Origin of the sequence: Gordonibacter sp. RACS_AR68, assembly GCF_030418485.1 — a bacterium.
GTDB classification, from domain to species: domain Bacteria; phylum Actinomycetota; class Coriobacteriia; order Coriobacteriales; family Eggerthellaceae; genus Gordonibacter; species Gordonibacter urolithinfaciens.
Window position 1 is genome coordinate 456790 of the sequence record NZ_JAIPUP010000002.1, and the last position, 57671, is coordinate 514460.

Genomic DNA, 57671 nt, shown 5'->3' on the forward strand with positions numbered 1-57671 from the left:
GGCCGCCTGGGCCATGTGGGCCTCGTTGTCGCGCTTGGCCAGCAGGCCGCCGTGCACGCGCGGGTGCAGCGTCTTCACGCGGCCGTCCATCATCTCGGGGAACTGCGTCACGTCGTCGATGGGCGTGACCGGCACGCCGGCGTCCTTGAGGGCGCGGGCCGTGCCGCCGGTGGAGATGATCTCCGCCCCGAACTCGTCCACGAGCGCGCGGGCGAAGTCCGCGACGCCCGTCTTGTCCGTCACGGACACGAGCACGCGCTTGATCTTAGGATCGCTCATATGGTCTTACATCCTTTCTGGTTGACTCCTGCTATGGTGAACCCGCCGATCCGCGACGGGAAACAGGCTGATCGGGGCCTGCTTAGCGGCCCAAACTCTTCTCGTGGCGCTCGCGCGCCTCATCACTGTAACGCTGCCGGTAGCGCACGTCCACCAGTTCGGCGACGATGGCGATGGCCAATTCGGCGGGCGTCTTCGCCCCGAACTTGAGGCCGATGGGGCGCTTGACGCGCGCCCAGTCCTCTTCGGTGGCACCGGCGGCCAGCACCAGCTCGTGCACGCGGTCGTTCTTGCCCGCGCAGCCCATCATGCCCACGTAATGCGCGTGATGCCCGGTGGCCCACACGCAGCCCTCGGGGTCGAACATATGGCCGCGCGTGAGCACGCACACGTAGTCCTCCGGCGCGCAGGCCAGCTCGGCCAGGCCGTCAAAGTTCCCGCCGTCGAGCACGATGCGCCGCGCCCGCGGAAAGCGCGCCTCGCTCACGTAGGCGGGATCGTAGTCCGCCACGCACACGGCGAAGCCCACGTGGTCGGCGAGCGCCGCCACCTCGCTCGCGGCATCCGACGCGCCCAGCAGCCACACGCGAACCTGTTCGAACAGCGGCACGGAGAGCCAGGTGAGGCCCTCGAACTGCTCGTTGTGCATCGAGGGGCCGCGCGTGGCGTCCTTCATCTGGAACGTGTCGCGCGGGCTGAACGGCCGCGATGCGACGATCTCCTTCGCATCGTTGCAGAAGAACACGAGCGGCTCGCCGTCGGCGGAGCCCGTCTCGCCGTACTTCTTCGTCACCTCGTTGTCGGTGTTGGCCTGCGCCTCGGCGGCATCGTAGACCACCTTGAAGCCGAGCCAGGCGAGGTCGCCCTCGTCCATCGCGCGCAGGGCGCGCTCGAAGGTGGGGACGTCGGCCGTGGTCAAGCTCGCGGCGACCACGCCAAGGTACGACGGGTCCACGTGTTGGTTGCCCTCGAGCGCCTCGGCCGAGAAGCATGGGAAGTCCTCGGGCGAGAGCCGGGGCGTACGCCCCGCCCGCAGGTCGTCGACGATGCTTTGCAGCGTTTCCTTGTTCATGGGCAGGGCTCCTTACGGTCGACAAGCACGGTTGCAAGCTGCGCGCGAGACGTGGTCGGATACGCACGCCCCTCCCGCGCGCCGGAAGAGGGGCCCTGCGCGCCGGACGCGCCTTTCGCGCGACCAGTCAGGGGCCCGAACGTCAGGCAGGGGCGATATGCACCTTGCGGTCCTCGCCCACGCTCACGCGGCCTTCGGCCACGAGGCGCAGCACCTCGGGGTACAGCACGTGCTCGACCTCGTGGATGCGCGCCTCGAGCGCCTCCAGCGTATCGTCCTCGCGCACCTCCACGGCGCGCTGCGCCACGATGGGGCCCTTGTCGTAGTCCTCGTTCGCGAAGTGGACGGTGATGCCCGTCACCTTCACGCCCGCGTCGTATGCGTCGGCGATGGCATGCGCGCCCTTGAAGGACGGCAGCAGGGCTGGATGCAGGTTGAGCACGCGGTCGGGGAACGCTTCGAGCATGACCGGCGTCACCTTGCGCATGTAGCCCGCCATGACCACGTATTCCGCCCCCGCCTCCCGCAGCTCGGCCACGATGCGCGCGTCTGCCGCCTCCGGGTCGGCGTACACGTCGCGGTTGAGCACGGTTGCGGGGATGCCCGCCGCGCGCGCCCGCTCGATACCGTACGCGTCCGGTCGCGACGACACCACCCGCACGATCTCCACCGGCAGCCCCTCGCCCGCCGCGTCGATGATGGCCTGCAGGTTCGTGCCGCTCCCGGAGAGCAGCACCCCGATTTTAAGCGGTTCGGCCATGACCCTACGCCTCCGCGCCGGCGTCGTACCCGTAGAGCTCGCCGTCGTTCGCGTAGCGGACCTCGCCTTCGCCGGCCACGATGCGGCCCACGCGGTACGTGGCCTCGCCAGCCTCGGCCAGGGCGGCCTCCACCTCGCCGGCGCGCTCGGGATCGACGATCAAGACCATGCCCAGGCCCATGTTGAACGTCTTCAGCGCCTCCGCCTCGTCGAGGTGCGCGGCGCCGCATACGAACCTCGCGATGGGCGGCACGGGCCAGGTACCCAGGTCCACCTCGGCGTCCACGCTCTTCGACAGCGCGCGGTCCAGGTTCTCGGAGATGCCGCCGCCCGTGATGTGCGCGAGCGCACGCACGGCGCCGGGGCATGCGTCCAACACGGCACGCACGGGCTTCACGTAGATGCGCGTGGGCGTGAGCAGGGCATCCTGCAGGCTCGCGCCGTCCAGCTCCTCGCGCTCGATGCGCAGCTCGTAGTGGGTCTTGCCCTCTACGCATACCTTGCGGGCCAGCGAGTAGCCGTTGGAGTGCAGGCCGCTCGACGCGAGGCCTATCAGCACGTCGCCCTCGCGAACAGCCGCCGGATCGAGCATCTTCGCGCGGTCGACCACGCCCACGCAGAAACCGGACAGGTCGTAGTCGTCCGGATCCATGACGCCGGGGTGCTCGGCCATCTCGCCGCCGATGAGCGCGCAGCCGGCCTGCTTGCAGCCCTCGCCGATGCCCGCCACGATCTCGGCCACATTCTCGGCCTTGAGCTTGCCGATGGCCACATAATCGAGGAAGAACAGCGGCTCGGCGCCCGTGGCCAGTATGTCGTTCGCGCACATGGCCACGAGGTCGATGCCCACCGTGTCATGCTTGCCGGCCAGCTGGGCCACCTTGAGCTTCGTGCCCACGCCGTCGGTTCCGCTCACCAGCAGCGGGTCGTCCATGTCCTTGGCCGCCGCGATGGAGAACAGCCCGCCGAAACCGCCGATGTCGCCCACCACCTCGGGCCGGTACGTGTCGTGCACAACGCCCTTGATGGCGTCCACGGCACGCGCGCCCTCGGCCGTGTCCACGCCCGCCTGCGCGTAGGTCGTGGCCTCCTCGTCCATCCAGCTGGGCATCGCGGGGGCGTCGTCGGATCCGGCGGCGCTCACGGTTATTCTCTCGGTCATGGTAACGCTCCTTGCTTGATCGTGGTCCCCTACTGGTCGCCTTCGGCGTAAATGTCCTCGAAATCCTTCTTCGTCATGAAGCTCTTCTTCGCCACGGAGGAGGGAATCTCCACCGGGTAATCGCCCGTGAAGCAGGCATCGCAGAAGCCCTGGCACCGCGCATCGGGCACGGCGGCGCGCAGGCCCGCGAGCGAGATGAACGCCAGCGAGTCCGAGCCGATCCACGCGTTCATCTCGTCAAGCGTCATGTTCGCCGCGATAAGCTGGTCGCGCGTGTCGGTGTCGATGCCGTAGAAGCACGGCCACCTGACCTCCGGGCTCACGATGCGCAGGTGCACCTCAGCCGCGCCCGCGTCGCGCAGCATCTGCACGAGCTTCTTGGAAGTGTTGCCGCGCACGATGCTGTCGTCGATGACCACGAGGCGCTGCCCCTCGATCACCGAGCGCAGCGGGTTCAGCTTCAGGCGAATGCCCAGCTGCCGCATGGCCTGGGTGGGCTCGATGAACGTGCGGCCCACGTAGCGGTTCTTCACGATGCCGTCGGCATACGGGATGCCGCTCTCGGCCGCGAACCCGAGCGCCGGCGGCACGCCCGAGTCGGGCACGCCCAGCACGAGGTCGGCCTCCACGGGCGCCTCCTGCGCCAGGATGCGCCCCATGCTGCGGCGGGCCTGGTACACGCTCTGCCCGTCGATCACGCTGTCGGGGCGGGCGAAGTACACGTACTCGAAGATGCACGCGGCCTGCCTGCCTGCGGGAACGCCCTGCTCGGCGTGCATGCCGTCATCGTTGAAACGCACGATCTCGCCCGGGGCGACGTCGCGCACGTAGCGCGCGCCCACGATGTCCAGCCCGCACGTCTCGCTGGACACCACCCAGCCGCGTCCGCCCGGCAGCTCGCCGATGCACAGCGGGCGGATGCCGTTCGGGTCGCGGAACGCGTAGAGCGAGTCGGGGCTGGCCAGCACCATGGCGTAGGCGCCCGACAGGTCCTCCATGGCGCGGCGGATGCCGCTGCGAAGATGGTGCGTGGCCTGCGTCACCTGGCCGATGGCCTTCGCGGCCACCTCGCTGTCGGTGTTCGAGCGGAACTGCACGCCCTCGTCCACGAGGCGGGCGCGCAGGCGGCTCGTGTTCACGAGCGTGCCGTTGTGCGCCAGCGCGATGAGCACGTCGTCGATGGCCGAGATGTGCGGCTGGGCAGCCTCCCACGACGCGGCACCGCCGCTCGTGGAGTAACGGGCATGCCCCACGGCCACGAAGCCCTCGAGCGCCGCGAGGGTAGCCTCGTCGAACACCTGCGTCACCAGGCCCAGATCCTTCGCCGCCACCACGGTCTCGCCGTCGCCCACGGCAATGCCGGCGCTCTCCTGGCCGCGGTGCTGCAACGCCTGCAGCCCGAAGCAGACCATGCGGGCCACATCCTCGCCGGGGGCGAACACGCCGAACACGGCGCACTCCTCCTCCAGACGGTCAGGACGTTCCCCGGGAAGCACGGACGTGCTCACGCGGCGACCTCCTTCGACGCGCCGCCCACGGCGGCAGCGGCCTCCGGGTCGACGGCGGCATCGGCGCCGCCTACGGCCGCGACGTTTGCCACCGTGCTCTCCTCGAGGTACGAGAACAGCACGTAGCGCCCGTCGCTCGGGAGATTATCGCAGGTGGCGAACGCGAACAGGTGCGCGATGTCCGCCGCTGCCGGCGCGTCGGAAACCGCCACGACCGAGCGGTCGACCTTGTCCTGGATGTAGGAGGCCAGCTCCTCGCCGGTCGCGAACGCCGTCTGGGCCAGCGGATCGTCGGCCGCCACATGGACGAGCGAGAGCGACCGCAGTTTGAAGTTGCCCTGCGGGGTGAGGATATAGGCCGTGCGGTGGGCGTTGAACTGGTCCGGATTCTCGAAATCCGCGATGGCGGCGAACATGGAGCCGTTGTTCAGATGGTGCCCGTACACGATGTTGTTCGCGTCGGAGAAGTCGGCCGCGTTCGCCGCCGACAGGAAGATGGAGCCGTACGTGGCGCCCCATGTTTGCTGGCCGTTGAAGTCGGTGGCGAGGTACTTCTCGTCGTCGGTCGTGTGAACGATGGGGTAGTTCACCGCGGTGCCGGGGATGTAGACCCATCCCACGGTATCGGGGTTGATGGCCAGGAGACGGTCCCAGTCCACCGTGAGGTCGGAAAGCGCCGTGCCCTCGATGTCCTCCGGCGCCATGAACACTTCTTCCGCCACGGAGTCGTAGGCGTTCTGCCCCTGCCAGTAGCTGTAACCGATGGCGCCGAGAGCCGCAAGCGCGACCACGAACACCACGAGCGCGACCCAGAACACGATGCGCCAGGGGCCGCCCTTCCTCGCGCCGCCGCGGCCCTTGCCCTTGCCGCCACGACCGCCGTCGGCGGCATCCGCGCAGTACGCGGCCGGAGCCGCATGCCCCGCCTGGACAGGACGGAAGCCCTGCGAGCGGGTTCCCTGCTGGGGCGGGTTATGGCCCTGCCGACCTTGCTGTTGCAGGCGTCCTTGGGGGGCCGCCTGCCGTTGCTGCGCGGCGTGCTGCCGCGCCGCCGGACGCTGGGCCGCCTGCAGGCGAGTTGCCTGCGGGGAGCCCGCCTGGCGCTGCTGGGGAACGCGTTGCTGCGCCTGCCCCGCCTGGCGTGCTTCGGTCCGGGCCTGGCGCCGCGGCTGCTGCAGTTGCGGTTGAGGTTGCGAAGGCTGCTGCGGTTGCTGCTGGCGGGCGGCGTGCCGGGGGGCCCGCTCATCAGGCTGCGCGGAGCCGCGCTGCGCGTGGCGACCGCGCGGCGTCGGGTCGGGGTATTGTCGATACTCGGCCATAGCTCCCTTTCGGATGGACGAATGCCGGGCTACGCGCGGATCCTCACCCGCCGTTTCCAGACCGTTACCATAATAAGCAAACGCCCCCGGAATGGGGGCGCGATGCCTCGAAAACGCTCATATTTCACGAAGCGGCAGTTCCAGCAGATCTACTTCTTCTTCATCTCGTCGATGAAGCCCTTGGCGATGAAGACGACGATGATAAGAACGATGATGGCCACGATTACCCAAATCGCCCACATGGGAATCTGCATTCCGAAAAGTTCCACCATGGTGGCTACCCCTTTGTCCAAGCGCGCCGAAGCACGCGGTTCGATTCCGATTATCTGCTCATGGTAGCGCTATCTCACTTTTCGCGCAAGCGCGCTTCGAGCGCATCGTTGATTATTTTGAGGGCCTTGACGCGAGCATGGCGCTTGTCGTCGCTCTCCAGCACCATCCAGGGCGCGAAAGGCGTGGACGTCAGGCGGAACATGTCCTCGATAGCCGCTTTGTACTGGGGGTACTTGTCGCGGTTGCGCCAGTCCTCGTCGGTGATCTTCCACTGCTTCGCCGGATCCTGCTCGCGGTCGCGGAAGCGGCGCAGCTGCTCCTCCGGGCTCACATCGACCCAGAACTTCAGCAGGATGGCGCCCCAGCGCACCAGCTCGCGCTCGAACTCGTTGATCTCGTCGTAGGCACGGCCCCACTCGGAAGGCGTGGCGAACCCCTCGACGCGCTCCACGAGCACGCGGCCGTACCAGCTGCGGTCGTAGATGCCCACGTGGCCGGCCTTGGGCAGGCGCGTCCAGTAGCGCCACAGGTGCGGATGCAAAAGCTCCGGCTTCGTGGGTGCCGGGCTCGGGAACACGGTGTAGGCGCGGGCGTCGAGCGCCTGGGCCACGCGCTTGATGTTGCCGCCCTTGCCCGCCGCGTCCCAGCCCTCGTACATGACCATGAGGGGGATGCGCTTCTGGTACATCTCCATCTCCAGCTTGTTCAAACGCTCCTGCTCGGTTTTGATCTGGCGTTTGTAGTCGTCGGGCGCCAGCACCAGTGAGTGGTCCACCGCATCGAGGGCGGGATAGTCGTCCACGATGACGAAGCGCGAGACGCGGGGGGCGCGTGCCGAGGCCTCGGCAGCCTCCTGCTCGGCGGCGGCGCGCACGGCCTGCTCCTGCTCTAACGTGCGCTCGCCAGCCGGCGCCTCGCCCAAAAGGCCGGCCGAGTTCGCCTGCGCCTTCGCGGCCGCCTCGGCCACGGCAGGATCGGGCTGGGCGGCGAGCGCGCCCTTCACGGCCTCCACGAGCGTCTCGGCTATGGCGAGGTTCGCCGCGCGCTTGTCCTCGCCGTTCACCAGGTGCCACGGCGCGTACGAGAAGTTGCTCCCCTCCAGCAGATGGTCGTAGAGTCGATACGCCTGCGCGTAGTTGCGCACGCTGGCCAGCTTCTCCTTGCTCACGCGCCAGCGCGTGGCCGGGTCGTCGTGCAGGCGCTCGAGACGCTTCTTCTGCGCGTCCTGGCCCACGTGCACGAAGAACTTCACCACCACGTAGCCGTCGTCCACGAGCTGCTGCTCGAAGTCGGCAGCGGAGGTGAGGTAGCGGTGCAAGAGGTCGATGTGCCGCTCGTCGCGCGCCCGCTCCACGGCGGCGACAGCCTTCTTGCCGGCCTTCTTCCCGTCCTTGCCGGCGCCGCCGTCCGACCCGCCCAGCGAGAGCGCGCCGAACTCCGTGTACAGCAGGTGCTGCGTGGCGGCCGTGTACCAGCCGCGGTCGTAGAACGTCATGGCGCCGCGCGGGCCGAGCGCGCGCCAGAACTCCTGCATGACCGGGAAGAAGCCCGTCACCCCCTGGTCGGCCCCCGCGAAGGCGCGGGCGGCCTCCACGTCCAGGTCCTCGGTGACGTAGACGCTCGTGGCGCGCGCGTCCAGGTTGTACATGAGGTCGGAGATGCGGCTGCCCTTGCCGGCGCCGTTCCAGCCCTCGAACAGCACCACCAGCCCCACGCCCTTCTTCACCGCTTCCTGCTGCAGCACCACGAGCTCCTCCATGAGCGCGTCGCGACGCGGCTTGTACTCCTCTTTGGGCAGCGGGGGACGTGAGAGGTCGACTGACTCGAGCATAGGGCATCCTTTCCCGAAACGGTGCGCCCATCATAGCACAGGCCGCGGACGGGTCCGGCAGCTTGAACAGGAAGGGGAAACGGGGTTCCGGGCGCCCGAGGCGCGCGAGCCTGCGCATGGGCGGTCGGGCACCGCGGGAGGACGGTCAGGCAGCCTCGACGACCCGCGCAGCGGCGCCCTCGCCGCGGCGCTCCAGGCGGCGGTTTCGTGCGAACAGGGCGATGTCCGTCGACACGAGCACCAGGTCGAACACGTAGAGGTACACCACGCCGTCGAAGTTGTACACGAGCTTGTTGGCGATGCCCGCCACGTAGCCGGTGGCAACCACCAGCATGAACAGCAGGCTCTTGCCTTTCGTAGAGCGCGCCTTCGCCGACCGGTAGATGGAAAAGGGCCAGGCGGCCCCGAAGCAGATAAGCATGATGATCTCGAAAATGCTCACGTGAGGTAACTCCTTCGCTCGTTTTATCGACGAAGAGCATCGTACGGCGCAACAACGGCACCGTATGTGTCAAATGCAACGATCGAGAGAACCACCGCGAGTTTTCGAAGGCAAGCTGCCTGACGGGACCTTTACGGCCTCAGCAGACGGAACGTCGAGCGGTCGAAGTCGATCACGCCCTCGTCGCGCATGCGCGCGAGCACCTTCGACAGCGCCGCGCGGTCGACCTCCAGGTAGTCGGCCAGCTGCTGGCGGTTGAACGGGATGGCGAAGAGGTCGCTTCCGGCGAGGGCGGCCTGCTCGGAAAGGTACGACAGCACCTTGCCGCGCGTCGTGCGCTTCGCCGTGTGCGTGATCTTGCGGTTGAGCACGGCGTACTTGCCGGCGAGCATGCGCGCGAAGTTGGCGAGCGCGCGCACGTGGCAGGCGGGCGCACCGGGCGGCGGGTTCAGTATCCGGCCCGTATCCAGGTACAGCGCGCGCGTGGGAACCAGCGCCAGGCCGTGCGTGTCGAGCGTGGGCACCGGATCGCAGGCGCTCGACGCACCGAACAGGTCGCCCTCCCCCACCTCGGACACGATGCTGGCGTTGCCCCAGAAATCGTCCTGCATCACATGGAGCGCGCCCGACAGCACGAGCCCCACCTCGTGTGGCACGTCGCCCTCGCGGAACAGCAGCTCCCCCTTCTCGAACGATTCCTCGTGCGCATCGAAACGCGCGAGGAGCCTTGGCACCTCGCCGGGTTCCACACCCGCGAACAAGGAGAACTCCGCCGGTTCCATCACGCTGCCGCCCCCTCCTTTCTTGCCACCTTCGATCCCATCTTAGCATGGGCCGCGAGGCAGCGCGGCAAGGTGCTCGGGTTCGCACAGGGGCAAGTGACGCCGAAAACGCCCTCAACTGTCAAAAACGAGCCGGTTTGGCAACCGGCAAGGCGCCGCAAAGGCGAACATGCCAGCAGCGAGCCAAGTCGAAAGAATGTTTTACCAGGTCACTTGCATTCCTCATAACCATATAGACACAGTAGGAATTGCCAAACCGGCTCTTTTTTGTCATAGGGAGCCGGTTTTCGCGTCAAGCCCCCATAACGAAGGAAGCGCGCACGGTTTGGAGAGAGCGCCAGGGGAAGGAAGGGTCCCCCTTATCAGTCGGCCGGGAACGCGCGAGTCAAGAGTGTCGATCCGGCGCGCAAAGCCTCCGAGGCCGACCGCGTGCGTTGGCGACCCCCCCCCCGGTGCGCGCTCGGCCGGCCGATAAAAAAGGAGTCCTTACCCTCATCGGCAAAAGCCCGCCTCCCCGCCCACATCAACGGCACGTAAAACTTTGGCCCCGGTTCGCGCCGCGCGCTTGCGGAGGCGCGCCGATTCCCTAGAATGGATTCGTTGACCGGAGAGCGCGGCGCATCCCGGCGTGGATAGGCGCCGCCCGACAGACAAGAGAACCCGCCATGCCCAACTATGCCGTAATCGACCTGGGGTCGAACACCATCCGCCTCGTGGTGTACGAGGTGAAGGACGACCGCCGGAAAACCTATTCCAGCAAGGACTTCAAGAGCCTCATCAACGACAAGGTCATGGCAGGGCTGTCCGCCTTCGTAGCCGACGACGGCACGTTCACGGATGATGGGGTGCGCCGCGCGGCAAGCGTCCTCAAGGGGCATGCGAAGCGCGCGCGGTACTTCGACTGCAAGCGCATCGACGTGTTCGCCACCGCCGTGCTGCGCAATGCCGCGAACAGCGCCGAGGCCGTGGCCGCCATCGAGCGCGAGGGCGGGCTGGCCATCGACCTGCTGTCGGCGGCCGACGAGGCGCACCTTGGCTTCGTAGGCGCTACCTGCGACCGCACGATCGAGCGCGGCACGCTGGTGGACATCGGCGGCGGCTCCACGGAGCTCACCCGCATAGAGGACGGGCGCGACTTCGACAACGTGAGCCTGGGCCAGGGCTCGCTCTCCTCCTATGCCGCGTTCGTGCGCGCCATCCTGCCCACGCCCGAGGAGATGGACGCCGTGGCGGGCGCCCTCTTCGAGCGGTTGGCCGCGCTGCCCGACCGCGACGCGTACCGCACGGACGTCGTGTACGGCATCGGCGGCAGCGTGCGCGCGGCGGCGAAGATGAGCGCGCAGATGTCGCGCGAAATCGTCCGCCCCAAAACGATGACGGCCGCCCAGATTCGTGCGATACTGAACCTGTGCCGCACCGACCCCGACGCGTTCGCGCACCTGGCGCTCAAAGCGTCGGCGGAGCGCATCCACACGCTCGTGCCGGGATGCCTGATCCTGGACACCCTCATGAGCGCCTTTTGCGCGAGGCGGCTTGATATCTGCAAGTACGGCGTGCGCGAGGGTTATCTCGTGGAACGCGTGCTGGGATAGCGGGTTCAAGACGAAGGGAGCTTGCATGGACACCCCGAAGGATATGCCGAACCCCGAGGAAACCGCGGACCCGGCGGCCGCCGCAACGCAAGCCGCCCCCGCCGCCCAGGTCGAGGCCGAAGCGAAGCAGGCTGCCGCCTCATCGCGGGACGAAATCGCAGCGCAGGCCGACGATGCCGCCCTGGCCGATGCCACCGCAACGCAGGTCTCCGCCCCGGTGCGGGGCGAGGAAGCAGCGCAGGCCGCCGACCCCGGGGCGGGCGCGGCCCCTTATATGCAGAACCGCGAGCTGTCGTGGCTCACGTTCAACGAGCGCGTGCTGGACCAGGGCGCCGACGAGACGGTGCCGCTGCTCGAACGCCTGAACTTCGTCTCCATCTTCTGGAGCAACCTGCAGGAGTTCTTCATGGTGCGCGTGGGCAGCCTGACCGACCTGTCGCTCGTGAAGAAGCACATCGTGGACTCGAAGTCGGGCATGACGCCCGCCGAGCAGCTCGATGCCATCTACGCGCGCTGCCACGAGCTGTACCCCATCCAGGAGCGCACGTTCGAGGAGGTGCGTCGCCTGCTGGGCGAACACGGCGTGCAGCACCTGCGCCCCGACGAGCTGGACGACGGGCAGCGCGCATGGCTTTCCGCCTACGTGCACGACAACGTCATGCCGTTCCTGTCGCCGCAGATCATCAACGCGCGCCACCCCTTCCCCCACCTGGAGAACGGCGCCCTGTACGTGGTGGTGCGCCTGAACGACGAGGCGGAGCGGCAGCGCAAGAAGGAGGCCGCTAAGGCAAAGGCCGACAAGGACGGGAAGACGGACAAGGCCGCCGTCAAGGAGGCCAAGAAGGCGAAGAACCTGGGCGCCGAGGGCGTGACGCTGGGCCTCGTGCCGATGCCGCGCCAGTGCGAGCGCGTCATCGCGCTGCCGGGCAAGGGCAAGGAGCTGGCCTTCGTCCTGCTGGAGCACGCCATAGAGATGGTGGCGGCCGAGATATTCTCCATGTACACCGTGAAGCACACGAACGTCATCTGCGTCACCCGCAACGCCGACCTCGACGCCACCGAGGGCTCCGACGAGGCCGACGAGGACTACCGCGAGCACATGAAGCGCATCCTGAAGAAGCGCTCCCGCCTGGCCCCCGTGCGGCTGGAAAGCGAGCGCCCGCTGTCGGCCACGCTGGAGAAGCTGCTGCTGGCGCGCCTTAACCTGAAGCCCCACCAGGTGTTCTCCACCTCGGTGCCGCTCGATTTGGGCTACACGTTCGGGCTGGCGTCGCGGCTGCCGGCGAAGGAGCGCGCGGCGCTCACGAACCCGCCGTTCTCGCCGCAGTGGCCGGCGAGCCTCGACCGCAACCGCTCCCTCATCGAGCAGGTGACGGAACGCGAGACGCTGCTCTCCTACCCCTACGAGAGCATGGACCCGTTCGTGCAGCTTCTGCGCGAGGCGGCGAACGACCCGGCGGTCATCTCCATCAAGATCACGCTGTACCGCCTGGCCAGCCAGTCGCACCTCGCCGAAGCGCTCATCGCCGCCGCCGAGATGGGCAAGGAGGTCACCGCGCTGTTCGAATTGCGCGCCCGCTTCGACGAGAGCAACAACATCGAGTGGTCGCAGCGCTTCGAGCAGGCGGGCTGCAAGGTGATCTACGGTTTCCGCGACTTCAAGGTGCACTCGAAGATCTGCTGCATCACGCGCCAGACCGAGCACGGCCTGCAGCACATCACGCAGCTGGGCACCGGCAACTACAACGAGAAGACCGCCAAGCTCTACACCGACCTGTCGTTCATCACCTGCGATGCCACGTTCGGGCGCGACGCCGTGGAGTTCTTCCGCAACATGGGACTGGAGAACACCTCGGACAACTACGACATCATGTGGGTGGCGCCGCTGCAGATCAAACCCATGATCCTCGCGGGCATCGACACGCAGATCGCGCACGCTCAGGCCGGGGAGCCGAGCGGGCTGTTCTTCAAGACGAACTCCATCACCGACAAGGACGTGATCGAGAAGCTGGTGGAGGCGTCGCAGGCGGGCGTGCCCGTGACGCTGTTCGTGCGCGGGATCTCCTGCATCGTGCCGGGGCTCGAGGGGCTCACCGAGAACGTGCGCGTGGTGTCCATCGTGGGCCGGCTTTTGGAGCACAGCCGCATCTACGGGTTCGGGCCGCGCGAGACGATGAAGCTGTACCTGTCGAGCGCCGACCTCATGACGCGCAACATGGACAAGCGCATCGAGATAGCCTGGCCCGTGCTGAACGACGAGCTGCGCGAGCAGATACTGGGCTACCTTGACGTGAGCCTGGAAGACACGGCGAAGCTGCGCGAGCTGCTGCCCGACAAGAGCTATACGCCGCTCGGCGCGTTCGCGCGCAAGGACGGCGAGGGCGGCACCGTGCTGTTCGACTCGCAGGAGTTCTTCATCAAGCAGGCGCAGGAGCACCGCCTGTCGGCGGCCGAGGAGGCGGCCGCGCGCACGGCCAACCGCGGGCGAGGGGAGAACGGGGCGCAGGAGGCCGTGCTGGCCGCTGCCCAGGCCGCCGTGGAAGCCGCGGTCGGGCGCGTGGCCGAGGAGCGCGCGGCGCAGGGCGAAGCCGACGGCGCCGCCGCGACCGCCCAGTCGGTGGCGCGCGCCCTGGCCGCGGCCGAGGCGGCGGCAGAGAGCGCTGCGGAGGAGGTGCTCGCCGAGGAAACGGCCGTCCCGGAGGCTCTGCCGAAGTCGCAGCCGACCCGGGCGCCGAAGGCGGCTCCGGCAGCCCCCACGTCCAAGGCCATGGCGCGTCCGGCACGCCCGGCGCGCCCGCACAAGCCCAGCCTGCTCGTGCGCATCCTGAGCAAGTTCGTGCGATAGGGGCGAGAACGGGGGCCGGTCCTGCGGATCGGCCCCCGTTCTTTTGCAGGCGCGCCGCCCGCTCAGTCGAAGCGGCGCAGGGCGCGGCCGAGGCCGGCCAGGCCCGCCCGCAGCACCGGCTCGGGGGCGCAGTAGCCGAGGCGCGCGTGGCCCGGCAGGTCGAAGCGACTCCCCGGCACGAGCAGCACGCCCTCGTCCTTGAGCAGCTGCAGGCAGAACGTCTCATCGTCCTCGGGGATGTCCAGCTTGATGCACGACGTGGACACGCCTTGCGGCGCCACCCATGACACGCGCGGCTCGTCGTCGATCCAGGCCTGCGCGATGGCCAGGTTGCCCATCACCAGGGGGCGGTTGCGGGCCAGCACGGCATCGCGGTTCTCCAGCACGTGCACGGCAAGCGCGTCGTTCACCACACCGCAGCAGATCATGGTGTAGTCGCGGTACGGCCGCAGCATCTCGGCGATCTCCGGGCTCGACGCCGTCCAGCCGATGCGGGCACCGGGCACCGAGTACGTCTTCGACAGGCTGTTCGTGGCCACGCCGCGCTCGTAGATATCCGCGATGGAGGCGAAGTCCTCCGTGCCCACGAGGGGCAGGTACACCTCGTCCACGAGCACGTAGGCGCCCACGCTGCGCGCGATGTCGGCCACCTGCTCCATGAACGCGCGGTCGAGGAACGTGCCCGTGGGGTTGTTCGCGTTGTTCAGGCAGATGAGTTTCGTGTCGGGGCGCACGAGGCGCTCGAGCTCGTCCAGGTCGGGGTACCAGCCGCGGTCCTCGTGGATGCGCCATAGGTCAACCTCGGCGCCGAGCGCCCGCGGTATGTCGTAGAGCTGCTGATAGCTGGGGTACTCGGCGACCACGTGGTCGCCGCGCGAAACGAGCGCGAGCGCGGCCAGCAGGTTCGCGCCCGTCGCGCCGTTCGTCTGCAGCACGGCCTCGGGCTCCACGCGCTCGTAGAGCGCGGCCGCCGCCCGCTTGAACGCGGGCGAGCCCTCGATCCAGCCGTAGTTCATCTTCTCGGCGCCCAGGCGTGCGAAGAAGTCCATCTGGGCGGCGCCCTCCCGGGCGTCCTGCGGGAAGGCCGCCTCGGCCCCGTCGGCTACGATGCCGGGCGCCGCTCCCAGCGCCACGAGCTCGTCGAGCGTCATCGACGCGATGGTCGATTGCGCGATGTCGTGCGTCGCGCTCTTCTCGTGCACGTTGAGCCAGTCCTCCACCCCGAACGGTGCGATGTCCATGTCCTCTGTCCTTTCGCTCACAGGTTGGCGTAGCAAGTCAGCGAGAGGCTGCCTCGTACCCGAGATTCGGGGAATCGCGGAGGCGAAGCGTACAACGGGTACGCGAGTCTCCGGGATCGCGCGAAGATCGGGGCGAGGCAGCGTCGCAGAATCGAGCAGTTCCGGCGGCAGGCAGGTCGCTGGAACCTAGAAGCTGATGACGCCCATTGCCAACAGCACAAGCGACAGCACGCCGAGCGCGGAGATGGCGCCCATGCCAACCTTCTCGCCCATGGTGAGGGCCTTCGCGCCGGCCTCCTTGCGCGCCCGCCAGTAGAAGAAGAAGCCAGGGATGTAGCCCACGCACGTGAGCAGCAGGAACGACCAGCCGTTGAACAGCACGCCCACCACCTGGAACGCAACGGCCACGATACCGATGGCGCACTGGCCCCACTCATGGTGCTGCGCCGAGAACTTCACCTGGTAGGCCGCCGCGAACGCCCACGTGATGACGATGGCCACCGTGCACATGGAGAACGCGAAGTTGTACGCGTCCTCGGTGAACAGGAGCGTGATCATGAACGCCTGCGTGCACGCGCCCACCACGATGAGCGAGATCTGCGGCGAGCCCTTCTTGTTCAGCCGGTTGAACACGGGCGGCAGCAGCTCGTGCTTAGCCATGAGCGACGTGGTCTCGGACGGCAGGATGGTGAACGACAGCCACGACCCCAGCACGGCGATGATGAGCGCCACGCTGATGAACGCTCCGCCCCAGCCCGGCGCCATGCTCTCGAACACATACAGCATGGCCGGCTTGTCCAGCGCCCCGATCTCGGCGTAGGGCATATACCCGAACGGCAGCACCGACGCGCCCACGTACACCAAAAGCAGCACCACCAAGCCGATGACCGTGGCCTTGCCGGCCTCGCTCTTCTTGCGCGCACGGGCCGACACCACCATGGCGCCCTCGATGCCGATGAACGACCACATCATGATGATCAGGCAGTTCACTATCTGGTCGCCCACGCCGCCCAGGTCCACGCCCTCGCCCGCCATGGCGGCGGCGTTGCCGGCCATCTGCCCCCAGAAGTCGGCCGTGAACACGCCGGCGTTGAACAGCACGATGCTGAACAGGATGAACACCACGATGGGCACGACCTTCGCGATCATGACGATGGCGTTGAGGAACGCCGCGCTCTCAACACCGCGGATGACGAGGAACGTGATGCCCCACATGATGACGCTGGCCACCACGATGCTGCCGATGTTGTTGCCCGGAAGGAAGTACGGCAGGAAGAACCCGAGCGTGGACATGAGGATGGTGGCGAACGCCACGTTGCCGAGCCACGCCGACAGCCAGTAACCCCAGCCGCTGATGAAGCCCGAGAACTTGCCGAAACCCTCCTCGGCATACGAGAAGATGCCGTGCAGGTCAGCCCGCTTCGCGCCCAGGTTCGCGAACGAGAGCGCCAGCGCGAGGAAGCCCACGCCCACGACGCCCCACGCCACGAGAGCGCTGCCCGGGGCGGCCACCTGGCCGATCTGCCCGGTGAGGGCGAACACGCCCGAGCCGATGCAGGAGCTGACCACGAGGCCGATGAGGCCGAACAGCCCGATGCCCTTCTTTTCCTCTTCCATAGGGGGATGCCTTTCCGCTCAGATGAGTTCCTGATGCGGCAGGAACGCGGTCCGACCGCGCCGCGGTCGACCGGCGCACGCGTCGCGGCCGCGTCCCGTGCCGCGCCGAGAACGATCCCACGACTCCCTGACGCGCGCAATCAAGACAGCCGATCCGTTGACGGTCCTCCGCCGGTTGGTTACGTTCGCACCGGTTCGGGCAATTCCGATGCTTCGAAAGGGTATAATGGACGTAATCTATCATTGGCGGCCAACAAGGCAACCCGGCGCTGTGCCGGGCCGGCGTGGCGCCGTTACGGACGCAAGGGGGAAGCACTTCCATGGACACCGAGATCATCCGCATCATCAACAAGGCGCTCGATGGCGGCCTGCTCGGCAAGAAGGAGATCATGGCCCTGCTGTCGGTGGAGAACCTCTCGCCCGAGGCGTTCGCCATCCAGCAGGCGGGCCGTGCGTTCACCTCGCAGCTGTGCGGGGGCGAGGCGGAGATCCACGCGCACATCGGCCTTGACGCGGCGCCGTGCCCGAACGACTGCAAGTTCTGCTCGTTCGCGGCATCGAACAAGATCTTCCGCACGCACGAGATCATCCCGCTCGAGCAGGTGATCGCCGAGGCGCAGGCCATGGAGGCCGCCGGGGCGAACGCGCTCTACCTCGTGACCACGGTGCACTACGGCGAGGAGAAGTTCCTGGAGACGGCGCAGGCGGTCCGCGCCGGGCTCTCCACCGACGTCCCGCTCATCGCGAACGTGCCCGACTTCGACGAGGACTATGCGCGCGAGCTCGTGCGCATCGGCATAGCCGGCGTATACCACGTGGTGCGCCTGGGCGAGGGCGTGTTCACGCGCTGCAAGGTGGAGACGCGCCTGAAGACCATGGAGGCCGCGAAGAGCGCCGGGCTCGTGCTGGGCAACTGCATCGACCCCATCGGCCCCGAGCACACGCCCGAGGAGATTGCCGACCTCATCCTGCTCGCACGCGACTTCGAGGTGGGCTTCAGCGGCGCCATGCGGCGCAACACCGTGCCCGGAACCGAGTTCGAGCGCTATGGCAACATCAGCTACGGCCGCCTGGCCACCTACGCCGGCGCCACCGCGCTGGCCACCGGCCCGGGCATCCGCGGCAACTGCACGCACGAGCCCAGCCAGCTCTGCGGCCAGGCCGGCGCCAACATCATGTGGGCCGAGCGCGGCACGTCGCCCCGCGACACCGCCACCGAGACGACGCGCGGCCTGTCCGTCGACCAGGTGCGCGAGATCTACTTCGACACCGACTGGCCCGTCCACGAGGGCCCGTCGCAGTTCTACCCGCCCTACTCCGGCTAGACCCGGCTCCGGGGGCTGCAACAAGGCGGCCCCCGATCGGCCGAGTGGGCTCAGCCCTGCGCAACCTGCAGGACGCTCTCAACGGGCGGCACGCGCAGGGCCCTTGTCCTACGCTCAACTAAGAAGATGCCGCAGGCAGGGCCCGCCACGGCCCGCTGCCTATCGCCAGGTGGTGAACCGGCGCTGCACCCAGGCCGTCGCGAAGCTCAGCACCGTCACCACCACGCCGCACACGATGATGCCCGCCACGACGTTGGTGTAGTTGGCGTAGTTGTTCGCATTGCTGATGAAGTAGCCGATGCCCGACGACGCGCCCAGCATCTCGGCGAACGTGAGCATGAGGAACGCGGTGGTCAGCGACACGCGCAGGCCCTTGAGCACCTCGGGGAGCACGTAGGGCAGGATAATGCGCGTGATCATGGTGAAAGTGCGCACCCCCAGCGTGCGCGCGTTGTCCAGCAGCTGGGCATCGAGCGAGGACGTGCGCACCACCATGTTGAGGAACTGCGGCCAGAACACGCCCAGCAGGATGATGAAGCACGACGCCGTGCGGAACGTGGGCAGCAGCACGATGAGGTACGGCGCGAACACTGTGGGCGGGATGGGCGCCAACACGTTCGCTATCGGGAAGAACATGGCCCGCAACCGCGGTATCCACCCGCAGACGATGCCCAGCACCACGCCGAGCGCGAGACCTCCCACATACCCCATGACCAGCAACGTGACCGACGAGACGATGTCGGCGCCGATGACGTCGGCCTGGGCGAAGAACACGTTGAACACGGCCTCGGGCGCGGGCACGATCACGGTGGGCGCGATGTCGAGCTTCGTGGCGCACACGTCCCACGCGATGAACAGCGCCCATACGAGCACCACGATGTCGGTGGGACCCGTGGAGAACGCGCCGCGACGGCGCAGCGCGGCCAGGCGCAGCAGGTAGAGCACCTCGATGACGGCGAGGCCGGCGAGCAGCGGGTAGTACGACACCGTGACCATGCGCTGGTTCGGCATGCACGTCACCACGAGCACGAGGGACGCCAGCAGCACATGGGCGAACGCGAACTCCTTCCCGAACAGGCGCCTCATGGCAGCACCGCCTTTCCCGGCAGCGCGCCGGGCACGCCGGCGCCCGCCTCCCCGAACGCGCCGCCTTCCTCGTCCTCCTCGCCGTCCAGGTAGAACAGGTCGGTCAGCTCGTCCTTGAGGGCCCGGGCGCAGGCGTCGTGCGCGAAGATGGCCGACGAGCGCGGCCGCGGCACGTCCACGGCGCGGTCCGCGACGATCTCGCCCCGTCGCATGAACACCACGCGGTCGGCCAGCAGGATGGCCTCGTTGATGTCGTGCGTCACGAACACGACGGTCTTGCGCCGCTCGCCCGAGCGCCACAGGGCGTCGACGAGCTTCTGCAGCGAGCAGCGCGTCTTGACGTCGAGCGCACCGAACGGCTCGTCGAACAGCAGGATATCGGCATCCATGGCCAGCGCCCGCGCGATGGCAACGCGCTGGCGCATGCCGCCGGAGAGCTGGTAGGGGTACTTGCCGGCCGCCGCGCCCATGCCCACGCGGTCCAGGTAGTCGCGCGCCACGGCGGATACCTGGGCTTTCGTCAGCCCGCGGTGCAGCTCCTTGTTGGCCTGTTCCACGCCGAACTCCACGTTGCGCAGGGCGCTCATCCAGGGGAACAGCGCGTAGTTCTGGAACACGACGGCGCGGTCGAGGCCCGGCCCCTCCACCGGCGCGCCGTCGATGCGGACGGTTCCCGCGCTCGGGCGGCTAAGGCCGGCGACAAGCCGCAGGAGCGTGGTCTTGCCGCTGCCCGAGTGGCCGATGACGCAGAGGAACTGCCCGTCGGGCACCTCGAGCGCCACGTCGCGCAGCGCGCGGTCGTCCGCGGCGGCGGCCGTCGGCCTGCCGCCTGCCGCCACGTCCTCGTAGGCGAACGAGACATCCTCGATGTCGATCTTCCCCACGCGCCCTCCCCTTCTCCGTTTCCGAACGCCGGATGCGGGCGCCGGAGCGCCCGCATCCATGGTACCCGATAGCCCGCAGGCCCGCTATTCGTTGTTCTTCGCGTACGCCTGGTCGAGGTTCTTCCACAGCTGCTCGTCGGGCTCCCGCTCGAGCAGCGTATCGAGCGCCGTGCGGCAGATCGACGTCACCACGTAGTCGTCCATGGAGTACGCCGTGGCCTTGTCGATCTCGCCGATGTTCTTCAGCGTGTCGTAGAACTTGAGGACGGCGTTCCTGTTGGGATCGGGCGACGGGTCCATGACGTTGTCGTAGTCGTCCGTGCCGTACATGGCGGCGCGCACGTAGGCCTCCTCCTGGCCGGAGTAGTCCACGAGCAGCGGGATGACCGTGTCGGGCTCCTGCTTGTAGGTCTTGTAGCCGCGCAGCAGGGCCGTCTCGAAGTCCACGAGCGACAGGTACTTCTCGTGAAGCGCCTGCTCGGAGCAGTTCTGGCGGCAGCACGGGTAATCGCCCGCGTACTGCTTGACGGTGGCGACCACCTTTATGCCGTTGCCGCGCTGCACGAAGCCCTGGGCGTTGTTCGTGATGTACAGGTCGAACTCGCCCTTCTTCACCGCCTCGAAGCCGCCTTGGTCGTTGTCGAAGTACGTGAACGTCACGTCGCCGCCGTTGATATCCAGGCCCTCGTCCTGCAGCCACTCCTTGAACACCATCTGGCCGGTCTCGGGGCGGTTCACGCCGATGCGCAGCCCCTTGTAGTCCGCGGCCGTCTTGAGCTCGCGGTCGAACGAGTCGAGCGCGCAGATCTCCGAGCCGTTGAGGATGGTGCCGCCGAAGATGTAGGCCTTCGCGCCCTGCGACACATAGGTGCAGGCGGGCACGACGCCGAACAGGTCCATGTCAAGCTGGTTGCTCGTGAGCGCGGTCATGGCGTCGTTGAGCGCGATCTGCTGGAACTCCACGTCGCAGCCCTCTTCTTCGAAGTAGCCCAGCTTGTCGGCCACGATGGCGGGGGCGATCTTGATGAGCTTGCCCGTAACGCCGCACACGAGGTGCTCGCCCTTGCCCTGGGTCAGGTAGTCCTGGGACGCCTCGTCGGCCGGCCCCTCGGCCTTCGTCTCGGCCTGGGGTGCCTGGCCGCCGCAGCCGGCGAGGCCGAGACCCAGCACAGAAGCCGCCGCCACGCCCGAGAGCGCGCAGAAACTACGTCGCGTAAAGTTCATAGTGCATCCTCCTCATCGATTGGCACCGTGGAGGCGACCGCGCCTCGCAAGTTGCACCCTGCATCCCTCATAGGATACCGTATACTACTAGACCTAATCCTATAATAGCTTATCACAAGTATCTGGGGAAGGGAACGACGTTTGGCGAGCGTTCCGAACCGGGGTTCCCGCAAAGAAGGACCCGCTCCAAAGCCCCCTCCATTTTTTGCAGCGAGGGCCCCGTTTCCGGGGCCCTCGGGCAGTGCGATGACAGCGAGGCTCGTCGTGCGTCCAGCGCTACACCTCGCGCTCCACCACGGCGGCGATGGCGTGGGCGTGACGGTCGGCTTCCTCGGCGCTGGCAGCCTCCACCATGACGCGGACGACGGGCTCGGTACCGCTCGGGCGCAGCAGCACGCGGCCGGAATCGCCCAGCTCGGCCTCGGCGGCCTGCACGGCGGCGGCCACGGCGGCGTTGTTGTCCACGGCGTGCTTGTCGTTCACGTGCACGTTCACGAGCGTTTGCGGGAAGCGCGTCATCACGGCGGCTGCGTCGGCGATGGATTTGCCGGCGCGTTTGCAGGCCGCGAGGAACTGCAGCGCCGTGACCAGGCCGTCGCCCGTGGAATTGTGCTCGAGAAAGATCATATGGCCGCTCTGCTCGCCGCCCAGGACGAAGCCGCCCTCGCGCATGGCCTCCAGCACGTAGCGGTCGCCCACCTTCGTCTGGACGAGCTCGATGCCCGCGTCGCGCATCGCATGCGCGAGGCCCAGGTTGCACATGACGGTGGACACGGCGGTGTTGCCGGCCAGGAGCCCGCGCTCCTTGAGGTCGATGGCGCACACGGCCTCAACCACGTCGCCGTCTATCTCGTTGCCGTTGGCGTCCACCAGCATGACGCGGTCCGCGTCGCCGTCGTGGGCGATACCCACGTCCGCGCCGATCTCGGCCACGAGGTCGCGCACGGGGCCCAGATGGGTGGAGCCGCACTGCACGTTGATGTCGGTGCCGTCGAAGTCCTCGTTAACGACCGTGACGTGCGCGCCCAGGCGGCGCAGCGCCTCGGCGCTCGTCATGCACGAGGCGCCGTGGCCCACGTCGAGCACCACCTTGAGGCCCGCAAGGTCGATGCCCTCGTCGGCCACGGTCGCCACGGCGTGCGCGATGTAGAGCTCGCAGGCGTCGTCCACCGGCAGGGCCACGCCCACGGCGTCGCCGGCCGGCAGCTCCTCGGCCGCGGCACCGCCCTTCGCCACGAACGACTCGATCTCGTCCTCCACCGCATCCGGCAGCTTGAAGCCCTGGGCGTCGAACAGCTTGATGCCGTTGTACTCGGGCGGGTTGTGCGAGGCCGAGATGACGATGCCGCCGTCGCAGTGCAGCTCGCGCACGAGCAGCGCGATGGCGGGCGTCGGGATGATGCCGGCCAGCAGCGCCGTGCCGCCCATCGACATGATGCCGGCCGCCACGGCCGATTCCAGCATGTCGCCCGAAAGGCGCGTGTCCTTGCCGATGAGGATGGTCTTGCCCTGGAACGCCACGGCCGCCTGGCCGAGCTTGAAGGCGAGGTCGCACGTGAGCTGCGTGTTCGCCACCCCGCGAACCCCGTCGGTCCCGAAAAGTCGTGCCATGTTACTTCCCCCTTTTCACGTGTTCTTCGTGGAGGCAGACGGCGCCTTGCGGGCGCTCCGCGTCGGTCATGCGGGTGTTGAGCTCGGCGGCGAACTCGTCGAGGCCGATGCCGTAGCGCTCCAGCGCCACCAGCAGGTGGTACACCACGTCGGCCGCCTCGTAGCGCAGATGGTCCACCGCCGCATCGTACTCGGGCGGCAGCTCCACGGAAAGCGCGTCGTCCGCGTCCGCGCCGGCGACCGCCAGCGTGGCGGCGAGCGACGAGCAGGCCCAGGACTCCACGTCCTTGGCGGCGAGCGCCGTCTCTCCCGCCTCCTCCATGACCTTCTTCAGCACCTCGTCGGCCGGACCGGAGAGCAGGCGGTGCGTGTAGCTCTCCTCCCCCGCTTCGCGTCGCGCTGCGATGGTGGCCGCGAGCGCCTCGAGCGTGGCCCCGATCTGCGAGGCGGGCGGCACCTCGCCGGCCGGAAGGTAGGTTTTATCGGACATGTCGTGCCTTTCGATCTCTTGAACCTGACAGGGCGCCGCATGAAGAGGGGGCGCGCCTTGGCGCGCCCCCGATTGCTACTCTTCGATGTCGTCGTCCTCGGCATCCTCGGAGGAGGATTCCTCGTCCTCCTTGGTGGCCAGGCCGAAGCCGAGCGACCCCACGGAGCCCAGCAGGGCGTCCAGCTCCTCCAGGTTGCGCTGGTAGGAGCGGGGCGGCAGGGCCTCGCCCAGCATGTCCTCGCCCTCGGTGTTGAAGGTCGGGGGCTCGTCGCCGCCGATGAGGATGGTGTCGTCAGGCGAGAACACCATATCCAAGAGCTGCGACATGTCGTCGCTCGTGGCGGCGAGGTCGTCCTCGATCACGTGCGAGAGGCCACGTTCCGCCAACCCCTCCTTCAGCTCCTCGATGGCCTTCACGCCGATGCCCTCGATACGCAGCAGGTCCTCCTCGGTGTGGCCCACGAGGTCGGCCACCGTCTCGATGCCCGCCTCGCTGAACTTGTTGGCCCAGCGCTGCGATACGCCCAGGTCGTCGTAGATGTACAGGCGCGCGTCCTCGTCGGACAGCTGAGGGCCACGGTGCCCGAGAGACAGGCCGCTGTAGTAGCTGCCGTAGTTCGTGCCCATGTTGAGGTAGCCGTCGCCGTCGAGCGACCAGTCCTGCGGCTGGGGCAGCAGCTCCTCGATCTCGCGGAGCGCCTCGGGGGCGAAGTCGGGCAGGTTCTCGCCCTGCACGCCGGAAACCGGGCGGCCCTTGTAGGTGAGCCCCACCTCGCGGTAGCGCGGAAGGCCCGTGCCCGCCGGGATAGGCTTGCCGATGATGACGTTCTCCTTGAGGCCGGCCAGGTGGTCGGTCTTGCCCTCGATGGCGGCGTCGGTGAGCACCTTGGTGGTCTCCTGGAAGGAGGCCGCCGACAGGAACGAGTCCGTGGCGAGCGACGCCTTGGTGATGCCCAGCAAGAGCGGCTGGCCCACGGGCGGCTCCTTGCCCTCGGCGATGAGGCGGTTGGCCTCGTCCTCGAACTCGAAGCGGTTGACCTGGCGGCCCGGCAGGTAGTCGGAGTCGCCGGCGTCCGTCACGGCCACCTTGCGCAGCATCTGGCGCGAGATGACCTCGATGTGCTTGTCGTTGATGTCCACGCCCTGGCTCACGTACACGCCCTGGACCTGGCTCACGATGTAGCGCAGCGTGGTGTTCGGGTCGGTGAGGCGCAGCAGGTCGTGCGGGTTCACCGAGCCCTTGGTGAGCTGCTGGCCCACGCGTACCTCGCACCCGTCCGTCACGCCCGGCAGCATCTGGGCGCGGGCGCTCACCACGTACTCGCGGAAGTTGCCCTGCTGGTCGTGGATCGTGAGGGTCTTGGACTGCTTGTCGCCCGCGATCTGCAGCGTGCCGGAGATCTCCGCGAGCACCGCAAGGCCCTTGGGCTTGCGCGCCTCGAACAGCTCCTGGACACGGGGCAGGCCGTGCGTGATATCCTCGCCGGCCACGCCGCCGGTGTGGAACGTGCGCATGGTGAGCTGGGTGCCCGGCTCGCCGATGGACTGGGCGGCGATGATGCCCACCGCCGTGCCGATGTTCACCGGGCGGCTCGTGGCGAGGTCCCAGCCATAGCACTTCTGGCACACGCCGTGCTCGGCATGGCAGGTCATGACCGTGCGGATGACCACCGTGTCGATGCCGGCCTCGTCCATGGCGCGCAGCTGGTCCATACGCTCCACGTACTCGCCCGCGGCCAGCACTACCGTGCCGTCGGCGCCCTTGGCGTCCTCCAGCAGGCAGCGGCCGATGAGGTTGTCGTCCACCTCGCCCTTGTCGTTGTGCAGCGGGTAGGGCACGCCGTCGGTCGTCCCGCAGTCGATCTCGCGGATGATGACGTCCTGGGCCACGTCCACCAGGCGGCGGGTCAGGTAGCCCGAGTCGGCGGTACGCAGCGCCGTGTCGGCGAGGCCCTTGCGGGCGCCGTGCGTGGAGATGAAGTACTCCAGAACCGACAGGCCCTCGCGGAAGTTCGCCTTGATGGGTCGGTCGATGATCTCGCCCTTCGGGTCGGACATCAGGCCGCGCATGCCGGCCAGCTGGCGGATCTGCTTGATGTTGCCTCGGGCGCCGGAGAACGCCATCATGTAGATGGGGTTGAACTTGTCGAAGTTCTCGGCCATGGCCTCGCCGACCTCTTCGTTGGCGGCGTTCCAGATGTCCACGACCTGCTTGTGGCGCTCCTCCTGGCTCATGAGGCCCATCTCGTAGTCCTCGTCGATGGCCGCGACCTTCTCGTCGGCGGCCGCCAGGATCTCTCCCTTGTTCGGCGGCACCGTGGCGTCGTACACCGACACGGTGACGCCGGCGCGCGTGGCGTAGTGGAAGCCCGCGTCCTTTAGGCCGTCCAGGATAGGCGGCACGCTGGACAGCTCGTAGCGGTTGCACACGTCCTCCACGAGACGACTGATCTCCTTCTTGTTCATCTCGTAGTTGAGGTACGGGTAGTCCTCGGGCAGCACGTTGTTGAACGTGATGCGGCCGATGGTGGTCTCGATGCGCTCGCCGGCCTCGTGGTCCTCGAACGTGTTGTACGCCGTGGCCACCTGCGTGTCCTTGGAAAGGCGCACCCAGATCTTGGCCTGCAGGTCCAGCTCGGCTCGCGCGTCGTAGGCGTTCATGGCGTCGTCGAAGTCGATGAACGCGCGGCCCTCGCCCTCGAAGCCGTCGCGGGCGGCCGTGAGGTAGTACAGGCCGATGATCATGTCCTGCGTGGGCACGGTCAGCGGACGGCCGTGGGCCGGCGACTTGATGTTGTTGGCGGAGAGCATAAGCACGCGGGCCTCGGCCTGCGCCTCAGCGCCCAACGGCACGTGCACGGCCATCTGGTCGCCGTCGAAGTCGGCGTTGAAGGCGGTGCAGACCAGCGGGTGCAGCTTGATGGCCTTGCCCTCGACCAGCACCGGCTCGAAGGCCTGGATGCCCAGGCGGTGCAGCGTGGGGGCGCGGTTCAGCAGCACGGGGTGTTCCGTGATGACCTCTTCGAGCACATCCCACACGTAGCTGGCGCCGCGGTCCACGGAGCGCTTGGCCGCCTTGATGTTGGCGGCGTACTCAAGCTCCACCAGGCGCTTCATGACGAAGGGCTTGAACAGCTCCAACGCCATCTGGCTCGGCAGGCCGCACTGGTGCAGCTTCAGCTGCGGGCCCACGACGATGACCGAACGGCCGGAGTAGTCCACGCGCTTGCCCAGCAGGTTCTGGCGGAAGCGGCCCTGCTTGCCCTTGAGCATGTCGGAGAGCGACTTCAACGGGCGGTTGCCCGGGCCCGTGACGGGGCGGCCGCGGCGGCCGTTGTCGAACAGGCTGTCGACGGCCTCCTGCAGCATGCGCTTCTCGTTGTTGACGATGATCTCGGGAGCGCCCAGGTCCAGCAGGCGCTTCAGGCGGTTGTTGCGGTTGATGACGCGGCGGTACAGGTCGTTGAGGTCGCTCGTGGCGAAGCGGCCGCCGTCCAGCTGCACCATGGGGCGCAGGTCGGGCGGGATGACCGGGATGACGTCCAGGATCATGTCCGTGGGCTTGTTCGTGGACTTCAGGAACGCGTCGACCACCTTGAGGCGCTTGATGGCCTTGGCGCGCTTCTGTCCCTTGCCGTTGGCGATGGTCTCGCGCAACTCCTCGGCCACGGCGGCCAGGTCCATGGCGTCCAGCAGATCGCGCACGGACTCGGCGCCCATGCCGCCCGTGAAGTAGTCGCGGTAGTTCAGGCGCATCTCGCGGTACAGGGCCTCGTCGGGCACGAGCTGCTTCGGCTCGATCTTCATGAAGGCGTCGAACGCGTCCTGGCGCAGGGCCTTGCGCTCGTTGAACTCCTCGTAGATGTCGGCGATCTCCTCGTCGACCTCCTCGGGCGTCAGGCGCTCGTCCTCGTCGACCTCGTCCACGAAGTCGTCGTCCTCGGGCACGTAGCTCGTGGACAGCTTGCGCGTGGCCTCGATGAGGCGGTCGCGCTCGGCGTCCAGCTCCTCGAGGTCGGCGGCCAGCTCGTCGCGCAGCTCGTCGGCGTCCTCCTCGCGGGCCTCCTTGTCAACCGAGGTCACGATGGAGGAGGCGAAGTACAGCACCTTCTCCAGCTCTTTCGGCGGGATGTCCAGCAGGTAGCCCAGGCGCGAGGGCGAGCCCTTGAAGTACCAGATATGGCTCACCGGCGCGGCCAGCTCGATGTGGCCCATGCGCTCGCGGCGCACCTTGCTGCGCGTGACCTCCACGCCGCAGCGCTCGCACACGATGCCCTTGAAGCGCACGCGCTTGTACTTGCCGCAGGCGCACTCCCAGTCCTTCGTGGGGCCGAAGATCTTCTCGCAGAACAGGCCGTCCTTCTCGGGCTTGAGCGTGCGGTAGTTGATGGTCTCGGGCTTCTTCACCTCGCCGCGCGACCAGCCGCGCACGTCCTCGGCGTTGGCAAGCGAAATACGCAGGGCGTCGAAATTGGTAACGTCGAATTCCGTCGTCATCTATCGCTCCTCCCCATCCCCGATGAGGTCGTTCGTTCCATTATCGTCAGAGATGTCTCCCATGAGCTCTCCCAGTTCGGCGGCGATGTCGTCGAGAGCGTTCGCCGCATCTTCCTCGGTCTTGCGCGCGTCGGCCGCGATGGCCTCGAACAGCGCGCGGTCTCCGTCTTCCTGCCCCTCGGACTCCACCGTCACGTCGATGGTCTGGTGGTCGTGGCCCTCGAGCTCCACGTTCAGGCACAGGGACTTCATTTCCTTCACCAGCACCTTGAAGGACTCGGGCACCTCGGCGGCCGGGATGTTCTCGCCCTTGACGATGGACTCGTAGGACTTGACGCGGCCGGCGGTGTCGTCGGACTTCACGGTGAGAATCTCCTGCAGCACGTTGGACGCGCCGTAGGCGTAGAGCGCCCACACTTCCATCTCGCCGAAGCGCTGGCCGCCGAACTGCGCCTTGCCGCCCAGCGGCTGCTGGGTGATCAGGCTGTAGGGGCCGGTGGAGCGGGCGTGGATCTTGTCGTCGACCATGTGGCCGAGCTTCAGGATGTAGCTCTGGCCGACCGTGATGGGCTCGCGGAACTTCTCGCCCGTGCGGCCGTCGTAGAGCCACGTCTTGCCGGTGCGGGACAGCTGCGGCACGAACTCGTCGCGCGCCTTGTCGCCGTACTTGGCGTGGTTGATGTTGATGAGGTTGCGGTTCGCCTTCTCGATGGCATCGGAGATCTCGCGCTCCGTGGCGCCGTCGAACACGGGCGTGGCCACGTGCATGGGGCCCTCGACCACGGCGTCCGTCTCCTCCGCGTCGTCCCAGCCCCACTTCGCGGCCCAGCCCAGGTGGTTCTCCAGCAGCTGGCCCACGTTCATACGGGAGGGAACGCCGAGCGGGTTCAGGATGACGTCGATGGGGGTGCCGTCGGCGAGGTAGGGCATGTCCTCCAGCGGCAGCACGCGCGAGATGACGCCCTTGTTGCCGTGACGGCCGGACAGCTTGTCGCCCTGCTGCACCTTGCGCTTCTGCGCCACGTAGATGCGCACGAGCTCGTTCACGCCGGGGGCCAGCTCGTCGCCGGCCGCGCGGCTGAAGCGCGCCATGCCGATGACGCGGCCGCCGGAGCCGTGGGGCACCTTGAGGGACGTGTCGCGCACCTCGCGGGCCTTCTCGCCGAAGATGGCGCGCAGCAGGCGCTCCTCGGCCGTGAGCTCCGTCTCGCCCTTCGGCGTGACCTTGCCCACCAGCACGTCGCCCGGGAACACCTCGGCGCCCACGCGGATGATGCCGTCGGCGTCCAGGTCGGAGATCATGTCGTCGGAGATGTTCGGGATCTCGCGGGTGATCTCCTCGGGGCCGAGCTTCGTGTCGCGCGCGTCGATCTCGTACTCTGAGATGTGGATGGACGTGAGCAGGTCCTCGGACACCACGCGCTCGGACACGATGATGGCGTCCTCGTAGTTGTAGCCTTCCCACGGCATGTAGGCCACCATGAGGTTCTGGCCGAGCGCGAGCTCGCCGCCGTCGCAGCTGGGGCCGTCGGCCAGCACGTCGCCCTTCTGCACCTCGTCGCCCTTGCGCACGATCGGGCGGTGGTTGATGCAGCCCGACTGGTTGGAGCGCTGGAACTTCGGCACGAGGTACTCGTCGTACTCGCCGTCGTCGTTCAGGATGATGATGGTCTGGCCGTCCACGTAGTCCACGACGCCCGGGTTCTGGGCGACGAGGATCTCGCCGGAGTCCACCGCGATGCGGTGCTCGATGCCGGTGCCCACGAGCGGCGCGTTCGGGCGCAGCAGCGGCACGGCCTGGCGCTGCATGTTCGAGCCCATGAGGGCGCGGTTCGCGTCGTCGTGCTCGAGGAACGGGATGAGCGAGGTAGCCACCGACACCATCTGGCGCGGGGACACGTCCATGTAGTTCACCTGGCTGGGCGGCAGCTCGTCGGGCTCGCCGAACACGCCGTTGGCGTCCTTCGTGCGGCAGAGCACGCGGGCAGCCACATGGAACTCGCCGTTCTCGTCGAACGTGCCGAACTGGCGCGTCTCGGGGTCGAACAGGTCGTTCGCCTGGGCGATGACGTAGTTCTCCTCCTCGTCGGCCGTGAGGTAGTCCACGTCGTCGGTGACCTTGCCGTCCACGACGCGGCGGTACGGCGTCTCGATGAAGCCGTAGGGGTTGATGCGGGCGTAGGTTGCCAGCGAGCCGATGAGGCCGATGTTCGGGCCTTCAGGCGTCTCGATGGGGCACATGCGGCCGTAGTGGGACGTGTGGACGTCGCGCACCTCGAAGCCGGCGCGCTCGCGGGACAGGCCGCCCGGTCCGAGGGCCGACAGGCGGCGCTTGTGCGTGATGCCGGCGGCGGGGTTCGTCTGGTCCATGAACTGGGACAGCTGCGAGGAGCCGAAGAACTCCTTGATGGCCGCCACGATGGGGCGGATGTTCACGAGGCTCTGCGGCGTGATCTCGTCGGGCTCCTGCATGCTCATGCGCTCGCGCACGACGCGCTCCATGCGGGACAGGCCGATGCGGAACTGGTTCTGGATGAGCTCGCCCACCGTGCGGATGCGGCGGTTGCCGAAGTGGTCGATGTCGTCGGTCTGGAAGTCCTCGGCGCCGGCGTGCAGGCCCACGATGTACTGCATCGTGCGCACGATGTCGTCGTCGGTGAGCGTGGAGGCCTCGTAGTCCGGGTCGAAGCCCAGCTTCTTGTTGATCTTGTAGCGGCCGACCTTCGCCAGGTCGTAGCGCTGCGGGTTGAAGAACAGGCCCTCGAGGAGTGTGCGGGCGGAGTCGATGGTGGGCGGCTCGCCGGGACGGAAGCGCTTGTACAGCTCGATGAGCGACTCCTCCTTCGTGGTGGCCGGGTCGCGGTCGAGCGTGCGCAGCACCATCTCGTCGGAGCCGAGGAGCTCGATGATCTCCTCGCGCGTCTCGGCCAGGCCGAGGGCGCGCACGAGCAGCGTGGCCGGCTGCTTGCGCTTGCGGTCGATGCGCACGGACAGGATGTCGCGCTTGTCGGTCTCGAACTCGAGCCACGCACCGCGGCTCGGGATGACCTTCGCGTTGTAGATGGTCTTGTCGGACGTCTTGTCGCGCTCGGCGGCGAAGTAGACGCCCGGGGAGCGCACGAGCTGGGACACCACGACGCGCTCGGTGCCGTTGATGATGAAGGTGCCGCGCGGCGTCATGAGCGGGAAGTCGCCCATGAACACGTCCTGCTCCTTGATCTCGCCCGTCTCGCGATTGATGAAGCGGATCTCCACGAACAGCGGCGCCTGGTAGGAGACGTCCTTCTCCTTGCACTCGTCCACCGTGTACTTAGGCTCGCCGAACTCGTGCTTGCCGAACTCGACGCACATGTCCTTCGTCGAGTTCTCGATGGGGCTGATGTCGTGGAAGGCCTGCGCGAGGCCCTCGCCCTTGAAAAACTCGAAGCTGTCGGTCTGGATGGCTATGAGGTTGGGGACGTCCATGACGTCCGGAATCTTGGCGAAGCTGCGGCGGTTCCTGTAAAGGCTGGTGGGAGCGCTGTTTTTTGCTTGGGCCACGAGGCTTTTCCTCCTTCAAGAAAATCCGTGAAACTGCGAAAAGTCGCAATTTCTAAAAATACTTCGGTTGTCAAGAGGTGTCAAGGAAAATTTTTACGAACTGTGGTGATTTGCTGTAGTTTCACGGGTTTAGCTGGGGAAATGGCGAGGAAACTTTTTGGTGGCGCGAAGGGTTTCGGCACACTGCGAACGCCCGCCGAGCGGAAGGTCGAGAGCTCGGGTGCATGCGGGGAGGGGCGAGCGGCGCATCGGGAGGACTCGGGGGGGGGGGTGACCGCATGCGTCGGGGCGGTCCCCCTGCACGTGAGCAATCGGCCGGCGATTCAATGATGAGGGTCTCTGCGCGTATGTGGCCGGCCGGCAAGGCGTCTCTGCCGTTGTGCGGGGCTTCTGCACGAGGTGTCTGTGCACATGCGGCCGGCTGACGGGGGGCGTTTCCGCTCGCATGCAGCCGGCCGGCGGGGGTGTCTCCGCGCTGTGCGGGAGCTTCTGCACGAGGTGTCCTCTTTTTCGGCGGGTTCTGTCAAAATATGGACGGTTTGGCAATCTCGACCCTGTCATTTCGCTTGCAAGCCGCAGACGTTTTTCAAACCTTTTGCAGTTTCACCAGTTCAGGTAGCAGACGCGCGCTGCAAGCCAGAGGAGCACGCTGCGGTCGATTGCCAAACCGGTCCGTTTTTGACGCTTGACGGCCTCTGGGCCGACATGCGCTCGCGACTGCACGTTCCGCCTTTTCCGATGGGCGCCCCGTGCGATGGCGAGATCAAGCAGGATGCGGCTTGAAGCGGAATACGACCCGCGCGGCGCACCGCGAAATCGGCAGGACGCAGCCTACCCGGAGCACTGCGCCGCCTCGCCCGCCAGAGTTGCCTGGTAGCGCTCCAGCAATTCGCAGGGCTGGTAGCTCAGCTTGTTCTCGCGCAGGCCGGGAAGGCCCAGGTCCTCCTCAAGGTTGAGGTACTCGGCGCGGGGGGCCACGGTGCGGGCCAGTTCGCGCAGGAGGGCGCGCCAGATATAGCGGAAGTCCAGGTTGCCCTTGAGCACCATGACGTCGAAGGCGCCGCCAGGCAGGAGGGACCCGTAGGCGTAGCCCTGCACGTCGCCGGCGATGCGCAGCAGGATGCCCTCCAGGCCCAAGGCCTCGAAATGGTCCAGGTCGAGCGCGATCTTGCGGTGTTCCAACTCCAGGGGGTGCTCCTCGGTGCCGCGGCGGCGGCTCCCGTCGTGCCAGGCCTGCTGGAACGCGCGCAGCTCATCGAGGCAGGCGGGGACAATGGGCTCGAAGGACACCTCATCGCCGTAGAGCTGGAAGAACTTGTTCGTCTCGCGGCGCTTCTTCGCGAGCGCCGGACCCGCGTAGGCGGCGATGTCCCGAGTGCGGTAGAGGTAGTCGGCGAAGGCGCGGTCGGTGGAAAATGCGAACATGCCGGGCAGAGCCTTTTCGAGGCGCTGGCGCTGCGAGGGGGTCACGCCCACGAGCACGGGCCGCTCCCCCGTCCGGGCCGCCTCCTCCAGCAGGCGGCCGGCATCGGCGACGACGTCCTTCCCGCCGAGCGGCGGGTAGTATGCCACGGCCCCCGGAAGCCGGCGGGTCTGGCGCACGTGCAGCGCGCGCCCCTCGAGGCGAACCTCCGTGCCGTACTTCTCCGTAAGCGAGTACAGGTTGGCGAACCCGAGCGCGGAGTCGTTGCGCCCGAGCGGGGCAAGCACCTGATCGACGGCGTCTTTGTCGGCAAGCTGCAGCGTTCTGTATTCCATGGATCACTTTCCTCGGGGTTTCTCCTCAACGGTGCCGGCGGGCACCGGCACCCTAGTGTAGACGAATGCACCCCGGGGGAACAGCCTCAAGTTCGCAACGGCCACCGGCACCCTTCCCGCCCCCACGAGGCGGCGAAAGGGGGTACACTGTCAACCAACCGTAGAAAGGTCCTGCCATGTACCGCAAGACGCTGCGCATCAACCTGTTCGGCATCGAGCCGCCCGTGGAGGAGGCCCTGCGCCGCGCGGCGCCCCTCGATCGGTTCGAGCATGCAGTCGAGGCCTTCCCCACTGTGGACGGCGAGGCATTCTGCAGCTGCGACATCGCGGTCGTCGACCTGCGGCTCTTCGCCGGCTCGCCGGGCGGGGCCCGGCCGTCGCGCTGCCTTGCGGACCTCGCGGCGAGACGGCGCGAGCGGCTCGACACGTTCTACAGCGCCGTGGCGGTCGTAGCCGACGCCGCCGAGGCGGCGCGCTGGACGCCGGAGGACTACCGGGTGATCGACGCGCTGTGGACGGGCCCGCTCGACGGGACGCGGGCCGCATTCGAGCTCGCCCGGCTGCAACGGTCGGCGAAGCGCGACGCCGACCTGGCCCTCGCGCAGCAGTACCTCGACACCGCCATCGACTCCATCCCCGAGCTCGTGTGGTTCAAGGACGCGCACGGCGCCCACCTCAAGGTGAACGACGCGTTCTGCGAGACGGTGGGCAAGACGAAGGACCAGGTGGAAGGCCGAGGACACTACTATATATGGGACATCACGCCCGACGAGTACGCGCAGGGCGAGTTCGTGTGCCTGGAATCCGAGGAGGAGACCATGCGCTCGAACACGACGCTCCTGTTCGACGAGCAGGTGAAGACGAGAGGCGGCATGCGCCAGTTCAAGACGTACAAGACGCCGCTCATAGACTACGACGGCTCCGTCATGGGCACCGTCGGCGTGGCCCACGATGTGACGGACCTGGGAAACATCAGGACCGAGCTGGAGATATTCATCGACTCGATGCCCTACGCCGTCGTGGTGCTCGACAACGAGGGCGCCATCGTCAACATCAACGAGCGCGCCGAGGACTATTTCGACGTAAGACGCGAGCGCGTGGTAGGCGGCAACTTCGACCGCTGGCGGCGCATCGTGCTGGGCGATGCCGTGGTGGACGCGAACGATTTCGAGGATTCGTCCTTCTTCACGGCATCCATCCGCGGGGAGTCGAAGACGTTCGAGGTCAACGAGCGCGCCATCCTCGACGTGTTCGGCAACGCGACAGGGGTGCTGCGCATCTACCGCGACGTGACGAACGAGCGGAAACTCGAGCAGCGCGTGATAGCCGCCGCACGCACCGACTACCTGACCGGGCTGTACAACCGGCGCTACTTCTACGAGCACGTGGAGGAGCATCGCGGCAACCAGCCGGTCACGCTCATCACGTTCGACCTGGACGATTTCAAGAACATCAACGACCGCTACGGCCATGCGGCCGGCGACGCGGCACTCGGCATGACGGCGAAGATGCTGCGGGAGGCGTTTCCCGACGGGTTCGTGGTGCGCTGGGGCGGCGACGAGTTCGTGGTAGCGCTCATGGGAGAGCGGTCGACCGAGCGGACGGAGGCGACCGTGCGCGCGCTGCTCGCGGAGCTCGCGCACGAGTCCGCGGCAGACGGGAACGCCTGGGCGGTCACGGCGAGCGCCGGCATAGCCGCCACCGACGACCCAGCGCTGCCCATCGACGCCCTCATCAGGAAGAGCGACGAGGCGCTCTACCGCGCCAAGCGCGAGGGCGCCTCGCCGTGCGTGGCCGGCCCAGACCCGGCCTGAGGGACGGGCTGGTGGGATGCCAGCCGCAGCGCAAGGCCCCGGAGGGCCAGGCGATGCGTCCGGCACCCGCCTTGCTATGCCTTCTCCACCTTGAAGTCGCCGCTGGCCAGATGCACCTTTATGGCGGTGGAGCCGTCGCCGTGCACGTACGAGCCGCCTTGCTGCATGGTCTCGAAGGCGCTGGAGAAGCTGCCCGACGCCTTGCTGACCTTGGCCGTGAAGCCCGTGTCGGCAGGCAGGGCCACGCTCACCTGACCGCTGGCCAGATCCGAGTCCACCTGCCTCGGGGCCACGCCCTGGCAGACGACGTCCAGCTGGCCCGACGCCGTCTTCGTGCTCACGCGTTCGGAGAACGAGCCCTCGGCGCGCACCTGGCCGCTGGCCACGTCCACGTCGAGCGAGGCGGCGGCGAGGCCGTCTGCGTCGATCTCGCCCGACGCCAGCTTGAACCGGAGCGTGTCGCAGCCGATGCCGGCCACTCGGTAGTAGCCCGACGCGCCGTCGACGGTCACGGTGCCGAGGCTTTTCGCGTAACGCTCGGGGATGCGCACCTCGAGGCGCTTCTGCCCCAGCGCGAAACACGACCACCAGCTGCCGTAATCCACCTTGAGCGTGCCGCCGGACACGCTCCAGCGCATCTGCTGCGCCTTCGTAAGACCGGTGGGGGCCGTTTCCACGAGCTCGATAACGTCGCCTGCCCCGTCGTCGACCACCGAGATGTCCACCGAGCCGGCCGCCCAGCTGACGGACAGGTTCTTCACGCCGTTCGCGTCCACGCTTGCATTGCCCATTTCCGTACCCCCTCCGAAGTAGATTCCCTGCGAGCATCCGCGCATCGCCCCCACGCCCGCCACGGCAAACAGCAGCAGGGCCAACAAGACGATGAGCGCTATCTTGACATACGACGACCGGGTGAGCCTTGTCATGTTCACCACCCGCCCTTACCGGCGCCCGGCCCGATAGTTCGGGTCGTTCTCGATGATGCGGGCTATCCAGTAGTACAGAGGGATGGTGAGGAAGATCACCCAGGCAGGATGCCAGGCCCCGAAGAGGAACCCGACGAGCAGGAACAGGATGACGCACAGCACGGGATAAGGGAACGTCATCCACGGGCTGTGGCGACGGCGTCCGTCCGGCGCGTCGTAGGAGCCCGCCGGCTGCTGCGGCGGGACGGAGGCGCCGTAGCCGGGTTGCTGCACCGGCGCGTAGCCGTGCGGCGGAGGCGGCACGGGCGCGCCGGTGCAGGGATGCGGGGCGGGGCCGGTCGACCCCGCTGCCGCCGACGCGGCGTCCGGCTGGGATGGGGCTGCCGGGCGGGCACCCGCCTCGTGGAAGGGAGAGCCGGGCTGGCAGGCCGCCGTCGATGCCGCCGACTGCCGCGGAGCAGATGCAGGAGCCGGCTGCTGGGCCGGCGCGGACGCCGTTTGCGACGTGGCCGGTTGCGTCGATTGCCGGGTTTCCGGACGGGCTGCCGCCTGGGCCGCAGCAGCCGCGGCGGCGGCAGTCGCGGCGGCTGCTGCGGCAGCCGTGGCAGCCTCGCGCGCCTCGACCTCGGCGGAGGCGGCACGGTCGGACGACTCGAACGTCACGTCGTCGGCGATGTCCGCCTCCACGCGCACGAGCTCGTCGAGCGTGACGCCGTACAGGTCGGCGAGCGCGATGAGGTTGCCCGTGTCGGGCGACGACTCGGCGCGCTCCCACTTCGACACGGCCTGGCGCGACAACCCCAGCCGCGCAGCCAGCTCTTCCTGGCTGAAGCCCTTCTCGCGCCTCATCTCGGCTAGGCGTTGGGCGATTTCGACGTTCATGAACGATCCCTTTCTCGGCGTTGGCGTCATGCGAACCTCTTTCTCGCCCTCCAGTGTGCGGTAGCGTGGCTGGTTGCACCAGCATCTCTGGTAACCATTTTACGCAACCGCCGGTTGCCTCCCTGTGTGAAAGGGGATTTTGTGACAAAGCGCGCCGAAACCCATGACATTTGTCATGGGGCGCTCATGCGGGAGAGGCAGGACGCCTCAGCGGGTGCTGTCGCGCAGGGCCTTGAGCTTCGCCAGGGTGGACGGGTCGATGCGGGAGGCCACGGTGTTCTTCTCGGCCACCTTCGGGGTCTCGTCGAGGCGGGCGTCGTCGTAGTAGCGGTCGACCTCCAGGCTGAAGCCGTTCGCGCTCATGCGGTCCACGCCGAAGCCGAACACGGTGTCCTGGATGGTGGCGTCGCTCGTGACCACGAGCGTCTCCACCTGGCGCTCGCGCGCGTCGTGCGCGAGCTTCTCGATGACCTTGTCGGCCGACTGGCCGGACGGGCTGAACATGATGCGCACGCCGCCCACGCTCTCGGCCTCGCCCGTGGAGAACTCGTTGCGGCCGCCGTCGAACACGATGATGGCGCGCCAGTCGCGGCCGGCGTAGTTCACCACGTCGTTGATGAGGCGCTCGCGCGCCGTGTTGAACGCGTCATCGGTGTAGTCGGGCCCCGTGATCTCGCGGTAGCGGCTCCCCGACCGCAGCACGTTGTATCCGTCCACGATCAGCAGTTTTTTGCGTTGCTTGGGCAATGCTCTCGACTCCCGTTAGCTTCCATCCGATTCGCGCGGAGCGCGAACTTTACCGCGCTGGTCCTGTTGCCGAACCGCCCAGGTTGGCGCAGTAAGTCAGCGAGGGCGGCCGTGGTGCCCGGAATTCGCGGGATCGCGGGGGCGAAGCGTACTTCGGTACGCGAGCCCCCCGGGATCGTGCGAAGGCCGGGTGCCACGGCCGGCCGCCCCCTTCGGGGACTTGCTTCGCGGCGCAGCATGTCGGCTGCGTTCCGGCGGCCGGCAGGCCGCCGGAACTCTAGTAGTTCTGCCTGAGCCACTCGTACATGCAGGCGGTGGAGGCCTGCGCCACGTTCAGGGAGGCCACCTCGCCCATCTGGGGCAGCTTCACCAGGAAGTCGCAGCTCTCCTTCACCACGCGGGACAGGCCCTCGGATTCGTTCCCCATGACGAGGGCGATCTTGCCTTTCAGGTTCGAGCACCAGATCACGTCGTCTGCCTGCTCGCTGGCTCCCGCCACCCAGAAGCCGCGCTCTTTGAGGCGCGCCATGACCTGCACGAGGTTCGGCACCTGTGCCACGGGCATGTGCGCGATGGCGCCCGCCGAGCTCTTGTAGGTGGAGGCATCCACCTTCGCGCTGCGCTTGTTGGGAATGACCAGGCCGCACGCGCCCACGGCCTCGGCGCTGCGGGCGATGGCGCCCAGGTTGCCGGCGTCGGTGAGGTGGTCGAGGATGACCACGAGCGCGCGGCCCCCGTTCTCCTCGGCATAAACCTCGGCAGCCCGCTCGATCTCGGTGATGTCCACGTAGGCGTGCGGCTTGGTCTCCGCCATGACGCCCTGGTGGCTGCCGCGCTCGGACTTGTCGTCCAGCGTCTTACGCGGCACCGTGGTCACGGTCACGTCGAAATGCTTCGCCTTGCGCAGGATGTCCTCCACCAGGCCGTCGCGCTTCGCATTGTCGGCCAGCAGGATGCGCTTGATGGGCACCTGCGTGCGCAGCGCCTCGATGATGGGGCGTTTGCCCTCGATGTAATCTGCCATGGGAATCGCTTTCCGCAGGCGGCACGGGGCCGGCGCTGCGCGTTTCGGGTTCGATGTCAAGCGGAAAGTGTACCACGCGGCACGCAGCACGCGCGGGGCTTCGATAAAAACTGCGTCAATCGCCCGGCGAGGGCATCGGGGGGTTCGGAGGCACCGGCTTCGCCAAGGTCCCGCCCTCCGGATACGCCATGCCCTCCAGGTAGGAAACGGTGCGGTTCTTCCCCTCGGCCTTCGCCCGGTAGAGCGCGATGTCGGCCCGGCGGTACAGCTCGGAGAACGGATGCGGATCCCGCTCCACCACCACGCCCACGCTGAGGCTGACGTCATGCGGGAAACCGCGGTCGGCCGCCATGGCGCGGAACGCGCCGATGAGGGCCTCCGAGCGCTCCATGGCAACGCGCGGGTCGTACACGTCGCGCATGAGCACCATGAACTCGTCGCCCCCCAGGCGCGCCACGATGTCGCTCGATCGGAAAAGCGTGCGGGCGGTGTCGACGAACGCCGTGAGCAGGTTGTCGCCCACCAGGTGGCCGAACTGGTCGTTGACCGACTTGAAGTAGTCCACGTCGGCCAGAAGGCACGCGTAGGACACGTCGGGCTGCTTGGAGGAGCAGTACTCGCGCAGACGGCCCTGCAGGTAAGAACGGTTGTATGCCTTGGTAAGCGCGTCGATTGAGGATTGCTCCAGCAGCTCGTACTCCTCGGACACGTCCACGATCTTGCCCACGTACCTCACGAGCCGCCCCTCGGCGTCGTAGATGCGGCGGCCCATAACGCGCTGGTGCACGTACCCCTCCCGCTCGCCCTTGTAGCCGCCGAAGAAGAACACGGGGCGAAGGCGGTACACGTAGGCGTAGGCGTCGTGCTCCGTGCCGGGCTCGGGCTGGGCCTGCGACAGCATATGCGCGTCGGCGGCATAGCGCTCCCGGTCGTCGGGATGCACGAAGCCCTCGGGGTTGAGCGTGTCCAGGCAGTGCTCCACCACGATCTTGTTGCGCCTGATGTCCGGGGTCGCCCCGAAGCGGGTCGAGAACAGGTACAGCGTGTCGAGCGCCACATCGTATTCGTAGATGACGTCGTCCGACAGCTCGGAGACGATCTCGTAGCGCTCCCGCTCGACCTTGGCCTGCGACAGCACGGCATCGAGGTCGAGCGCGCCCACGTCGCGCGCGGTCATCCTGCGCGAAGCAAGCGGGTTGTGCGGTGCATCGGGAGCCGAGCTGTGCATGTGGACGATGCGCCAGTCGTCACCGTCGGGGGCATACACGAACGTCAGGCGGCGCACATACTCGTCGCGGGAAGGCCCGTCGCCCGCGTCGCCCTTCGTCGCCCGCGTACGCAGGTTCGACAGCACGATGGCGCATGACTCGTTGCGATAGGAGAGGTGGCATTCATGGGATACGATGCGCGACCCGATACGGCGCGCGAACGCGCAAGAGGCATCAAGGAGCCGAGCGACGGCATCGGTGTCGAAGGCATGGAGCTCGCTGGCGTAACCGTAGCAGGTCGTACGGACAGGGTCGAGGCAAGCCAGCGCCGCGTCGAGGTCTCCTCGCTCGTAGCAGGCCTCCACGAACTCTCGAGTCTTGTCAACTAGCAAGAACGCCAGGTTCCCCATATCGCCAGCTTTCGCCTCCATCGCAACCTGCGGCGTACCGCCGCCTTAATTGAGAGCACCATACTAGCATAGTGTCAAGGCAAAAAATGCCCCCCCCCCCCGAATTTTTCATCAGTAACCCATAGGGTGATGTTTTCGACATCGTTTCTGCACATTCAGCGCGACGCGGAACCGCCTAACGCTTCGCGACAGCCTGCTTGGCCGCACCTCTCGCCCTCACGTCCACCTTCCCGGCGTCCGGCACATCAGCTCGCGCCGTCTCCCCCATCCGCATCCTTGCGCGCGCCGCTGCGGCGATCCGCATCCTCGGGACCTTCGTCCTCGCAAGTCGCCTCCCTAGCCGCGCCCTGGCCATCCCCCTTCCGCACGCGCGAGCGCCTGCGCTGCCGCCGCACCGAGATGCGGTCGCCGCCCTGCAGGAACACGCCCGACACCACGCGCTTCGCCTTGCCCACGCCGCGCGCCACATGCGGGGTGAGGTCGGCCTCGTTGCGGGTCTTCCAGTCGAAGTACACGCTCCAATAGCGCAGGAAGCCCACCGTGAACACGCAGGCGATGCCGGCCACCACGAGCGGCACGCCCGCATAGGCCAGCACGGTGAACAGCAGCGCGCCTCCCAGGCCCGCCACCGCATAGAAGTTCGACTGCTGGAAGATGCCGGGCGTCTCGCCCACGCAGATGTCGCGCACAGCGCCGCCGCCCACGGCCGTGATGGCGCCCAGGATGACGGTGAGCACGAAGCCCTCGCCACAGGCGTAGGCCTTCGACGCGCCCGCGAGCGCGAACAGGCCCACCGACAGCGCGTCGGCGAAGAACACCATGGCGTCGAGGTGCTTGAACAGCCCGCGGAAGTAGAACACGAACACGCACAGCACGATGCACAGCAGGATAAGGTCGGGGTGCGACGTGAAGTACACGCCCTTGTCCTGCAGCAGCACATCGCGGATAATGCCGCCGCCGTAGCCCGTGACCAGGCCCAGCACCACCGTGCCGATGATATCCAGCTTGCGGTCGCACGCGAACAGCGCGCCGGTGAGCACGCCCACCACCACGGAGAAGTAGTCGATGCCCCACGGCACCGTGAGCACCTGCCCGTCCGCGAACGCCGAGCCTATGAGTTCCGCAATGTCCATGCGCGCCTTCCCGTGGAGTCCTTCCTGCGCTGCACAGTCTCGCCATTTTGCCGTCGGAGGTCAAGCGGGAGGAAGGCGCGCCCATGCGGGGCCGGGAATCGGGAGGCCGGGGACCGGGCAGGGTGCGCACAGGGCGCGGCCCCGCAGCCGCCGGAGCCGAACGCCCGAGCGGAATGCAGGAAAGGCGGGGCGGAGCGGAAGAACGGCGCGCTTGCGGATCACCGGACCTCAAGACGCACGGGCGCGATGCTCTTGCGGCCGCTGGAAGCCGAAAGGCCATGCAGAGGGCATGGGGGCGCTTGCATCGGCCGGGCAGGACGCTCGGGCGGGTCCCTTGCCAGCTTCTCTGCCGTTCGGCTATACCATGACCAATTGGCACAGGGACGAGATCGCAGCCCATAGCTTGTTTTCAGCGCCCGCGCGCGAGCTGTTTCGGAGAAGCGCCTGTTCACGAGACCCCGACTGCTTGATTCCGCGCGAAAACCATGCCATGGGCTCCGATCTCGCCCACGAGAACCCGCCGAAGCAGCCGCTTCGTCCCTTCGAGCCGGTTTCATGCATGCGAGGCCGTTCATCCGGGTTGCTATACCGGCACCTTGCAAGCCCGCAGCCCAAAACGCCCCGTGAGCCTGCCAAGACGTCTTCGAAGACGGGCTCCATGCACTTTCGATGAGAGGCGCACGAAACTTTTACGAACTGGTATGATACGGCTCAACCGAAAACGGCTGGCACGACGCCCCGCAAACGCATGCGTCGGCCTACAGGGCGTCCGCGTCCGCCCGCCTGCTCGCTCTTGACGAAGGGGTACGTTGTGAACAAAAAGATGGCTCTCGCTACCGCGGCCTGCGTCGTAGCCGCAACGCTCATGCTGTCGGGATGCAACTCGGAAGTCGAGGAGCCCAATGTGCCGGCAGACGGCAGCTCCGCAGCCGCCTCCAGCAGCTACAGCTACACGCTCACCGATGCCGAGAAGCTGAAGGCCCTGGCCATAGGCGAGACGGCCGTCTGGCGCGACTACGAGGTAACGGTGGCGTCCGTCGAGCGCGCCGACGGCAAGCTCACCGCACATGTGACCGTGAGGAGCCACACGCTGCCGCAGACGCTCAGGGCCGACTGCCTGCTGTCGTTCGGCATGCCGCCGGTGGACTCGTCGTTCGAAGACGGCATCATCGCCGTGCCGGCTGGCGAGGAGGCGTCGGGCACGCTCACGTTCGACGACCGGTACGGCTCCGAGCGCCTGTTCTGGAACGACGGCGCCACCGAGGGCACGTGGGACCTCACGCTGCCCGCCGTGCAGCCCGACCAGGAGGGAGGGAACGAAGGCACCCAGCCAGCCGAGACGGACGAGCCGAAGGCCGACGAGCCGAAGAAGCAGGAGCCGAAGAATGACGCGGCCGCCGAGGCGCAGAAGCAGGCCGTGGCCGCCCTCGAGGCCGAGATGCCCTCGCTGTTCACCAACAACACGTTCTACACGTTCCAAAGCGTCGACACCTCCACCGCCACCGTGACGCCCCAGGAAGGCGGCGGCTACGAGTATGTGAACGACGTGTCCATCCTGGGGGCCGACGGCGTCACGCCGACCACTGCGAACGTGCGCCTGATATGCGAGCCCAACGGCAACTGCATCTCCATGACCGTGGACGGGGCGTTCCTGTTCTAAGCGGCCCGCAACCCACAAGAATGCAGAGAAGCCCGGCAGGCATTGCCCGCCGGGCTTCTCTGCGTTTAGCGCGCGAAAACCAAGCGACGCGCATGATGTAAAACGGCAGCTTCAAAGGTTGAGTCGGCTACACCAGTCCGAGCGCTAGCGCGCGAGAAGCCTCGCATGGTGCTCGAGAACCCGTTGCGCCACCAGGAGCAAGCCCGCGAAGTAGCCGTTGGGAGCCGCTTCGGACACGCGATCGAGGAACGGCTCGATCCACGCCAGCGGATGCTGCTCGATGAATGCGGCGATGTCCGCCGACTCGGTAGCGCCCTCCCCCGTGGCCTCGCGACGGCATAGCTCCGAAAGGTACAGAAGCTCGATGCCCATGTGATCCTCGTACTGGTTGTTAGCGTTCCTCACCTCAAGGCCGGCCTCGCGCAGCAACTCGCGCATCTCGAACGTGGCCTGACCGAACCCCACCGTGACATCCTTGCCGCGGTACATCGTCTCCCACGGCGCCGCCGCGGGCGAGGGCGGGCCGACGAACAGCCGCGTGTATTCCACCGATGCGCGCTGCGGCCCGTCCTCGCCTCCCTCGGCGCGACGCCCGGCCTCTTCGGCATAGCATGCGCAAACTTCCACGGCCTGGGCCACGGCGCCGTCGAACGCGGGAAACGCCTCCCAGAATGCCGGATCCAAACCTAGCGTCAACGTCATCGTCATAGGCTTCAACAGCGAGTTCCCCACAAACGCATAGGCCTCGGACAGGGTTTTCCAGGGAATGTCCTTGCACATGCTAAAACTCCTTTCAGCACGAGGCGCCTACGCGGCCTCTCCCGCTGCAACGTTGACGGCTTCGCACGCCTCCGCGCGCCCGGGCAGCAGCTTCTGCGCCAGCACGACGAACGCGAGGACGCCGAGGGACACCACGCCGATGGCGACGACGATCTCCACCCAGGTGGGGGTATACGAGCCGGCAAGGGCCCACATGCCGGTGCCGCCCTGCTGCGCCGCCGTCGTGCCGAGCGACACACCGGGGGCGCCCATCACATTGAACTCGACGAACGAGGTGAGCAGCAGCCACACGCGCTTGAAGAACACGCCCGCCACCACGCACGCGCTGGCGGCAGCCACCAGCCCCATGCGCGCGCGGTTCTTCACAAACACGAGGATGCAGAACGGGATGAGAATGCCCACGACGATCTCGAACCAGAAGAACGGGGCGGTGGCGCCCGTCGCCATGACGGCGAGCGTCTCGGCGCCGGCGGCGCCCGGATAGGCCATGGTCAGGACCTCGCAGCCCACGAGAAAGCCATCGACGGCGATGCAGACCGCCAAGAGCCCGGCGAGGTTCGACAGCAGCTTCTTGTCGGTTTTGAAGCGGCCGGACTTGTTGAGCCCCATGAGCGACAGTATGAGCAGCGCCAGGCCGGAGTCCATAGCCGACACCACGAACAAGGGCGCCATGATGGCCGAGTACCAGCCCTCGCGCGCCATCTCGAGGCCGAAGATCCACGCCGTCACGGAGTGCACGAGGATAGCGACGGGAAGCGCGAAGCGCGACACGATGGCCACCTTGTCCTGCGCGCCCGGCTTCTTCGACGTCATGAAGCGCAGATACACGATGTTGATGACGAGGTACAGCGTGATGACGCAGATGTCCCAGAACAGCGGCGACGTCGGATTCGGCCCCGTGACGATGCGCCACACGCGCTGGATGCCGCCGAGGTCGATGAGCACGAACATGCCGGCGCAGCAGATGCACACCGTGGACAGGATGACGGCGGGAAGCGCCACCTTCTTGTAGTCTGCCACGTGGAACACGCTGGCGGACGATGCCACGATCAGGCCGCCGGCGGAGAGGCCCACGAAGAACATGAACATGGTGATGTAGAGGCCCCACGACGTGCCGTTGTTCATGCCGGTCACGCCGAGGCCGCCCATGAGCTGGTAGATCCAGGCGGCGACTCCCACCGCCGTCAGCGCGCCGAGCACGCCGATTGCGGCTTTGGTTTTCGTAGAGGTTTGCATGGTTCGCACCTCCTCCTTAGTTGAAGTAACGGACTTGCGGGCGGGTTCCCTGCTCGGGAAGCAGGACGGTCGCATTGCGCTCGCGAATGACACGCGAGATCTCGCTCTCGGGATCGTCGAGGTCGCCGAAGACGCGCGCTTTGGCAAGGCAGCATTTCACGCACATGGGCTCGTCGCCGCGGTCGGTGCGCTCCTTGCAGAGCGTGCACTTCTCCACAACACCCTTTCCCCGCACCGGCACATCCCTGTCACCGTAGTTGAAGTCGGGGTCGCGCACCGGCTCGCTCCAGTTGAAGACACGCGCGTTGTACGGGCATGCCGCCATGCACATGCGGCAGCCGATGCACTTGTCGTAGTCGATCTCCACGCGGCCCTTGTCGTCCTTGTACGTGGCACCCGTGGGACACACGCGCAGGCATGCCGGGTTCTCGCAATGCTGGCAGGCAACGGGCAGATGCGCGCGCGAGACATGGGGATACGTACCCTGCACGCCCACCTCGAACTCACATTCTTCGTTGAGCACGCGGTTCCAAGCCATGCCCATGGGAACGTTGTTCTGCATCTTGCACGCCATGGCGCAGGTGTTGCACCCCGTGCAACGATCCAGGTTGATGGCAATAGCCAATCGCGTCATGAGGATCACCTATGCTTTCTTCACTTCGATAAGCGTGTCGTTGAAGGGAGTAACCCTCCCCTTGGCGAGCGCTTTTCCACGGGGGTTCGCAGCGTCGTTGGTAACGTTCTGCAAATCGCCGGCAGTCATATACTTGCTCCAAATGCCCTCGACGATGACCGTCGTCCCCGGACGCACCGCCTCGGTGGCAACACACGCGCATTGGAACGACCCACGATCGTTGAACGCCTCGATCACGTCACCGGACTCCAGGCCGCGCGCCTCCATGTCGACGGGGTTCATCTCGAGCGTCGGCTCGTAATGCTGGCGCAGCCACGAGGCGTCCATGAGGTTCTGGTGGATGAAGTATTTGGAGCGACGCTGCGTCATGACAAGCGGATATGTGTCCCGCAGGGGGTTGCCCTCGAACGCTTCATGAGGCGCTTCGTATTGGGGAAGAGCTTGGCCGTATTCCACCAGGTTCTCGTAGTACAGGTCGATCTTGCCCGATGTCGTCTTGTAGGTCTGGTTGCCGTAGCTGCGCGCGATATCCGGTTGGTTCTTCAGCGCGACCACGCCGTTGTGCGATACGACCTCGTCGAGGGTGATGCCGGCGAGCGCCTTGTCGGTCGCCTTTTCCAACTGGAAGCGCGTCAGCTCCTCCTGGCTCTTGGGAAGCGCATCCCCGTATCCCAGACGCTTGGCCATCTCGCGATCGATCCAGAAATCCGTCTTGCTCTCGAACAGGGGGTCGAGTACCTTCTGCTGCAGAAGGACATGGCCGCGCAGGGCGCGCACGAAGCCGATCTCCTCGTCCACTTCGAAGTGGGAGCACACCGGCAAAACGATATCGGCCCAATCCACCGAAGGCGTATGCCAGATGTCCTGCACGACAACGAAATCGAGGGTCTTCGCCCACTCGTTCGTGCGATTCTGGTTGCCGGCGATCTGTTGGAACGCGCCGTTCTGCACCCACATGAAGCGGATGCCGCTTTTCTCGTCGCGGTAGTCGACGCTCGCCTTCGGTGCCGAGGCGGTCTTGCACTCCGTCGGCAACGGCCACGAGGCCAGCTTGCCCGTACCAAATATCTTCTGGTACGCGTTCACGTACGCGCCCGCTCCCCATCCGGGAATGCCGGTTCCGAACGAGCCGACGAGCGTAGCCAGCAGCACTGCCGCATGACCTGCGACGTCAGCATTGTAGAACTTCTCCCCACCGCCGAAGCCAAAGGAGAGGATCGAAGGGCCATGGTTCGCATACTTATCGGTGATCTCAACGAGCACGTCTTCGCCTATGCCCGTCGTTTCGGCAGCCCAAGAGGATGTGTACTGCTTTTGGCCCTCTTTCAGCAGCTTGAAAACCGTGGCATACGCCTCTCCGTCGACAGTCGCCTCATATTCAAGCGCAGGGTTCACGCCTTCGGTATTATAGGCGGCCAAGGATCCTGCAGCCTCATCCCACACCATGAAAGGATTGTCGGAGCCGGGCTGCTTGATATCGCCGGCAGGGTTTTTACGCAGCAGCGACCCATCGGAACGCTTCACGAGGAACGGCATGCTCGTGTTGGCTTTCAGGTACGGGGCGTTGTACCACTCGTTGTCCAAGATGATCGAGATCATGCCCAAGTAGAGTGCCGGATCGGTTCCGGCGACCATGGGAATCCATCGCGTGCTCTTCTCGGCAGTCGTGCAGAAGTTGGGATCGAGCGTAATGATCTCGGCTCCCGCCTCCTTTGCCTCGAAGAAGTAGCGCGCGGTTACCATGCATGTCTCCAGCATGTTGCATCCCACGTTCAGGATGGTCTTGGCGTTCTTCCAATCGGTCACCTCGTTCGACGAGGCCCCCTGCTGACCTGATTCGGCAAGCGCCGGGGAGAAGCCATTGCCCAGCCCGATATCGATCCCGCGGTGGGGTTTCTCCTGGCCCTTGAGCAGTTTAGGAAGGAACGTGGTGAGCGAGTCAACGGCCGTTTGGATGGCAATGGCCTCCGGCCCATATTTCTCCTGGGTCTCCTTCACCTTTTCGGCAATGGTGTCGAGCGCCTCATCCCAGGTAATCTCGACAAACTCGCCCGCACCACGCTCGCCCACGCGCTTGAGCGGAACCTGCAGGCGCTCTTTGCTGTACGTATGCTGAATCTCGGAAATGCCCTTCAGGCAGATGGTTTCGTTGCGCTTGTCGGGCCATTCGTTCGGCTCGACCAAAACCATGCGTCCGTCGCGAACCGTGCACTTCAAATGGCAGTTGCATTGGCAGTGGCGATAGTGGAACGTATACCCCACCCGCTCCTCGGGTTCGGCATGCGCCTGCGCCGGTGCGAGCCAGCTGTCGGCCGTGGTCATGCCGGCGGCGCCTGCAAGGCCCAACGCGCCTGCCGCAGCACCCGTCGCCTTGAGAAAACCCCTTCTCGTGAGCCCGCTTCGCGGGCTTCTGGTTCCTGACATGGATCCTCCTCGAAGATGTCGTCAAGATATCCCCGCTTTGCCTGCCAAGCGAGCTTAGCGCCCCAGCCGACAAGCCCCATGCGAGAATATCCCCCTGCTTCTCGTGAGAATTGGCCAAATTCCCTCGGCTTCACTATACGAAATTATCCTATGACAATCAATGATTGTCATAGGATAATTTGTCATATGATTATTCTATTTTTAACATAGTTTTTCCTGATTGCGCAGGTCATTGAATTGTCAGGCTGCTACCTCCGCAGCGTAGCACATCATCCTCGACGCGCAACTGGGGCATCTAGGATGCTATCCCTCCAACTGCGTTTGCAGGTACTCCCTGAACGACGGCATGTCGAAGCGCACGTATCCTTTTTGATACTCGCCGATCACGCCCTGCTCCAACAAACGCCGTTTGTACTGGGAGGCGTAATTGCTCTTCACACCCATACGCTCGGCTATGTCGGCAAGGGAGCTGTCCTTGGCATCGGGAAGCATGGCGGCCAAAAAGCGCTTGTCCCCCTTCGACAGCTCGCGATAGGTGTATTCGAGAATCCCCTCCATCATCTCGCGACGGGCAAGCTCCACACCTCGGGCGACATCGTCTGGCGATATCTCCTTGGATGCAGGCCTCTCCGCCCAAATACGATAGCCAACAAGCTGCATCATATAGGGAAACCCATCGACAGCGCGTACGGCGGTATCGAGCGCCGTTGGCGATATGGCCCTACCGCCCTGCACGATGGTGATGCTCATGGCATCACGCACGTCGTTATCGGGAATACGGCCAAGAGCATGCTTGCGCGCCCTGCGAAGAAACGACACGCTTTCGTCGCCTAAAAGAGCTGACACTGCATGGGGAAGCCCCGCCATCAGAAGGGCGACTTTGCGGCCTTCGCGCACGAAATGCTGGTACACTCGGGCAAGTTGCCGCATTTCCTCGAGATCGACCCGTACTTCGTCGACCGTGATGAGCAGGCCCACCTCGTGCTCCGCAAGTTGATCGAGAAGCGCGTTCATCTGCGTGCGCCAATTGCCCGAACGCGGGGTCTCGTTATCCCACTCGAATCCGACAAACTGGCCGATGGTTATACCTTTGAGCTTCTTACCGTCCAACGAGTCAAGGAAATCACGCGCCGCAACGGTCGCCTGGTCGAGAACGTCCTCGAGCATTCCTGTCGCCGCAGTGGTGTTGGCGGATATCCATCCTTGCGATGCCGCCTCCTCGGCCACAAAAGAAAGGAGGGCGGTCTTGCCCGAACCGCGCGGGCCCGACACGATGGTCGAAAGATTGGGATCCCCGAGGCCGTTGGAAAAGGCGTTCGAAAGCTCCTCGATAAGATCCTCCCTTCCTGCCATGTAGGGCGGGATGATGCCGAACGAGGGTGTGAAAGGGTTGTGCAATACCATGGCTATACCTTTCCAGAAGGGCCTTGCGAGCATCATTTTTGCAAACTTTTTCGTTTTTTGCAAACTTTTGCAACTTTTGCATGAGCTGTCTACCTGGATCAATGTAAAAAGCGGAAATCCTTTGCGCAGGGTTCTCTCATGCTTTCCCGCTGCCCGCCTTTCCGCCTAGCGCATCCTTCGCCGCGTCGCCCAGCACGTCGCCGAAGCCCTCGCTGAACGAGCTCGGCACCACGACGGTGCCGCCCGTCTCGCGCACGCTCTCGTACAGGAGGTGCATCGAGCGCAGGCGCAGGGCGGCGTCGTTCTTCGCGTAGGTGTCGCCCATGTCGTCCATCATCTCGCAGATGTCTTGTTCGGCCTCCATGAGAATGATCCGGGCCTTCTTGCGCTGCTCGGCCTGGGCCTCCAGGCTCATGACGTCTTGCAGCTCTTTCGGCAGCAGGATGTCGCGCACCTCCACGGACAGGATGGTCACGCCCCAGGCGGCCACCTTCTCCTCCAGCACGCGCTTGAGCTCGCGGTCGAGCTGCTCGCGGCGGATGGCCACCTCGGCGGCGCCCGCGCGGCCTATGGCGTCGCGCAGCGCGGTCTGGGCAGCCAGCTCCACGGCGCGCGTGAAGTCGCCCACCTCGGTGCAAGCGGCCTTCGCGTCCCAAACATGCCAGAACAAGACGGCGTTCACGTCGAGGGGCACCAGGTCGGCCGTGAGCGTTTCCTCGGCGCCGAACGTGGTCACGCGCACGCGGCCGTCCACGCGCATGGTGTTCTGCTCGATAACGGGCCAGGTCCAGAACAGGCCCGGGCCCGACACGCGGTTGAACTTGCCCAGGCGCAGCACCACGACCTTCTCCCACTGCTGCGCGATGTGCACCGACATGGTGGCGAGCACGGCCACCACCAAGGCGGCAACCACCGCGCCGAGGCCGATGCCGCCGGCGAGAACCCATGCTGCGCCCAGCACAGCGCAGAAGGACACGGCGAACACCACCGCCGAGAACAGCAGCACGCCGGCGTTGGAGGCGCGCTCGCCCACGACCTCGGTGCTCGCATCGGGCACCACCTGGAAAGACCGCCGATGGGCGGGCGGCGGTGCCCCCTTGCCGGCGAACGCCGCCGTATCGGGCGCGAAGCCCTGCGCACCGCTTCTCCTTGCCAATGCCATCACGCTCCCGTCTGCGACGCGCGGCCAACGCAGCCCACGTCGATCTCCACGATACGGCCGCCTCCGGCCTCGCCGGCCGGCTCCTCCCCGGCTGCGCGCTTCATCTGCTTGATCTTGCGCGCCATGCACTTCTGCACGTCGTCGAGCGTCAGCCCCAGATCGCGGCACGACGCCACGCAATCGCCCAGGATGGCGTCGATCTCCTGGGCGTGCTCGTCGCCCACATCGGCATCGAGGCCCCGCACGAACACGCCGCGCCCGCGCGTGGACTCCAGGTACCCGTCGGAGACCAGGCTCAGGTACGCCTTGTTCACGGTGTTGTAGTTGATGGATATCTCGGACGCCAGACCGCGCACCGTGGGCAGCTGGTCGCCCGGCTTGAAGTAGCCGGTGTTGATAAGATGGATCAGCCGTTGCCGCAGCTGCACCCACAGGGGCACGTCGGTCGTGGTATCAACTTCGAACGGGAACATGTTCCTCCAGCCTTCTCTTCGTCAAGACGCCATCGCAAGCAGCGGATGCATGCCCGCCTCCACCACGCAGTACCGCATGATGAGCCCGCCAGCCAGCACACACGCCGCCGTCACGAGGGCGATCACCGGGCGCGGGCGCCGCAGCCGGGCCAAGGCCACGTCGAGCGCGAACGGCACGGCAAGCCCCGCCAGCACGAACCCGCCCCAGAACAGCCAGGCCGCCTCGCCCGCCACCAGGGCCTCGGCCGATGCCGCCAGGGCCTCGGCCGTGCGGTCGACCAGGAAGTCGCCGCCGATGCCCGCGAGCGCCGTGCCCGCGAACGCGGCCAGCACCACCGCCTCCAGCATGATGACGACGGCATCGACGGCAGCCAGCCGGCCGAGTACCGTGGCGAACGCAGACGCCGCGCCGGTGAGTTGGGCCGCGGCCAGCACGAGCGCCATGCCGCACGACAGCGACGACAGCACGAACAGCGCCGGCAGCCACGGTGTGGCCCACAGCGGCACCGCGTTCAGGCTCTGCAGCAGCAGCCCCGTGTACAGCATGACTGCGAGCGCCGCCAACGCCAGCGCCGCCTGCAGCACCCGCACCGCCGCGAAGCGCCAGCGCCGCGCCAGGCCAGCCCAAGCAAGCCCCGCCAGCACGGCCAGCGCCGCGCAAACCACCAGCGACCAGGCGCCCACCGCCACATGCGAGAGCGCAGGGCTGGTGAGCAGCAGAAGCAGGCGGTCGGCACGGCCCACGTCGGCCAGCAGGCACACCATGCCCAGCGCGAGCGCCACGAGCGCCGCCGCATAGCCGGGAGCCAGCAACCTGCGGTAGGGCGCCGGGGGCCGCAGCACCGCGTGCGCGCCCGCCGGGCCGCGGCCGACGCCGCGCCCGCCGACACCCTGCACCGCAACGAGCTCGCGCGGCGCCAGCATCCCCAGCACGGCGAGCACGAGGCACGCGCCCGCGCCCGTCCCGCCCAGGAACAGGTAGCACACGATCAGCGGACCGAGCATCGAGCCACCCCTTCCCTTTTCGGCCGTTGGGCACGCGCGTCAGACGCGCCGCGCAGCGAGCGCATGGCCCGCCGCCCAGGCATCCGACCGCGTACCGTGCACGCCGATGCGACGTGCGTCGAGCCCGTTCGTCGACGCTGCGCGATGCAAATTATCCTAAGACAATCATGGGGCTATTGTAGGGCATTTTGAGCGACCGTGCCATGTGCGCATCGTGCGAAGGCCGGGCGACGCACGCGTTGCAGAACGGCAGCGATGGTCGCGGCGGGGTGACGCTCGCGTTAGACTGGCCGGGAAAACTGTCAAGCTCGTGAGGGAAGGAGGACGTATGGAGTCCACCGTGTTCAAGAAAATGCATCTGGAAGAGGGCGCGAAAGGGGTCGCGCTGTACGCCCCGCCCGAGTTCCACGCCATGGCGGCCGGCCAGGAGCTGGTCGCCTTCCCCTCCAGAGGGCCGTACGACTTCGCGGTGCTGTTCGCCACGAACCTGGACGAGTACCGCGCGCGCATAGCCGAGGCACGCGAAGCGCTTTCCCGCCGCGGCGAGCTGTGGGTGGCCTTCCCGAAGCCGCGCGGACGGCAGGGGCGCACATTCGGGTGGCACGCGCTCTGGCTGACCGCCCGCCGCGAGGGATTGGAGGAGCGGATCGGCCTTGCGCTCGACGACGCCTGGGCGCTCGCTTGCTTCCGGCCCGCGAAGGAGAAAAGGTAGCAGAAGTTTCAGGCGAAAAGAGGGCGCGGACTTCGCGGGGTTCAGTTGCGGCGACCGCGGAGCAGCTGCGATGACCACGGGGCGAGAGGCCTCGCCAAATCCCCCCAAGAGCGCCCCCACCCGTCGCCGAGCAGCCCCGCCGCTGCCACAGCCTCGATTTTCGTCCACACTTATGACCAGGAGAAACATGTTGTTATACCTGGTAAGAAGCTTGCGACCATGTGGATGAGAATCGAGGCTATGGCGGACAATCGGCTTTCGCTACCCGACGACCGCCCCCAGCAACGCGGCGGCGGAGCGGTAGAAGGGAGTGCGCGTCTCCGCGGCGACGCGCTCGGCGAAGCGGGGCATCCAGGCGCGGGCGTGCCCCTCGAGGAAGGCCCCGTAGGCCGCCTCGGGCGAGCCGCCGGGGAGGTCGGCGCCGGCGGGCGCTCCCTCGGGCGGCTCCGCGCCGGCGGCGCGCAGGGTCAGGTGCTCCATGAGCTCGCATTCCGTCGCCACGTGGTCCAGCGGCTCGTTGGTGCCCTCGGGGCGCCCGAGGCCGCACGCGCGCATGAAGCGCTCCACCTCCATGGAGTGCGGGTTCACGAACAGGAGCGCCTGCACCCCGTCGTCGGCCGCGCGCCACACGCCCTCGTAGGGCGAGACCGCGGGCTCGGGCGCGCCCACGAACAGGCGCGTGGCCTCGGGGCGCAGGGCGTGTAGGAGATCCGAGCCGGAATACCCCGGCTGACCTCCCTCGAAGCCTCCCAACGCCTCGAGGCCGAGCGCCGCCGCCAGCTCCTCTGCAGCTTCGGCCCACTCGCCGGACGCCACCGCCCCGGCCAGCTCCGGGCCGGGATAGCGGAAGGATAGCGCCAACAACTCCCAGGTGGCAGCGCGGGCCTGCCAGTCTGCATTATTCACGATCGCCTCTTCTCCCCTTCTTGAACCAGACGGCAAACCACTTCCAGTGAACGACCATATGGACGAGCAGTAACGCAAGCAGCATTTTGGCACTCATCGCATGTAGCGGGTTCCAGAAGTAGTACCCCTTGGCGTGCAGCCCCAGCGTTGGCAGCACCGCACCCGAAATCAAAATACCCGACACCATGACCATCATAAAAACCAGCGCCATAAGCAGGTTGAACGCAAGACTCCCCGTACGATTCCATGAAGGACGCAGCCCTCGCAGAACCTCGATGATCCAATCCATATGCACCAGCACATGAACAAAGAACACGATGAAAACGCCCAGGCCTAACCACTCGTGAAAACCGATACCTGTGATCGCAGGGTTAGCAACGAGCAGGTAGACCGCCAGGGCGGCTAGGTCAACGACAAGGTTACGTTTGTCCATGTTACCCCGCCCTCCTAACAATCAGCACGAGAGCAACGACGAGCGCCACCGGCGCGAGCACCCACAGGTTCAAGCTTGCATCGGATGCTTGATGGTAACGCGTGGTCAGCGTGTCCCACGCGTGGCATTCCGCGCTTGAGCACGATGCCTCGGGGCAGCTCATCTCATGAACGCCATCGGGCGCGGGCACGTTGTCGAACCCGTGGCACTCGCCCGACGCGCACCCCGCTACCGGGCACGGAGACTCGGCCGCGATGGCATGCACCCCCGTTGACGGCTCCACCATGAACCCGGCCGCGAGCACCAAACCTCCGGCGAGCGCAAACACCGCAAGCGTTATCAGAAGCTTCCTTACCATGGCTCCCCTTCCGCAATTGCGAGGGGCGAGACCGACAGCGGATCCCGCCGGGAATCTGGAGCTAACGCGTTTCCCTATCCGACCTCAAGGGCAGATACTTCAATCCGACAAGGAGCATGAGTACGCCCAGGGCAACCACGCCCAGCACGATGCCGAATTCAAGCGGCGTCGGCCAGTACACCATGCCCTGGTAGGCACCGGCCAGACCGGATTCCCATCCCGTAACCGTATAGGGAGTTGCGGGCCCTGCATAGTCGAGATTCGGAATCTGGAAGCCGCCCACCAGCAGCTGCACGCGCTTGCAGAAGATACCGACTATGGCCAGCAGCGACGCGACCACGATGAGCGGGTTCGTGCGCAGCCTCGGCGCGAAACACACGGCCGCAGCCAGCGCGCAGCCAATGATCTCGACCCAGAAGAACGGCGCGAGCGGGCCGGACACCAGCATAGCTACGACTTCGGCGCCGGAGCCTCCAGGGAAGGCAGAGGTCAAGAGGTCGCAGCCGAAGAAGTACAGGTCAACAACCACGAACGCTCCCAGCATCTTGGTCATTTTCGTAATGTTTGACTGGTCGAGCTCAAGGTAGCCCACGCGGCGAAGCGCGATAACCACAGCAAGCACCAGCGCCGTTCCGCACACAAGCGCCGAGGACACGAACCACGGGGCCAGAAGCGCCGTGTGCCAAAACTCGCGCGCCTGCTGCAGCCCGAATATCCAAGCAGTTACCGAGTGCACGAGCACGGCGCACACCAGTGCGATTACGCTAACAATGCGCAGGGCAACCGCCGACACCTTACCCTCCTCGGCACGCAAGGTGGCCCAGAGGTAGACGATGGACAGGATAAGGTAGGCGCCCAGCACGATGATGTCCCACATGAGCGGCGAGCCCAGGTTCGAGTACGCGAACAGTTCCCACAGGCGCGCCGGGTGCCCCAGGTCCACCACCACGAAGGCGATGGCGAGCACCGTGCAGCAGATGGACGTCCACACGGCCACCTTGGAGATGCCGCCGAAGCCCTTCATGCCGAACGCGCGCGGCACCGACGAGATGATGAGGCCGCCAGCCGACAGGCCCACCAGGAACATGAACAGGGTGATGTAGAGCCCCCACGAGTCCAGGTTGCGCATGCCGGTCTGCACGAGGCCGCCGGAGAGCTGGAACCCCCACAATGCGAGCCCTGCCGCCGTTAGAACAGCCGCTGCCGCAATGCCAGCATTCAGGCCCTTACCCCCGAATCTGGCAGCAGGAGCCTTGACGGTCTTCGCCGTCAAATCGTTCTCAGACATGATAGTCTCCTTATTTCCCTAGACGAGGTAGTAGACAGACGGGTTGGTGCCGCGCTCGGGCAGCAGCTGCTCGTGCGGCCGCGACGCAAGGAGCTGCGACACCTCGGATTGGGGATCGTTTAGATCACCCCAATGGCGGGCGTATATCTTGCACGCATTGACGCAGGCGGGCTCCTCCCCACGTGCAAGGCGGTGATAGCACATGGTGCACTTCTCCACTACGTGCTTTTGATGCTCGGGAACGCCCTTCCCTCCGACCTTGTGGTCGATGGAGTACTTCGGCTCCTCCCAGTTAAACGAGCGTACGCCGTTATACGGACATGCGGACATGCACATACGGCACCCGATGCACTTATCGTAGTCTTGGCGCACGGCACCGGTCTCGGGATCCTTGAACGTGGCACCTACTGGACACACCTTCACGCAGGCGGGGTTCTCGCAGTGCTGACATGCAACAGGATAGTACAGCCGATGCAGCGTGTCGGGATAGGTGCCGCTCGGCGTGTTCGGACTGTCGCCACCGTCGGTAAGCAGGTTATTCCATCGAACATTGTCCGCAACGTTGTTCTCGATCTTGCATGCGAGAACGCATGCCTGGCAACCATAGCACGTCGTGGTATCGATGACGAACCCTAGGCGGCGTGCGACGCTCGCACCCTCGGTTTCGCTTCCCATGGTTAGCCCTCCTTCCATGCCCTGATATCGGCAATCGCATCTGAATACGACGAGGTTTGGCTGAGCGGGTCATACTTCGAGGTGAGCAGCTCGACCCAGTTTCCAGCCTTGAAATCAGCCGAACGCCATCCGACTGCATAGGAGAGCACGCCGGGACGCACCCCTGACGAGTACACGAGCTTCGCCACCGCATGGCCTTGATCGTTGAACACTTCGACGTATTGCCCGTCCGCAAGCCCGCGGGCTTGCGCGTCCTCGGGGTTGATGTCCACGGTCGGCTCAGGAAGGGTTTCCCGCAGCCAGTTCACATCCCAGTACTGCGTGTGGTACATCTCATAGGTACGATGACCCAGAAGGACGAAGGGGTACTCTTTCATCTGCGGATTCTCCGGCGAAGCCACGTAAGGCTCGTAGTAGCGGATGAGGTGCTCCTCGTCGAAGTCGTACTCGTAGCCCGCATCGTACTTGCACACCGGATAATCGAGATAGAACTCTGCCTTCTTCGTCTTAGTACGGAATGAATACGTCTTGGGAACGACATAGGGGCCCTTCAAGCTGATGAGATTCTCCGCTTTACAGCGCTCGAGCGTCACGCCTTCGGCGTGATACCGCTCCGTGTCCAGGGCCATCTCCATGAACTCATCGTCCGTTTGCTTGAAGTGCGCGCCTGCGCCCACAGCCTCGGCAAGGAGCCTTACGAACTCGCCATCGGGCTTGCATTCGTACAGAGGCTCGATGCTCTTGTCCTGGTACTTCACACAATAACCGTCGATAAGCAGCATATCGGACTTCTCAAGTATCGTTGCAGCAGGAAGCACGATATCGGAATAAGCAGGCCCTTCGTTGAGCGTTATGTCAACCGAGACAATAAGGTCCATCCTGTCCAAGATACCGCTCTTCGTGCGCTTCAGGTCAACGCCGCCGCCCACACTCGAACCCGAACCGGGCAGCAGCAGCACCTTCACCGGCCAATCCTGCCCGTTCCACTTCCCCGTATCCATCGTATCGAAGAAGCAGGGCAGGGGTATCTTCGGCGAGCTCGTCTCGGTTGGATAGAAGAACTCCCCGTTGATGTTGCCCCACAGAACGTCACCGATCTTGGTGCCCACGTTGCCCGTTACGCACATGAGCGTGGCCAGGCCAGTTCCCACCTGCGCGCCGTTGCAGAACGCTTGCGGGCCGTAACCGTAGTCGTGCGCCACGTAGCGCTTCGCGCAGAGCCGCGCGAATTCCCTTATT

46 protein-coding genes (2 of these 46 only partly in view) are annotated in these 57671 nt (G+C 66.4%); 7 read left to right on the forward strand and 39 right to left on the reverse strand.

The features are described from left to right. From purH to K9U15_RS06650, 6 genes are all read right to left on the reverse strand, one after another. Positions 1 to 279: the 5' portion of a bifunctional phosphoribosylaminoimidazolecarboxamide formyltransferase/IMP cyclohydrolase gene (gene purH, locus K9U15_RS06625; protein WP_301155792.1), read on the reverse strand. Its footprint begins 1296 nt before the window's first position; only the first 279 of its 1575 coding nucleotides appear in the window; the start codon lies at positions 277 to 279; its stop codon lies beyond the left edge, outside the window. Between the two features lie 82 nt (positions 280 to 361). After that, positions 362 to 1351 carry an XdhC family protein gene (locus tag K9U15_RS06630; protein WP_154270633.1) on the reverse strand — a complete coding sequence of 330 codons (990 nt, stop codon included), beginning with the start codon at positions 1349 to 1351 and terminating at the stop codon, positions 362 to 364. 142 nt (positions 1352 to 1493) lie between these two features. Continuing rightward, complete coding sequence (purN, locus tag K9U15_RS06635; RefSeq protein WP_301155793.1) at positions 1494 to 2111, reverse strand: phosphoribosylglycinamide formyltransferase; 618 nt, start codon at positions 2109 to 2111, stop codon at positions 1494 to 1496. A gap of 4 nt (positions 2112 to 2115) precedes the next feature. Next, positions 2116 to 3273 (reverse strand): phosphoribosylformylglycinamidine cyclo-ligase, encoded by a 1158-nt coding sequence (gene purM / locus K9U15_RS06640; RefSeq protein ID WP_096227943.1) that lies wholly within the window; start codon positions 3271 to 3273, stop codon positions 2116 to 2118. Positions 3274 to 3302: 29 nt separating this feature from the next. After that, entirely contained in the window at positions 3303 to 4781 is a 1479-nt protein-coding gene (gene purF, locus K9U15_RS06645) for an amidophosphoribosyltransferase (RefSeq protein WP_096227942.1), read from the reverse strand. After that, the gene (locus K9U15_RS06650) at positions 4778 to 5599 is read right to left on the reverse strand and encodes a class B sortase (RefSeq protein WP_227115162.1); all 822 of its coding nucleotides are present in this window, start codon (positions 5597 to 5599) and stop codon (positions 4778 to 4780) included. The genes purF and K9U15_RS06650 overlap by 4 nt, the downstream gene beginning before the upstream one ends. A gap of 156 nt (positions 5600 to 5755) precedes the next feature. Here K9U15_RS06650 and K9U15_RS06655 point away from each other — a divergent pair, with 156 nt between their 5' ends. Then, positions 5756 to 6439, forward strand: a complete 684-nt coding sequence (locus tag K9U15_RS06655) for a hypothetical protein (protein WP_227115161.1) — start codon at positions 5756 to 5758, stop codon at positions 6437 to 6439. Between the two features lie 7 nt (positions 6440 to 6446). Here the strand turns inward: K9U15_RS06655 and K9U15_RS06660 are convergent, their stop codons facing one another. From K9U15_RS06660 to K9U15_RS06670, 3 genes are all read right to left on the reverse strand, one after another. Then, on the reverse strand, positions 6447 to 8204 hold the full coding sequence (locus K9U15_RS06660; RefSeq protein WP_096227940.1) for a polyphosphate--AMP phosphotransferase: 1758 nt from the start codon (positions 8202 to 8204) through the stop codon (positions 6447 to 6449). Between the two features lie 145 nt (positions 8205 to 8349). Further along, on the reverse strand, positions 8350 to 8646 hold the full coding sequence (locus K9U15_RS06665) for a hypothetical protein (RefSeq protein WP_096227939.1): 297 nt from the start codon (positions 8644 to 8646) through the stop codon (positions 8350 to 8352). A gap of 131 nt (positions 8647 to 8777) precedes the next feature. Beyond that, a complete protein-coding gene (locus K9U15_RS06670) occupies positions 8778 to 9428 on the reverse strand; it encodes a Crp/Fnr family transcriptional regulator (RefSeq protein WP_301155828.1) in 651 nt (216 codons plus the stop codon). A 665-nt stretch (positions 9429 to 10093) separates the two neighbouring features. On the opposite strand from K9U15_RS06670, the gene K9U15_RS06675 reads away from it, so the two are divergent. Beyond that, the gene (locus tag K9U15_RS06675) at positions 10094 to 11020 is read left to right on the forward strand and encodes an exopolyphosphatase (protein ID WP_301155794.1); all 927 of its coding nucleotides are present in this window, start codon (positions 10094 to 10096) and stop codon (positions 11018 to 11020) included. Positions 11021 to 11045: 25 nt separating this feature from the next. Then, complete coding sequence (gene ppk1, locus K9U15_RS06680; protein ID WP_301155795.1) at positions 11046 to 13865, forward strand: polyphosphate kinase 1; 2820 nt, start codon at positions 11046 to 11048, stop codon at positions 13863 to 13865. A 62-nt stretch (positions 13866 to 13927) separates the two neighbouring features. Here ppk1 and K9U15_RS06685 read toward each other — a convergent pair whose 3' ends face one another. Both K9U15_RS06685 and K9U15_RS06690 read right to left on the reverse strand, forming a co-directional pair. Continuing rightward, positions 13928 to 15106 carry an aminotransferase gene (locus tag K9U15_RS06685; protein WP_301155796.1) on the reverse strand — a complete coding sequence of 393 codons (1179 nt, stop codon included), beginning with the start codon at positions 15104 to 15106 and terminating at the stop codon, positions 13928 to 13930. Between the two features lie 186 nt (positions 15107 to 15292). Further along, the gene (locus K9U15_RS06690; RefSeq protein ID WP_096227935.1) at positions 15293 to 16723 is read right to left on the reverse strand and encodes a basic amino acid/polyamine antiporter; all 1431 of its coding nucleotides are present in this window, start codon (positions 16721 to 16723) and stop codon (positions 15293 to 15295) included. A 320-nt stretch (positions 16724 to 17043) separates the two neighbouring features. On the opposite strand from K9U15_RS06690, the gene K9U15_RS06695 reads away from it, so the two are divergent. Next, positions 17044 to 18048, forward strand: coding sequence for a radical SAM protein (locus tag K9U15_RS06695; RefSeq protein WP_227115158.1), 1005 nt, complete (start codon positions 17044 to 17046; stop codon positions 18046 to 18048). A gap of 159 nt (positions 18049 to 18207) precedes the next feature. Here K9U15_RS06695 and K9U15_RS06700 read toward each other — a convergent pair whose 3' ends face one another. The 8 genes from K9U15_RS06700 to K9U15_RS06735 all read right to left on the reverse strand — a co-directional run bounded on the left by K9U15_RS06700 (position 18208) and on the right by K9U15_RS06735 (position 33138). Next, the gene (locus tag K9U15_RS06700) at positions 18208 to 19134 is read right to left on the reverse strand and encodes an ABC transporter permease (protein WP_087191077.1); all 927 of its coding nucleotides are present in this window, start codon (positions 19132 to 19134) and stop codon (positions 18208 to 18210) included. Further along, entirely contained in the window at positions 19131 to 20018 is an 888-nt protein-coding gene (locus K9U15_RS06705) for an ABC transporter ATP-binding protein (RefSeq protein WP_161959463.1), read from the reverse strand. The genes K9U15_RS06700 and K9U15_RS06705 overlap by 4 nt, the downstream gene beginning before the upstream one ends. Positions 20019 to 20102: 84 nt before the next feature. Further along, a complete protein-coding gene (locus K9U15_RS06710) occupies positions 20103 to 21242 on the reverse strand; it encodes an ABC transporter substrate-binding protein (RefSeq protein ID WP_154270518.1) in 1140 nt (379 codons plus the stop codon). 276 nt (positions 21243 to 21518) lie between these two features. Then, positions 21519 to 22853, reverse strand: a complete 1335-nt coding sequence (gene glmM, locus K9U15_RS06715) for a phosphoglucosamine mutase (protein WP_301155797.1) — start codon at positions 22851 to 22853, stop codon at positions 21519 to 21521. 1 nt (position 22854) lies between these two features. Continuing rightward, positions 22855 to 23343, reverse strand: coding sequence for a phosphoribosyl-ATP pyrophosphatase (locus tag K9U15_RS06720; protein WP_096227930.1), 489 nt, complete (start codon positions 23341 to 23343; stop codon positions 22855 to 22857). A gap of 75 nt (positions 23344 to 23418) precedes the next feature. Further along, on the reverse strand, positions 23419 to 27840 hold the full coding sequence (locus K9U15_RS06725; protein ID WP_096227929.1) for a DNA-directed RNA polymerase subunit beta': 4422 nt from the start codon (positions 27838 to 27840) through the stop codon (positions 23419 to 23421). After that, positions 27841 to 31380, reverse strand: coding sequence for a DNA-directed RNA polymerase subunit beta (locus K9U15_RS06730; protein WP_087191070.1), 3540 nt, complete (start codon positions 31378 to 31380; stop codon positions 27841 to 27843). It lies immediately after the preceding gene. 831 nt (positions 31381 to 32211) lie between these two features. Beyond that, positions 32212 to 33138: a DUF2156 domain-containing protein gene (locus K9U15_RS06735; protein WP_123674705.1), complete on the reverse strand. Its 927-nt coding sequence runs from the start codon at positions 33136 to 33138 to the stop codon at positions 32212 to 32214. A gap of 176 nt (positions 33139 to 33314) precedes the next feature. Here K9U15_RS06735 and K9U15_RS06740 point away from each other — a divergent pair, with 176 nt between their 5' ends. Then, a complete protein-coding gene (locus K9U15_RS06740; protein ID WP_096227927.1) occupies positions 33315 to 34952 on the forward strand; it encodes a diguanylate cyclase in 1638 nt (545 codons plus the stop codon). Positions 34953 to 35026: 74 nt separating this feature from the next. Here the strand turns inward: K9U15_RS06740 and K9U15_RS06745 are convergent, their stop codons facing one another. From K9U15_RS06745 to K9U15_RS06770, 6 genes are all read right to left on the reverse strand, one after another. Next, positions 35027 to 35878: a DUF4097 family beta strand repeat-containing protein gene (locus tag K9U15_RS06745; RefSeq protein WP_301155829.1), complete on the reverse strand. Its 852-nt coding sequence runs from the start codon at positions 35876 to 35878 to the stop codon at positions 35027 to 35029. Between the two features lie 15 nt (positions 35879 to 35893). Next, positions 35894 to 36760 carry a helix-turn-helix transcriptional regulator gene (locus K9U15_RS06750; protein ID WP_227115153.1) on the reverse strand — a complete coding sequence of 289 codons (867 nt, stop codon included), beginning with the start codon at positions 36758 to 36760 and terminating at the stop codon, positions 35894 to 35896. A gap of 207 nt (positions 36761 to 36967) precedes the next feature. Further along, positions 36968 to 37507, reverse strand: a complete 540-nt coding sequence (locus tag K9U15_RS06755; RefSeq protein WP_087191066.1) for an NYN domain-containing protein — start codon at positions 37505 to 37507, stop codon at positions 36968 to 36970. 277 nt (positions 37508 to 37784) lie between these two features. Then, the gene (rlmB, locus tag K9U15_RS06760; RefSeq protein WP_096227925.1) at positions 37785 to 38531 is read right to left on the reverse strand and encodes a 23S rRNA (guanosine(2251)-2'-O)-methyltransferase RlmB; all 747 of its coding nucleotides are present in this window, start codon (positions 38529 to 38531) and stop codon (positions 37785 to 37787) included. A 115-nt stretch (positions 38532 to 38646) separates the two neighbouring features. Then, entirely contained in the window at positions 38647 to 40149 is a 1503-nt protein-coding gene (locus tag K9U15_RS06765) for a diguanylate cyclase (RefSeq protein ID WP_301155798.1), read from the reverse strand. A 245-nt stretch (positions 40150 to 40394) separates the two neighbouring features. Continuing rightward, positions 40395 to 41282 (reverse strand): trimeric intracellular cation channel family protein, encoded by an 888-nt coding sequence (locus K9U15_RS06770; RefSeq protein ID WP_096227923.1) that lies wholly within the window; start codon positions 41280 to 41282, stop codon positions 40395 to 40397. Positions 41283 to 42093: 811 nt separating this feature from the next. Here K9U15_RS06770 and K9U15_RS06775 point away from each other — a divergent pair. Further along, positions 42094 to 42942 (forward strand): hypothetical protein, encoded by an 849-nt coding sequence (locus K9U15_RS06775; RefSeq protein WP_096227922.1) that lies wholly within the window; start codon positions 42094 to 42096, stop codon positions 42940 to 42942. Positions 42943 to 43086: 144 nt separating this feature from the next. Here K9U15_RS06775 and K9U15_RS06780 read toward each other — a convergent pair whose 3' ends face one another. The 8 genes from K9U15_RS06780 to nrfD (K9U15_RS06815) form a co-directional block, all read right to left on the reverse strand. After that, entirely contained in the window at positions 43087 to 43722 is a 636-nt protein-coding gene (locus K9U15_RS06780; RefSeq protein WP_301155799.1) for a molecular chaperone, read from the reverse strand. Positions 43723 to 43749: 27 nt separating this feature from the next. After that, complete coding sequence (gene nrfD / locus K9U15_RS06785; protein ID WP_123673958.1) at positions 43750 to 44958, reverse strand: NrfD/PsrC family molybdoenzyme membrane anchor subunit; 1209 nt, start codon at positions 44956 to 44958, stop codon at positions 43750 to 43752. A gap of 16 nt (positions 44959 to 44974) precedes the next feature. Continuing rightward, complete coding sequence (locus tag K9U15_RS06790; RefSeq protein WP_096228662.1) at positions 44975 to 45592, reverse strand: 4Fe-4S dicluster domain-containing protein; 618 nt, start codon at positions 45590 to 45592, stop codon at positions 44975 to 44977. Between the two features lie 9 nt (positions 45593 to 45601). Further along, the gene (locus K9U15_RS06795) at positions 45602 to 48016 is read right to left on the reverse strand and encodes a molybdopterin-dependent oxidoreductase (RefSeq protein WP_096227919.1); all 2415 of its coding nucleotides are present in this window, start codon (positions 48014 to 48016) and stop codon (positions 45602 to 45604) included. Between the two features lie 303 nt (positions 48017 to 48319). After that, on the reverse strand, positions 48320 to 49420 hold the full coding sequence (locus K9U15_RS06800) for an AAA family ATPase (protein WP_227115151.1): 1101 nt from the start codon (positions 49418 to 49420) through the stop codon (positions 48320 to 48322). Between the two features lie 136 nt (positions 49421 to 49556). Further along, the gene (locus K9U15_RS06805; protein WP_096227917.1) at positions 49557 to 50582 is read right to left on the reverse strand and encodes a slipin family protein; all 1026 of its coding nucleotides are present in this window, start codon (positions 50580 to 50582) and stop codon (positions 49557 to 49559) included. Further along, positions 50582 to 51055, reverse strand: coding sequence for a GntR family transcriptional regulator (locus tag K9U15_RS06810; protein WP_096227916.1), 474 nt, complete (start codon positions 51053 to 51055; stop codon positions 50582 to 50584). Before K9U15_RS06810 ends, K9U15_RS06805 begins: the two co-directional genes overlap by 1 nt. A 21-nt stretch (positions 51056 to 51076) precedes the next feature. Continuing rightward, a complete protein-coding gene (gene nrfD, locus K9U15_RS06815; RefSeq protein ID WP_096227915.1) occupies positions 51077 to 52060 on the reverse strand; it encodes an NrfD/PsrC family molybdoenzyme membrane anchor subunit in 984 nt (327 codons plus the stop codon). 328 nt (positions 52061 to 52388) lie between these two features. On the opposite strand from nrfD (K9U15_RS06815), the gene K9U15_RS06820 reads away from it, so the two are divergent. Next, entirely contained in the window at positions 52389 to 52772 is a 384-nt protein-coding gene (locus tag K9U15_RS06820; RefSeq protein ID WP_123673953.1) for a hypothetical protein, read from the forward strand. A gap of 261 nt (positions 52773 to 53033) precedes the next feature. Here the strand turns inward: K9U15_RS06820 and K9U15_RS06825 are convergent, their stop codons facing one another. The 6 genes from K9U15_RS06825 to K9U15_RS06850 form a co-directional block, all read right to left on the reverse strand. Beyond that, the gene (locus K9U15_RS06825) at positions 53034 to 53678 is read right to left on the reverse strand and encodes a molecular chaperone (RefSeq protein WP_301155800.1); all 645 of its coding nucleotides are present in this window, start codon (positions 53676 to 53678) and stop codon (positions 53034 to 53036) included. Beyond that, positions 53671 to 54111 carry a DUF4405 domain-containing protein gene (locus tag K9U15_RS06830; protein WP_123674683.1) on the reverse strand — a complete coding sequence of 147 codons (441 nt, stop codon included), beginning with the start codon at positions 54109 to 54111 and terminating at the stop codon, positions 53671 to 53673. Before K9U15_RS06830 ends, K9U15_RS06825 begins: the two co-directional genes overlap by 8 nt. Position 54112: 1 nt before the next feature. Beyond that, positions 54113 to 54469, reverse strand: coding sequence for a hypothetical protein (locus K9U15_RS06835; protein ID WP_087191273.1), 357 nt, complete (start codon positions 54467 to 54469; stop codon positions 54113 to 54115). Positions 54470 to 54530: 61 nt separating this feature from the next. Further along, positions 54531 to 55757, reverse strand: a complete 1227-nt coding sequence (nrfD, locus tag K9U15_RS06840; RefSeq protein WP_123674684.1) for an NrfD/PsrC family molybdoenzyme membrane anchor subunit — start codon at positions 55755 to 55757, stop codon at positions 54531 to 54533. A gap of 18 nt (positions 55758 to 55775) precedes the next feature. Next, on the reverse strand, positions 55776 to 56432 hold the full coding sequence (locus tag K9U15_RS06845; protein WP_087191271.1) for a 4Fe-4S dicluster domain-containing protein: 657 nt from the start codon (positions 56430 to 56432) through the stop codon (positions 55776 to 55778). Positions 56433 to 56434: 2 nt separating this feature from the next. Further along, positions 56435 to 57671 carry the 3' end of a molybdopterin-dependent oxidoreductase gene (locus K9U15_RS06850; protein ID WP_301155801.1) on the reverse strand. Its footprint extends 1268 nt past the window's final position, so 1237 of the gene's 2505 nt are visible here — the last part of the coding sequence; the start codon falls outside the window, past its right edge — the gene reads right to left on this strand; its stop codon occupies positions 56435 to 56437.

What these genes read in the sequence shown, in the direction of transcription:
- ppk1 (WP_301155795.1), top strand. Translation starts at nt 11,046, where the DNA reads ATGGACACCCCGAAGGATATGCCGAACCCCGAGGAAACCGCGGACCCG.
- K9U15_RS06835 (WP_087191273.1), bottom strand. Translation starts at nt 54,469, where the DNA reads ATGGTAAGGAAGCTTCTGATAACGCTTGCGGTGTTTGCGCTCGCCGGA.
- purM (WP_096227943.1), bottom strand. Translation starts at nt 3,273, where the DNA reads ATGACCGAGAGAATAACCGTGAGCGCCGCCGGATCCGACGACGCCCCC.
- K9U15_RS06845 (WP_087191271.1), bottom strand. Translation starts at nt 56,432, where the DNA reads ATGGGAAGCGAAACCGAGGGTGCGAGCGTCGCACGCCGCCTAGGGTTC.
- nrfD (WP_123674684.1), bottom strand. Translation starts at nt 55,757, where the DNA reads ATGTCTGAGAACGATTTGACGGCGAAGACCGTCAAGGCTCCTGCTGCC.
- K9U15_RS06765 (WP_301155798.1), bottom strand. Translation starts at nt 40,149, where the DNA reads ATGGGGAACCTGGCGTTCTTGCTAGTTGACAAGACTCGAGAGTTCGTG.
- purN (WP_301155793.1), bottom strand. Translation starts at nt 2,111, where the DNA reads ATGGCCGAACCGCTTAAAATCGGGGTGCTGCTCTCCGGGAGCGGCACG.
- nrfD (WP_123673958.1), bottom strand. Translation starts at nt 44,958, where the DNA reads ATGCAAACCTCTACGAAAACCAAAGCCGCAATCGGCGTGCTCGGCGCG.
- K9U15_RS06780 (WP_301155799.1), bottom strand. Translation starts at nt 43,722, where the DNA reads ATGTGCAAGGACATTCCCTGGAAAACCCTGTCCGAGGCCTATGCGTTT.
- K9U15_RS06805 (WP_096227917.1), bottom strand. Translation starts at nt 50,582, where the DNA reads ATGGCATTGGCAAGGAGAAGCGGTGCGCAGGGCTTCGCGCCCGATACG.
- K9U15_RS06660 (WP_096227940.1), bottom strand. Translation starts at nt 8,204, where the DNA reads ATGCTCGAGTCAGTCGACCTCTCACGTCCCCCGCTGCCCAAAGAGGAG.
- nrfD (WP_096227915.1), bottom strand. Translation starts at nt 52,060, where the DNA reads ATGCTCGGTCCGCTGATCGTGTGCTACCTGTTCCTGGGCGGGACGGGC.
- K9U15_RS06725 (WP_096227929.1), bottom strand. Translation starts at nt 27,840, where the DNA reads ATGACGACGGAATTCGACGTTACCAATTTCGACGCCCTGCGTATTTCG.
- K9U15_RS06630 (WP_154270633.1), bottom strand. Translation starts at nt 1,351, where the DNA reads ATGAACAAGGAAACGCTGCAAAGCATCGTCGACGACCTGCGGGCGGGG.
- K9U15_RS06795 (WP_096227919.1), bottom strand. Translation starts at nt 48,016, where the DNA reads ATGTCAGGAACCAGAAGCCCGCGAAGCGGGCTCACGAGAAGGGGTTTT.
- K9U15_RS06770 (WP_096227923.1), bottom strand. Translation starts at nt 41,282, where the DNA reads ATGGACATTGCGGAACTCATAGGCTCGGCGTTCGCGGACGGGCAGGTG.
- K9U15_RS06735 (WP_123674705.1), bottom strand. Translation starts at nt 33,138, where the DNA reads ATGGAATACAGAACGCTGCAGCTTGCCGACAAAGACGCCGTCGATCAG.
- K9U15_RS06655 (WP_227115161.1), top strand. Translation starts at nt 5,756, where the DNA reads ATGGCCCTGCCGACCTTGCTGTTGCAGGCGTCCTTGGGGGGCCGCCTG.
- K9U15_RS06810 (WP_096227916.1), bottom strand. Translation starts at nt 51,055, where the DNA reads ATGTTCCCGTTCGAAGTTGATACCACGACCGACGTGCCCCTGTGGGTG.
- K9U15_RS06685 (WP_301155796.1), bottom strand. Translation starts at nt 15,106, where the DNA reads ATGGACATCGCACCGTTCGGGGTGGAGGACTGGCTCAACGTGCACGAG.
- K9U15_RS06830 (WP_123674683.1), bottom strand. Translation starts at nt 54,111, where the DNA reads ATGGACAAACGTAACCTTGTCGTTGACCTAGCCGCCCTGGCGGTCTAC.
- K9U15_RS06820 (WP_123673953.1), top strand. Translation starts at nt 52,389, where the DNA reads ATGGAGTCCACCGTGTTCAAGAAAATGCATCTGGAAGAGGGCGCGAAA.
- K9U15_RS06720 (WP_096227930.1), bottom strand. Translation starts at nt 23,343, where the DNA reads ATGTCCGATAAAACCTACCTTCCGGCCGGCGAGGTGCCGCCCGCCTCG.
- K9U15_RS06740 (WP_096227927.1), top strand. Translation starts at nt 33,315, where the DNA reads ATGTACCGCAAGACGCTGCGCATCAACCTGTTCGGCATCGAGCCGCCC.
- K9U15_RS06750 (WP_227115153.1), bottom strand. Translation starts at nt 36,760, where the DNA reads ATGAACGTCGAAATCGCCCAACGCCTAGCCGAGATGAGGCGCGAGAAG.
- K9U15_RS06800 (WP_227115151.1), bottom strand. Translation starts at nt 49,420, where the DNA reads ATGGTATTGCACAACCCTTTCACACCCTCGTTCGGCATCATCCCGCCC.
- K9U15_RS06695 (WP_227115158.1), top strand. Translation starts at nt 17,044, where the DNA reads ATGGACACCGAGATCATCCGCATCATCAACAAGGCGCTCGATGGCGGC.
- K9U15_RS06745 (WP_301155829.1), bottom strand. Translation starts at nt 35,878, where the DNA reads ATGACAAGGCTCACCCGGTCGTCGTATGTCAAGATAGCGCTCATCGTC.
- rlmB (WP_096227925.1), bottom strand. Translation starts at nt 38,531, where the DNA reads ATGGCAGATTACATCGAGGGCAAACGCCCCATCATCGAGGCGCTGCGC.
- K9U15_RS06675 (WP_301155794.1), top strand. Translation starts at nt 10,094, where the DNA reads ATGCCCAACTATGCCGTAATCGACCTGGGGTCGAACACCATCCGCCTC.
- K9U15_RS06670 (WP_301155828.1), bottom strand. Translation starts at nt 9,428, where the DNA reads ATGGAACCGGCGGAGTTCTCCTTGTTCGCGGGTGTGGAACCCGGCGAG.
- K9U15_RS06790 (WP_096228662.1), bottom strand. Translation starts at nt 45,592, where the DNA reads ATGACGCGATTGGCTATTGCCATCAACCTGGATCGTTGCACGGGGTGC.
- K9U15_RS06690 (WP_096227935.1), bottom strand. Translation starts at nt 16,723, where the DNA reads ATGGAAGAGGAAAAGAAGGGCATCGGGCTGTTCGGCCTCATCGGCCTC.
- K9U15_RS06710 (WP_154270518.1), bottom strand. Translation starts at nt 21,242, where the DNA reads ATGAACTTTACGCGACGTAGTTTCTGCGCGCTCTCGGGCGTGGCGGCG.
- glmM (WP_301155797.1), bottom strand. Translation starts at nt 22,853, where the DNA reads ATGGCACGACTTTTCGGGACCGACGGGGTTCGCGGGGTGGCGAACACG.
- K9U15_RS06700 (WP_087191077.1), bottom strand. Translation starts at nt 19,134, where the DNA reads ATGAGGCGCCTGTTCGGGAAGGAGTTCGCGTTCGCCCATGTGCTGCTG.